The 57,671-nt window shown below is 43.9% G+C and carries 60 protein-coding genes; 4 read left to right on the top strand and 56 right to left on the bottom strand.

Annotation, left to right across the window (positions count from 1 at the left end; genetic code table 11):
* Window positions 1-77: 77 nt before the first annotated feature.
* The gene (locus ACTNC6_RS11590) at window positions 78-452 is read left to right on the top strand and encodes a NusG domain II-containing protein (RefSeq protein WP_441036037.1); all 375 of its coding nucleotides are present in this window, start codon (window positions 78-80) and stop codon (window positions 450-452) included.
* A gap of 13 nt (window positions 453-465) precedes the next feature.
* Here the strand turns inward: ACTNC6_RS11590 and spoIVA are convergent, their stop codons facing one another.
* The 4 genes from spoIVA to ACTNC6_RS11570 form a co-directional block, all read right to left on the bottom strand.
* The gene (spoIVA, locus tag ACTNC6_RS11585) at window positions 466-1,935 is read right to left on the bottom strand and encodes a stage IV sporulation protein A (protein ID WP_441044161.1); all 1,470 of its coding nucleotides are present in this window, start codon (window positions 1,933-1,935) and stop codon (window positions 466-468) included.
* A 99-nt stretch (window positions 1,936-2,034) separates the two neighbouring features.
* Complete coding sequence (locus ACTNC6_RS11580) at window positions 2,035-3,723, bottom strand: [FeFe] hydrogenase, group A (RefSeq protein ID WP_441036041.1); 1,689 nt, start codon at window positions 3,721-3,723, stop codon at window positions 2,035-2,037.
* Between the two features lie 15 nt (window positions 3,724-3,738).
* Complete coding sequence (locus tag ACTNC6_RS11575) at window positions 3,739-5,610, bottom strand: NADH-ubiquinone oxidoreductase-F iron-sulfur binding region domain-containing protein (protein ID WP_441044160.1); 1,872 nt, start codon at window positions 5,608-5,610, stop codon at window positions 3,739-3,741.
* A complete protein-coding gene (locus tag ACTNC6_RS11570; RefSeq protein ID WP_118511367.1) occupies window positions 5,607-6,086 on the bottom strand; it encodes a complex I 24 kDa subunit family protein in 480 nt (159 codons plus the stop codon). Before ACTNC6_RS11570 ends, ACTNC6_RS11575 begins: the two co-directional genes overlap by 4 nt.
* A gap of 302 nt (window positions 6,087-6,388) precedes the next feature.
* Between ACTNC6_RS11570 and ACTNC6_RS11565 the strand changes: the two genes are divergently transcribed.
* Complete coding sequence (locus ACTNC6_RS11565) at window positions 6,389-7,894, top strand: 4Fe-4S dicluster domain-containing protein (RefSeq protein WP_441036045.1); 1,506 nt, start codon at window positions 6,389-6,391, stop codon at window positions 7,892-7,894.
* A gap of 84 nt (window positions 7,895-7,978) precedes the next feature.
* Here the strand turns inward: ACTNC6_RS11565 and ACTNC6_RS11560 are convergent, their stop codons facing one another.
* The 21 genes from ACTNC6_RS11560 to ACTNC6_RS11460 all read right to left on the bottom strand — a co-directional run bounded on the left by ACTNC6_RS11560 (window position 7,979) and on the right by ACTNC6_RS11460 (window position 29,248).
* Window positions 7,979-8,665 carry a YoaK family protein gene (locus ACTNC6_RS11560; RefSeq protein ID WP_291817915.1) on the bottom strand — a complete coding sequence of 229 codons (687 nt, stop codon included), beginning with the start codon at window positions 8,663-8,665 and terminating at the stop codon, window positions 7,979-7,981.
* A 321-nt stretch (window positions 8,666-8,986) separates the two neighbouring features.
* A complete protein-coding gene (locus ACTNC6_RS11555) occupies window positions 8,987-9,553 on the bottom strand; it encodes a Fe-S-containing hydro-lyase (protein ID WP_441044159.1) in 567 nt (188 codons plus the stop codon).
* A gap of 1 nt (window position 9,554) precedes the next feature.
* Complete coding sequence (locus ACTNC6_RS11550; RefSeq protein WP_144137122.1) at window positions 9,555-10,397, bottom strand: fumarate hydratase; 843 nt, start codon at window positions 10,395-10,397, stop codon at window positions 9,555-9,557.
* Window positions 10,398-10,567: 170 nt separating this feature from the next.
* On the bottom strand, window positions 10,568-12,181 hold the full coding sequence (locus tag ACTNC6_RS11545) for an FAD-dependent oxidoreductase (RefSeq protein WP_441044158.1): 1,614 nt from the start codon (window positions 12,179-12,181) through the stop codon (window positions 10,568-10,570).
* Window positions 12,182-12,196: 15 nt separating this feature from the next.
* Window positions 12,197-12,871 carry a 2Fe-2S iron-sulfur cluster-binding protein gene (locus ACTNC6_RS11540; RefSeq protein WP_441044157.1) on the bottom strand — a complete coding sequence of 225 codons (675 nt, stop codon included), beginning with the start codon at window positions 12,869-12,871 and terminating at the stop codon, window positions 12,197-12,199.
* Between the two features lie 406 nt (window positions 12,872-13,277).
* Window positions 13,278-14,132: an FAD/NAD(P)-binding protein gene (locus tag ACTNC6_RS11535; RefSeq protein ID WP_019161511.1), complete on the bottom strand. Its 855-nt coding sequence runs from the start codon at window positions 14,130-14,132 to the stop codon at window positions 13,278-13,280.
* A complete protein-coding gene (locus ACTNC6_RS11530; protein WP_441036050.1) occupies window positions 14,132-15,163 on the bottom strand; it encodes a 4Fe-4S dicluster domain-containing protein in 1,032 nt (343 codons plus the stop codon). Before ACTNC6_RS11530 ends, ACTNC6_RS11535 begins: the two co-directional genes overlap by 1 nt.
* A gap of 3 nt (window positions 15,164-15,166) precedes the next feature.
* Window positions 15,167-16,141 carry a 4Fe-4S dicluster domain-containing protein gene (locus ACTNC6_RS11525; protein ID WP_441044156.1) on the bottom strand — a complete coding sequence of 325 codons (975 nt, stop codon included), beginning with the start codon at window positions 16,139-16,141 and terminating at the stop codon, window positions 15,167-15,169.
* Window positions 16,129-16,572 carry a hydrogenase iron-sulfur subunit gene (locus ACTNC6_RS11520; protein WP_008703025.1) on the bottom strand — a complete coding sequence of 148 codons (444 nt, stop codon included), beginning with the start codon at window positions 16,570-16,572 and terminating at the stop codon, window positions 16,129-16,131. The genes ACTNC6_RS11525 and ACTNC6_RS11520 overlap by 13 nt, the downstream gene beginning before the upstream one ends.
* Window positions 16,563-18,551, bottom strand: coding sequence for a CoB--CoM heterodisulfide reductase iron-sulfur subunit A family protein (locus ACTNC6_RS11515; protein ID WP_291808611.1), 1,989 nt, complete (start codon window positions 18,549-18,551; stop codon window positions 16,563-16,565). The genes ACTNC6_RS11520 and ACTNC6_RS11515 overlap by 10 nt, the downstream gene beginning before the upstream one ends.
* A gap of 5 nt (window positions 18,552-18,556) precedes the next feature.
* Entirely contained in the window at window positions 18,557-18,946 is a 390-nt protein-coding gene (locus ACTNC6_RS11510) for a 4Fe-4S dicluster domain-containing protein (RefSeq protein WP_441044155.1), read from the bottom strand.
* Complete coding sequence (locus ACTNC6_RS11505; protein ID WP_291808617.1) at window positions 18,943-19,737, bottom strand: CoB--CoM heterodisulfide reductase iron-sulfur subunit B family protein; 795 nt, start codon at window positions 19,735-19,737, stop codon at window positions 18,943-18,945. The genes ACTNC6_RS11510 and ACTNC6_RS11505 overlap by 4 nt, the downstream gene beginning before the upstream one ends.
* Window positions 19,738-20,087: 350 nt before the next feature.
* On the bottom strand, window positions 20,088-21,035 hold the full coding sequence (locus ACTNC6_RS11500) for an L-lactate dehydrogenase (RefSeq protein WP_441044154.1): 948 nt from the start codon (window positions 21,033-21,035) through the stop codon (window positions 20,088-20,090).
* Window positions 21,036-21,317: 282 nt separating this feature from the next.
* Complete coding sequence (locus ACTNC6_RS11495; RefSeq protein ID WP_441044196.1) at window positions 21,318-23,027, bottom strand: two-component system response regulator; 1,710 nt, start codon at window positions 23,025-23,027, stop codon at window positions 21,318-21,320.
* A gap of 5 nt (window positions 23,028-23,032) precedes the next feature.
* Window positions 23,033-23,572, bottom strand: a complete 540-nt coding sequence (locus ACTNC6_RS11490) for a EutP/PduV family microcompartment system protein (protein WP_441036056.1) — start codon at window positions 23,570-23,572, stop codon at window positions 23,033-23,035.
* Window positions 23,573-23,597: 25 nt separating this feature from the next.
* Window positions 23,598-24,026, bottom strand: a complete 429-nt coding sequence (locus ACTNC6_RS11485) for a BMC domain-containing protein (protein ID WP_173742535.1) — start codon at window positions 24,024-24,026, stop codon at window positions 23,598-23,600.
* 11 nt (window positions 24,027-24,037) lie between these two features.
* Window positions 24,038-24,403, bottom strand: a complete 366-nt coding sequence (locus ACTNC6_RS11480; protein WP_019161501.1) for a BMC domain-containing protein — start codon at window positions 24,401-24,403, stop codon at window positions 24,038-24,040.
* 229 nt (window positions 24,404-24,632) lie between these two features.
* Window positions 24,633-25,031, bottom strand: a complete 399-nt coding sequence (locus tag ACTNC6_RS11475) for a DUF6465 family protein (protein WP_441044153.1) — start codon at window positions 25,029-25,031, stop codon at window positions 24,633-24,635.
* A 108-nt stretch (window positions 25,032-25,139) separates the two neighbouring features.
* A complete protein-coding gene (gene recG, locus ACTNC6_RS11470) occupies window positions 25,140-27,191 on the bottom strand; it encodes an ATP-dependent DNA helicase RecG (protein WP_441044152.1) in 2,052 nt (683 codons plus the stop codon).
* A 4-nt stretch (window positions 27,192-27,195) separates the two neighbouring features.
* Window positions 27,196-28,869 (bottom strand): DAK2 domain-containing protein, encoded by a 1,674-nt coding sequence (locus ACTNC6_RS11465; protein ID WP_441044195.1) that lies wholly within the window; start codon window positions 28,867-28,869, stop codon window positions 27,196-27,198.
* A gap of 19 nt (window positions 28,870-28,888) precedes the next feature.
* A complete protein-coding gene (locus ACTNC6_RS11460) occupies window positions 28,889-29,248 on the bottom strand; it encodes an Asp23/Gls24 family envelope stress response protein (protein ID WP_019161497.1) in 360 nt (119 codons plus the stop codon).
* Window positions 29,249-29,442: 194 nt separating this feature from the next.
* Between ACTNC6_RS11460 and rpmB the strand changes: the two genes are divergently transcribed.
* Window positions 29,443-29,631, top strand: a complete 189-nt coding sequence (gene rpmB, locus ACTNC6_RS11455) for a 50S ribosomal protein L28 (RefSeq protein ID WP_019161496.1) — start codon at window positions 29,443-29,445, stop codon at window positions 29,629-29,631.
* A gap of 305 nt (window positions 29,632-29,936) precedes the next feature.
* Here the strand turns inward: rpmB and ACTNC6_RS11450 are convergent, their stop codons facing one another.
* From ACTNC6_RS11450 to ACTNC6_RS11360, 19 genes are all read right to left on the bottom strand, one after another.
* A complete protein-coding gene (locus tag ACTNC6_RS11450; RefSeq protein WP_441044151.1) occupies window positions 29,937-30,074 on the bottom strand; it encodes a hypothetical protein in 138 nt (45 codons plus the stop codon).
* Window positions 30,075-30,107: 33 nt separating this feature from the next.
* Window positions 30,108-30,458 (bottom strand): GerW family sporulation protein, encoded by a 351-nt coding sequence (locus ACTNC6_RS11445; protein ID WP_019161494.1) that lies wholly within the window; start codon window positions 30,456-30,458, stop codon window positions 30,108-30,110.
* 2 nt (window positions 30,459-30,460) lie between these two features.
* Entirely contained in the window at window positions 30,461-31,363 is a 903-nt protein-coding gene (locus tag ACTNC6_RS11440) for a DUF2953 domain-containing protein (RefSeq protein ID WP_441044150.1), read from the bottom strand.
* 4 nt (window positions 31,364-31,367) lie between these two features.
* The gene (locus tag ACTNC6_RS11435) at window positions 31,368-31,643 is read right to left on the bottom strand and encodes a hypothetical protein (RefSeq protein WP_441036065.1); all 276 of its coding nucleotides are present in this window, start codon (window positions 31,641-31,643) and stop codon (window positions 31,368-31,370) included.
* A gap of 84 nt (window positions 31,644-31,727) precedes the next feature.
* Complete coding sequence (locus ACTNC6_RS11430; RefSeq protein WP_019161492.1) at window positions 31,728-32,183, bottom strand: NUDIX hydrolase; 456 nt, start codon at window positions 32,181-32,183, stop codon at window positions 31,728-31,730.
* Between the two features lie 139 nt (window positions 32,184-32,322).
* On the bottom strand, window positions 32,323-33,804 hold the full coding sequence (locus ACTNC6_RS11425; protein ID WP_173742540.1) for a peptidoglycan D,D-transpeptidase FtsI family protein: 1,482 nt from the start codon (window positions 33,802-33,804) through the stop codon (window positions 32,323-32,325).
* Complete coding sequence (locus ACTNC6_RS11420; protein ID WP_441044149.1) at window positions 33,728-35,101, bottom strand: FtsW/RodA/SpoVE family cell cycle protein; 1,374 nt, start codon at window positions 35,099-35,101, stop codon at window positions 33,728-33,730. The genes ACTNC6_RS11425 and ACTNC6_RS11420 overlap by 77 nt, the downstream gene beginning before the upstream one ends.
* A 3-nt stretch (window positions 35,102-35,104) precedes the next feature.
* Complete coding sequence (locus ACTNC6_RS11415; protein WP_441044148.1) at window positions 35,105-37,285, bottom strand: peptidase U32 family protein; 2,181 nt, start codon at window positions 37,283-37,285, stop codon at window positions 35,105-35,107.
* 99 nt (window positions 37,286-37,384) lie between these two features.
* Window positions 37,385-37,792: a cell division protein ZapA gene (locus ACTNC6_RS11410; RefSeq protein ID WP_019161489.1), complete on the bottom strand. Its 408-nt coding sequence runs from the start codon at window positions 37,790-37,792 to the stop codon at window positions 37,385-37,387.
* A 200-nt stretch (window positions 37,793-37,992) separates the two neighbouring features.
* Window positions 37,993-38,997: a Holliday junction branch migration DNA helicase RuvB gene (ruvB, locus tag ACTNC6_RS11405; protein ID WP_019161488.1), complete on the bottom strand. Its 1,005-nt coding sequence runs from the start codon at window positions 38,995-38,997 to the stop codon at window positions 37,993-37,995.
* A gap of 22 nt (window positions 38,998-39,019) precedes the next feature.
* Window positions 39,020-39,628 (bottom strand): Holliday junction branch migration protein RuvA, encoded by a 609-nt coding sequence (gene ruvA / locus ACTNC6_RS11400; RefSeq protein ID WP_173742544.1) that lies wholly within the window; start codon window positions 39,626-39,628, stop codon window positions 39,020-39,022.
* On the bottom strand, window positions 39,625-40,257 hold the full coding sequence (gene udk, locus ACTNC6_RS11395) for a uridine kinase (protein ID WP_441036074.1): 633 nt from the start codon (window positions 40,255-40,257) through the stop codon (window positions 39,625-39,627). Before udk ends, ruvA begins: the two co-directional genes overlap by 4 nt.
* Before the next feature lie 118 nt (window positions 40,258-40,375).
* Window positions 40,376-41,167 (bottom strand): RnfABCDGE type electron transport complex subunit B, encoded by a 792-nt coding sequence (locus ACTNC6_RS11390; RefSeq protein WP_173742546.1) that lies wholly within the window; start codon window positions 41,165-41,167, stop codon window positions 40,376-40,378.
* Between the two features lie 13 nt (window positions 41,168-41,180).
* Window positions 41,181-41,756 carry an electron transport complex subunit RsxA gene (gene rsxA / locus ACTNC6_RS11385; protein WP_008704334.1) on the bottom strand — a complete coding sequence of 192 codons (576 nt, stop codon included), beginning with the start codon at window positions 41,754-41,756 and terminating at the stop codon, window positions 41,181-41,183.
* Window positions 41,757-41,762: 6 nt separating this feature from the next.
* Window positions 41,763-42,473, bottom strand: coding sequence for an electron transport complex subunit RsxE (gene rsxE / locus ACTNC6_RS11380; RefSeq protein WP_019161483.1), 711 nt, complete (start codon window positions 42,471-42,473; stop codon window positions 41,763-41,765).
* Complete coding sequence (locus ACTNC6_RS11375) at window positions 42,473-43,081, bottom strand: RnfABCDGE type electron transport complex subunit G (protein WP_441044147.1); 609 nt, start codon at window positions 43,079-43,081, stop codon at window positions 42,473-42,475. Before ACTNC6_RS11375 ends, rsxE begins: the two co-directional genes overlap by 1 nt.
* Window positions 43,078-44,055, bottom strand: coding sequence for an RnfABCDGE type electron transport complex subunit D (locus ACTNC6_RS11370; RefSeq protein WP_441044146.1), 978 nt, complete (start codon window positions 44,053-44,055; stop codon window positions 43,078-43,080). The genes ACTNC6_RS11375 and ACTNC6_RS11370 overlap by 4 nt, the downstream gene beginning before the upstream one ends.
* 15 nt (window positions 44,056-44,070) lie before the next feature.
* Window positions 44,071-45,387: an electron transport complex subunit RsxC gene (gene rsxC, locus ACTNC6_RS11365; RefSeq protein ID WP_441044145.1), complete on the bottom strand. Its 1,317-nt coding sequence runs from the start codon at window positions 45,385-45,387 to the stop codon at window positions 44,071-44,073.
* A 39-nt stretch (window positions 45,388-45,426) separates the two neighbouring features.
* Window positions 45,427-46,290, bottom strand: a complete 864-nt coding sequence (locus ACTNC6_RS11360; protein ID WP_441036082.1) for a putative ABC transporter permease — start codon at window positions 46,288-46,290, stop codon at window positions 45,427-45,429.
* A gap of 126 nt (window positions 46,291-46,416) precedes the next feature.
* On the opposite strand from ACTNC6_RS11360, the gene ACTNC6_RS11355 reads away from it, so the two are divergent.
* Complete coding sequence (locus ACTNC6_RS11355; RefSeq protein WP_441036083.1) at window positions 46,417-47,436, top strand: ribonuclease H-like domain-containing protein; 1,020 nt, start codon at window positions 46,417-46,419, stop codon at window positions 47,434-47,436.
* 125 nt (window positions 47,437-47,561) lie between these two features.
* Here ACTNC6_RS11355 and ACTNC6_RS11350 read toward each other — a convergent pair whose 3' ends face one another.
* The 12 genes from ACTNC6_RS11350 to ACTNC6_RS11295 all read right to left on the bottom strand — a co-directional run bounded on the left by ACTNC6_RS11350 (window position 47,562) and on the right by ACTNC6_RS11295 (window position 57,539).
* On the bottom strand, window positions 47,562-48,899 hold the full coding sequence (locus ACTNC6_RS11350; RefSeq protein WP_441044144.1) for a citrate/2-methylcitrate synthase: 1,338 nt from the start codon (window positions 48,897-48,899) through the stop codon (window positions 47,562-47,564).
* Window positions 48,877-49,383, bottom strand: a complete 507-nt coding sequence (locus tag ACTNC6_RS11345) for a MarR family winged helix-turn-helix transcriptional regulator (protein WP_075681754.1) — start codon at window positions 49,381-49,383, stop codon at window positions 48,877-48,879. The genes ACTNC6_RS11350 and ACTNC6_RS11345 overlap by 23 nt, the downstream gene beginning before the upstream one ends.
* A gap of 73 nt (window positions 49,384-49,456) precedes the next feature.
* Window positions 49,457-51,070, bottom strand: coding sequence for a chaperonin GroEL (groL, locus tag ACTNC6_RS11340; protein WP_441044143.1), 1,614 nt, complete (start codon window positions 51,068-51,070; stop codon window positions 49,457-49,459).
* Between the two features lie 46 nt (window positions 51,071-51,116).
* A complete protein-coding gene (groES, locus tag ACTNC6_RS11335) occupies window positions 51,117-51,401 on the bottom strand; it encodes a co-chaperone GroES (protein ID WP_075681758.1) in 285 nt (94 codons plus the stop codon).
* A 211-nt stretch (window positions 51,402-51,612) separates the two neighbouring features.
* Window positions 51,613-52,047 carry a MarR family winged helix-turn-helix transcriptional regulator gene (locus ACTNC6_RS11330; protein WP_154431024.1) on the bottom strand — a complete coding sequence of 145 codons (435 nt, stop codon included), beginning with the start codon at window positions 52,045-52,047 and terminating at the stop codon, window positions 51,613-51,615.
* 366 nt (window positions 52,048-52,413) lie between these two features.
* A complete protein-coding gene (locus ACTNC6_RS11325; protein WP_441044142.1) occupies window positions 52,414-52,773 on the bottom strand; it encodes a hypothetical protein in 360 nt (119 codons plus the stop codon).
* An 8-nt stretch (window positions 52,774-52,781) separates the two neighbouring features.
* On the bottom strand, window positions 52,782-53,405 hold the full coding sequence (locus ACTNC6_RS11320) for an RloB family protein (RefSeq protein WP_441044141.1): 624 nt from the start codon (window positions 53,403-53,405) through the stop codon (window positions 52,782-52,784).
* Between the two features lies 1 nt (window position 53,406).
* The gene (locus ACTNC6_RS11315; protein WP_441044140.1) at window positions 53,407-54,579 is read right to left on the bottom strand and encodes an AAA family ATPase; all 1,173 of its coding nucleotides are present in this window, start codon (window positions 54,577-54,579) and stop codon (window positions 53,407-53,409) included.
* Window positions 54,580-54,800: 221 nt separating this feature from the next.
* Window positions 54,801-55,118: a molecular chaperone gene (locus tag ACTNC6_RS11310; RefSeq protein WP_441044139.1), complete on the bottom strand. Its 318-nt coding sequence runs from the start codon at window positions 55,116-55,118 to the stop codon at window positions 54,801-54,803.
* Entirely contained in the window at window positions 55,115-55,336 is a 222-nt protein-coding gene (locus ACTNC6_RS11305; RefSeq protein ID WP_441044138.1) for a transposon-transfer assisting family protein, read from the bottom strand. The genes ACTNC6_RS11310 and ACTNC6_RS11305 overlap by 4 nt, the downstream gene beginning before the upstream one ends.
* Before the next feature lie 179 nt (window positions 55,337-55,515).
* Complete coding sequence (locus ACTNC6_RS11300; protein ID WP_441044137.1) at window positions 55,516-56,889, bottom strand: AfsR/SARP family transcriptional regulator; 1,374 nt, start codon at window positions 56,887-56,889, stop codon at window positions 55,516-55,518.
* 104 nt (window positions 56,890-56,993) lie between these two features.
* Window positions 56,994-57,539, bottom strand: coding sequence for a group II intron maturase-specific domain-containing protein (locus tag ACTNC6_RS11295; protein WP_441044136.1), 546 nt, complete (start codon window positions 57,537-57,539; stop codon window positions 56,994-56,996).
* Between the last annotated feature and the right edge of the window lie 132 nt (window positions 57,540-57,671).

Here is a 57,671-nt window from a genome sequence, read left to right as displayed (position 1 = left end):
TATAATTTTTTACAAGATATCATAGGTAAAAAGCATTTGACCTCTGGCTTGAAATTTATGAAATGTGAGGTATTTTCTTGAAAAAAAAGGAAGCTTTATTTATCGGCGGAATTCTGGTTCTGGCCCTGATCCTCTGGCTGGGCATTAACCATTTTCAGAAAGGGCACTACGGCTATATCACCATCACTGTAGATGGCAATAAACTGGGCACCTATTCTCTTGGAAAGGATCAGACCATATCCATAGGCAATACAAATATCTGCAAAATAAAAAACGGGCAGGCCCGTATGACGGAAGCCACCTGCCCGGATCATTTGTGTATGAAACAGCATGCCATTGATTCCAAAGGCGGCACCATCGTCTGCCTTCCCAATAAGGTTGTGATAGAGGGTACCAAAGCCTCTGCAGGTGCTCAGTCAGATGACGGTCTCTCTATTGACGCTGTAACCTGATCTGCCCTGTTTCTCAGATAATAATACATACCAGACCACCTTTACTGTCATTTACGATTTTCTGCATGGTATCCTGAAGCTTTATCTGGCTTTCTTCACTGATAGCCGCAATTTTGCTTCGGATGCCATCCTGCACCAGCTGTTCTATGGATTTCCCGAAAATATTTGTCTCCCAGATACTTTCCCCTCTCTGGCTGCTCTCTTCAATATACTGGATCAGATCTTTTGCCTGCTGTTCTGTACCCACAATAGGCGCAATTTCCGTCTCAATGTTGGCTTTGATCATATGGATGGACGGGCTTTTGGACTTTATCTTTACACCGAACTTGTTGCCCTGGCGTATAACCTGAGGTTCCTGGATTTCGATCTCATCCAGCCTGGGCACTACCACCCCATATCCGGAGCCTCTTACCTCTTCCAGTGCATTCCGGACCTTTACATATTCCTCCTTCATATGTACCAGTTCCCTTATGGTATGGATCAGTTCATATTCACTTTCCATCTGAGTCCCACTCATCTGACTGAGCATCTGGTAATAATATTTATCCTGTATCCTTACCCTTACCTTTACAGTACCATCAGACAGGCCTGTATCCTCCAGCAGAGAATCCTTTACATAAGGTCCGGATAACTGTATGGCTTCTTTTGTAATGTCCCGGATCTGAAACAGATGCTTTGTTTTTTCCCTGATCTGTTCCAGAAGCTGTTTTTTCAGTTCATGGTCAGCAGGCAGCATCTCCACCCATTTGGGTATAAAAAACTGAATCTGGCTTACCGGAAATTCATAAAGTATTTTTTCCAGGATCTGGGCAATATCCTCTTTGTGAAGCTGATCACAGTTTACACTCAGGGCAGTTACCTGATATTTCTCCTGGATTTCAGATACTGCTTTCTGGGCAGCTTCTTTGTATGGCATCTGGGAATTGACCAGCACCAGAAAGGGTTTATGCTGTTTTTTTAACTCCTGAATGGTTTTCTCCTCTGCCTCTGTAAAATTTTCTCTGGGCAGTTCGCCAAAAGAACCATCAGAAGTGATCACCAGTCCGATGGTGGAATGCTCCTCTATTACCTTCTGGGTACCGATCCTGGCTGCTTCATGGAAAGGAATGGCTTTTTCCGACCAGGGTGTTCTTACCATTCTTTCCTTTCCATCCTCCATATTTCCCCCTGCATCCTTCACCAGAAATCCCACACAGTCGATCAGCCGTACTCTCACCTTCTGTTCTGTGCCCAGAGAAACGCTGACCGCTTCTTTGGGGATGAATTTAGGTTCTACAGTTGTAATGATTTTTCCGGAACCGCTCAGCGGCAGCTGATCCCGGATCTCTGCCTGCTTTCTCTCCGACATCTGCGGCAGAGCGGCTATCTCCATAAAACGCCGGATAAAAGTGGATTTACCTGTTCGTACCGGTCCCACCACACCTATGTATATATCCCCCCCGGTACGGGCCTGAATATCCCGGTATATCTGAAAATTTTCCATATAAAAGCAGCCCCCTTGCATATTTACAAACAATCACATGTATTGTTATAAGATATGCCCGGAGGCTGCTGATTATTCACCTGTTTTTATACAAAACCCTTAATAGGATTCGTTGTGAAGAAGATGATGTTCTTTTCCCTTGAGCAGTCCATTGTAAAGCTCTACAACTAATGGATTCTCATCGGATTTCTTGATGATCGTAGTATTATCTGCATTGTACAGACCTTTTGCCCTCAGGGATTTGGTTCTGTCACCTGCTCTGGTAGGCTGTCCGCCACCCATGATGCAGCCCCTGCGGCAGGCCATTACTTCGATGAGATGATATTCTTTCTCACCGTTCTTTACCTGCTCCATAACCTTTCTGGCATTTGCCAGGCCACTGGTAACACAGATCTTAAGATCCATACCCTCATAAGGTACAGTAAATTCCTTGATACCTTCCTCTCCTCGTACACCGCATTCTGCGATCTCACGCATGGTTTCCTTGCTGTGGTCCGGGGTAAGACGGCGAAGCACTGCCTCTGTCACACCTCCGGTCACACCAAAAATTACACCGCCGCCTGAGCCAAAGCCAAATGGCATATCGCAGGCTTCCGGTTCCAGAGATGCAAAATCAATGCCAAAGTTATCGATCATACGGAGAAGCTCTGTGGTAGTGATCACAATATCTGTATCCTTCTCTCCGTCTGTATAACTATTGGGACGTTCTGCCTCTGCCTTCTTTGCTGTACAAGGCATAACGGAGATCATAACTGTTTTCCTGCCGGCTGCATGCTCCGGATCACGGAAATATTCCTTGATCACTGCTGAAAGCATTCCCTGAGGGGAACGGCAGGTTGAAATATTTGGAATATATTCTTTGTACTGATCTGTAATAAATTTCACCCATGCAGGACAACAGGAAGTAAGAAGCGGAAGCTTCTCGCCCTTTTTGATCCTGTCAAGGAATTCTGCGCTCTCCTCCATAATCGTAAGGTCAGCACTGAAGGAAGTATCATATACCTCATCAAAGCCCATTCTGTGAAGAGCATTTACGATCTTGCCCATTACGCTCTTACCCTTGGTAAGACCATAATGATCTCCCACTGCCACACGGACTGCCGGAGCGACCTGGGCAACTACGCGTACCTCCGGATCTGCCAAAGCTTCCCAAGCTTCATCCATATGAGTTTTAATGGAAATAGCACCTGTAGGACAGAATACACGGCATTGTCCGCAGTTTACACACTCTGTTTCTGAAATCTTTTTATTAAATGCAGGCATTACCATGGCCTCAGTTCCTCTGAATGCAAATCCAAGGGCACCAATACCCTGGATTTCCTCACAGGCACGGACACAGTTGCCACAGAGAATACATTTATTAGGATCTCTCACCAGGGATGGCGAGCTGGTATCCAGTTCCCTGATCTCTCTGGTATTCTCAAATCTGATTTCCCGGACACCCAGACGGTGTGCCAGTTCCTGGAGAATACATTCCCCACTCTTTACGCAGGTTGTACAGTCACGGCAATGTGCTGCCAGAAGAAGCTCAACGATCAGTTTTCTGTATTTCTTGATCTTACCGGAATTGGTATAGATCACCATTCCGTCTCTTGGTTCCTCAGAACAGGAGGCAAAGGTTCTGCCCCTGTCATCCTCTACCGTACACAGACGACAGGCTCCAAAGGTGGATAGCTCTGAGTGGTAGCACAGTGTCGGAATATTGATTCCTGCCTTGCGGATGACAGACAGGACATTTTTTTCATCGGTAAATTCTACCTTTCTACCGTCAATTATCATATGGCCCATAGTATATCCTCCCTTCTATGCTTCCACGTATACCGCATCAAAATTACAGTTGTCTTTACATGCACCGCACTTGATACAGACATCGTTATTGATGTGGTATGGATGTTTGATCTTACCTGAAATAGCACCTGCCGGACAGTTTTTCGCGCATTTGCCGCAGCCGATACAGAATTCAGGGTTAATATGGAACTGACGAAGTGCTGTACATACTTTTGCGCGGCATTTCTTGTCGCGGATATGTTCCTCATATTCATCACGGAAGCGTTTGAGAGTACTGATTACAGGAAGAGGCGCACTCTTGCCAAGTCCGCACAGAGCCATGTTCTGAACCATGTTTGCAAGTTCTTCCAGTTCATCCAGATCGGACATTTCGCCCTTTCCGGCTACAATTCTCTCCAGGATCTCCAGCATACGCTTGGTACCCTCACGACACGGAACACATTTACCACAGCTCTCACGCTGAGTAAAGTTCATGAAGAATCTGGCAACTTCTACCATACAGGTATTCTCGTCCATAACTACCAGACCGCCGGATCCCATGATCGCGTCTAATTTCTTAACAGAATCAAAGTCAAGAGGTGCATCTAACTGGTCAAGGATCAGACATCCGCCGGACGGACCACCGATCTGAACACCCTTAAATGCTGCACCACTCTTTAAGCCGCCGCCAATATCATAGATAATGTGGCGGAGTGTGGTTCCCATAGGAACTTCGATCAGACCTGTATTCTCGATAGAACCGGTCAGTGAGAAGGTCTTTGTTCCCGGGCTTCCCTCTGTACCGATGGTGCGGAACCAGTCAGCTCCTTCAAGAATGATTTTCGGTACATTGGCATAAGTTTCTACGTTATTAAGAACTGTAGGTTTACCCCATAGACCTTTCTCTACAGTACGAGGTGGTTTTACACGAGGCATACCTCTGTTTCCTTCAATAGATGCGGTAAGAGCAGAACCTTCACCACATACGAAAGCACCGGCACCTCTGTTGATATGTAAATGGAAGTTTACGCCGGAATTTAAAATATTATCACCTAACAGGCCGTATTTTTCCGCCTGTTCAATCGCCATTTTCAGTCTCTTTACAGAAAGAGGATATTCAGCACGAACATAAATATAACCGTCTTCTGCGCCTACTGCGTAAGCTGCGATGGTCATACCTTCAATCATCTTATATGGATCGCCTTCCATTACGGAGCCATCCATAAATGCACCAGGATCACCTTCATCACCGTTACATACTACATAACGGGTTTTTTCAGCCTGACGTGCAACCTGTGACCATTTCTTACCTGCCGGGAAGCCTGCACCGCCACGGCCACGAAGACCGGATTTCGTCACTTCGTCAATGACTTCCTGAGAAGTCATTCCTCCCAGTACTTTTGCAAGGGCCTGATAGCCGCCCACTGCGATATATTCATCAATGGATTCTGCATCGATCTTACCACAGTTTTCCAGAACGATACGTGTCTGCTGATTCAGGAACGGAATGTCATCCGGATGTGGACAGACAGTGTCATGATCCTTGTAAAACAGTCTCTCTACCGGTTTACCTTCCAGAATAGTTTTCTCTACGATTTCTTTGCAGTCTTCCGGCTGTACATGTACATACTGATAATCGTACGGTTCGATTCTCATCAGAGGTCCAAGTTCGCATAAGCCCTGGCATCCTGTTTTGACTACGCCTACATGAGGCACGTCTTTCTGCATCTCAACGGTTACACCGTCAATTCTCTCACAGAGTGTTGCCATCTCATCATAAATCTTCTGGGCACCGGATGCGATACATCCTGTCCCTGAACAGACAAGAACGCGACAGGTGTAGGATTTGATCTGTTCATTTACCTCTGCCTGTTTGTTTAACAGGTCGTCCCTGCTCTTAATACTCATACGCACTCACCTCTCAATTCGTTCAAAAGTTCAACTGCTTTCTCAGGTGTCATTTTAGGATGTACTTCATCATTTACAGTCAGTGTCGGTGCAAGTCCGCATGCACCAAGACAAGATACGGTCTCTACTGTAAAAAGCATATCATCTGTGGTATGTTTCTTATGACTTAATCCCAGTTCTTTCATTAACGCCTCTTTTACAGGCATGGATTTTCTTACATGGCAGGCTGTACCATCACAGACTTTAATGACATATTTTCCTTTCGGCTCAAAGGAAAAGTTCTCATAGAATGTGGCTACGCTGTAGGCTTTCGCCTCTTTTACTCCGATTTCTTTTGCCACATAAGTGAGCAGTTCACCCGGCAGATAGCGGTATTCAGCCTGAATATCCTGCATGATCGGGATCAGTGATGCCGCTTTTCGTCCGTAGTGTTCGATAATCTCATCCGTTTTTTTGTAATAAGACTGGTCTAACATTCGATTCCCTCCTTAAAATTAGTTTTTTACCTCTCCGCATTTTTGCTTTAGTCACTTTTTACATATGTGCTGTCTGTATTATACATTATACATGCATTTTTCACAACACCATATTTGCATTTTTCTGAATTTATTTGATGTTTTTCACATATAATTCATTTTTGCATTGAATTACATGTAAAAAATGCGCAATTCCTTTAACAAGTGTGTTAAATAAAAAACATGACATTTTCTTCCTTTTTTGATATATTTTTATCGTTAAAAGAGCGCGGAAATAAATTTATAGGAGATAACAAAAGAATATGAGAACTCTTGATACCCCAGTAAAACAGATTCGCCGAAAGATCTTCACCGAAGTGGCAAAACTTGGTTTTGAATCTACTGATGATACTCTGATCCATGATATTGAATCTATCCCGTATAATATCGTACAGGAACGGGCCCAGTACCGTGAGAGTATCTACCGTGAACGTGCAGTTGCCAGTGAGCGTGTAAGACTGGCCATGGGTCTTTCTCTTCGTCCAGAGAATAAAGCAGTTCATCTGACTGATGGAGTGGAAGCTTCCAATATTGATGAGAAATATTATGAACCGCCGCTTATGCAGGTTATCCCATCTGCCTGTTCTGCCTGTCCTCCTAATATGTATGAGGTAAGCAATATGTGCAGAGGATGTGTGGCTCATCCATGTATGCAGGCTTGTCCAAAGGGTGCAATCTCTATGGTAAACGGCAAATCTCATATTGATCAGACAAAATGCGTGAAATGCGGAAAATGCAAATCTGTCTGTCCATATGATGCTATTTCTCATAAAGAACGTCCGTGTGAACGAGCTTGTGGTGTAAAGGCAATTGGAAGTGATGAACTTGGCCGTGCACAGATTGATAATAAGAAATGTGTTTCCTGCGGTATGTGCATGGTAAGCTGTCCGTTTGGAGCTATTTCTGACAAGTCCCAGATTTTCCAGCTGGCTCATGCACTTCGTGAAGGAACTGAGATCATTGCAGAGATCGCACCTGCCTATATCAGCCAGTTTGGAGATGCGGTAACTCCGGGCAAATTCCATGCAGCACTGTCAGCACTTGGATTTACCAAAGTATATGAGGTTGCACTTGGTGCTGATATCGGTGCCATCAGCGAAGCTCATCATTATGCAAAGGAGGTTGCTACAGGTAATCTTCCATTTCTTCTCACTTCCTGCTGTCCTTCCTGGTCCATGCTTGCAAAGAAGCAGTTCCCGACCATGATCGATAATATCTCCCAGGAGCTGACTCCTATGGTCGCTACTGCAAGAAGTATTAAGAAAGAACATCCGAATGCACATGTTGTATTTATCGGACCATGTGCAGCCAAGAAACTGGAAGCTATGCGTAATTCTGTACGAAGTGATGTTGATTTTGTCATCACTTTTGAGGAATTATGGGGACTGTTTGATGCGAAAGGAATTGATCCGGCTGCTATGGAACCGTCATCCAGTCTGCATGATGCTACTGCTGCAGGCCGTGGATATGCAGTTGCAGGCGGTGTTGCTGGTGCAATCGAAGCATGCTTAAAGGAATATTATCCGGATATACCGGTACATATCGAACATGCGGAGAGTCTGGCAGAATGTAAGAAGATGCTGACTCTGGCAAAGGTTGGTAAGTTAAACGGATGTATGATAGAAGGTATGGCATGTCCTGGTGGATGTATGGGAGGTGCCGGAACCAATGCACCGTATGCAAAAGCTGCCAAAGCATTGAAAGGTTATCTGGCTTCTTCTACAGAGAAACTTCCGTCCAAAGAACTGGAAGAGATTGAATTAAACTAATATGAAACATAAGAAAGCTGTCCGTAAACTGATATTTTTTACGGGCAGCTTTCTTATTTATCATTTTATTTTTTGTAATATTAATCAGGAATGATGTGGCTCTTTATGTCCATGTTCCTCATGAAAATGTTTATACTTTTCTACGAACATCAACAGAAAACTGATTGTAAGGAATCCACAGGAAACCCAGATCATCCGGATTCCGAAGTGAATGGATAAGTTTCCGCCAATACCTGCACCTACTGCAAACATGAAGATGATTCCAAAGTAGTACATTGCCTGTTCCAGTTGTTTTGGCTTTTTCTCACGGAAATATCCGGATAAAGCTGCAGTACCGCTGCGCAGGTTTCCGATACACATGGTGCTTGCATAGGAATAGCCGTTTACCTTGCGGAAAGACTGTACCTGCATTGCACAGGCAAAGGATGCCATGGCATTTGCCAGCATATTGTATTCTGTTGGTATAAATCCTACTGAAAACAGGATCAGGATCTCTGCCAGCAGGATGCTCTGCCTCCAGTGCAGTTTTCTTGCATATTTGAAATTCGCCTGAACTTTTTCTGCTACCCATACACCAAATGCAAAAAAGACGATTGGAAAGAAATAACTCAGTCCTGCCATCAGCTCTCCTGCCATGAAATGCTGGCTCATAAGAACGACGTTTCCTGTCTGTGCATTACAGAATACTTCGTTTCTTGCATTATAGGTGTAGGCATCCTGAAACCCTCCCGACAGTGCCAGGAATGCACTGTTTAAAAAGGCTTCTGACATTTGTATCTCGTGTTGATTATGATCTTTCATGATTTTCCCCGTTTAAGTTTATTTGCTGTTATCATCTGTATAGATAGCTGCATTTATTCTTTTACCGTTTATTTATGTTATACGTTTATAGGTCAAATGTAAAAGATATAATTCATATTATCGCTTATATGATTTTTATATATTGGATACAATATATATAATCCAATATTCACCGGAACAGATAAAACACAGATGCTCTCTGATCCGGTTTATTTTCGTTATATAAAGGAACTTCCATACACTGTATATCGCTACAGCATATGGAAGTTATTTTTTTATGTATCTGCAGAATTATTTATCTCCGTGTTCTTTGAGATATTCTGCTTTTCCTTCTTCATAAAGGTTGTTGCCTTCACAGTCGATGATGACTACAAGCGGCATATCCTCTACATATAATTTACGAAGTGCTTCTGCTCCCAGATCTTCGTATGCGATGAGTTCAGCTTTCTTGATACATTTTGCAAGAAGTGCGCCTGCACCGCCGATTGCTCCGAAGTATACACCGTCATATTTCTTCATGGCTTCTACTACTTCCGGAAGACGGGCACCTTTACCGATCATTCCTCTTGCTCCAACTGACATCATCGTCGGTGCATAAGCATCCATACGTCCGCTGGTTGTAGGGCCTGCGGAACCGATAACTTTGCCTGGTTTTGCAGGAGTAGGTCCTACATAGTAAATGGTTGCATCTGTTGGATCAAACGGAATTTTCTCACCTTTTGCAAGGGCTTCGCACATTCTCTTATGTCCTGCATCACGGGATGTATAGATTGTACCTGTTAATAATACCTGATCACCTGCATGGAGAGTTCTTGCCAGCTCTCTGGTAAGTGGAAGGGTAATTTTCTTTCTTTCCATCTTAGATCACCTCCGATTTATGACGGGTTACATGACAGTTGATATTGACTGCACATGGCATACCTGCAATATGAGTCGGCATTGTTTCGATATTCAGGCCGATGGCTGTTGTCTTTCCGCCAAATCCCTGAGGTCCGATTCCAAGTTTGTTTACTTTCTCAAGCATTTCTTTCTCAAGGTCTGCATAAAATGGATCCGGATTCTGGGAATCCAGTGGTCTCATCAATGCTTTCTTTGCAAGAAGCGCACATTTATCAAATGTACCGCCGATACCAACACCAACTACCATTGGAGGGCATGGGTTAGGACCTGCTGTCTCTACTACTTCAAGGATAAAGTCCTTGATTCCCTGCAATCCTGCGGATGGTTTGAACATACGGATCTGACTCATGTTCTCACTTCCGAAACCTTTCGGTCCTACTGTGATCTTAACTTTATCGCCAGGAACGATTTCTGTGTAAATCATAGCCGGTGTATTGTCCCCTGTATTTCCACGGCGTACCGGGTCTTTTACTACAGATTTTCTTAAATATCCTTTGTCGTATCCGCGGCGTACACCTTCATTGATCGCATCGGTGAGATCTCCGCCAACAAAATGTACATCCTGTCCTATTTCAAGGAATACACATGCCATTCCTGTATCCTGGCAGATCGGCACGTTCTCGTTATCTGCAATATCAAAATTCTCAATAATATTGTCAAGGATACCCTTGGCAATCTCTCCGTCTTCGCATGCGCGGCATGTTTTGATGGCGCATTTTACATCTTCCGGAAGATGTTCATTTGCTTCGATACAGAGTTTTTCGATGACATCTGTAAGTCTGCTTACTTCTACTTCACGCATTCTGGTAAGCTCCCTTCTCTATTTCCGGATATGTCATTAAGCAATGACACATCCTCTTTTTCATTATATCAAAGGTTTCCGGTAACGGCAATTCCCCGGCACCGATACCGGAACATTTTTATCGTATATTGGTTACAGTAACTTTTATATTCTGATTGTCTGACCTTTTATCAGCGCTGCTCGTGACGGGCATACTTCGGAAGCAGTAACGGAGATACTTTATCAGTATGTAAACCTGCTTTCTCCAGTTCGTCTGCATACTTGTAGATATGATCGAGGTTCATTTCGCCAAGTTCTACATTTTTGCATTTTGCAGCGGCTTTTTTACCGGCATTTCTTCCGAATACGATAACGTCCAGAAGAGAGTTACCCATCAGTCGGTTTCTTCCGTGGATTCCGCCTGCTGCTTCTCCTGCAACTAAGAGGTTCGGGATTTCTTTTGTGAATCCGTCTCCGTCAATCTCAAGACCACCGTTCTGGTAGTGAAGTGTCGGATAAATAACGATCGGAACTTTTCTCATGTCAATGCCGTAGTTCATGTACATACGGAACATAGCCGGGATTCTCTTTTCGATGGTTCCTTCGCCGCCGAGGATCTCGATCATCGGAGTATCAAGCCATACACCTTTGAGTCCGCCAGGAACTTCTACACCGCGGCCTTCTTCGCATTCACGGATAACACCGGAAGCATTTACGTCACGGGTTTCAAGCGGGTGGATGTAAGCTTCACCGTTTGCATTGACAAGCTGTGCGCCAACGGAACGAACTTTCTCTGTTACCAGAGCGCCCATGATCTGAGACGGATAGATTGCTCCTGTTGGATGATACTGGATAGAATCCTGATAAAGAAGGGAAGCACCGGCTCTGTATCCAAGTACAAGTCCGTCTGCAGTTGCGCCGTAATGGTTGGATGTCGGGAATCCCTGATAATGCATTCTTCCTGCACCGCCTGTTGCAATTACAACAGTTTTTGCTCTTGCAACGGAATAGTCTCCTGTTTCCATGTTGAGAAGAACTGCACCTGCAACCTGTCCTTTTTCATCTTTGAGAAGTTCAACGGCTGAAGTAAATTCAACGACCGGAATACCAAGATTCAGAACTTCGTCTCTGATGGTACGCATGATCTCTGATCCGGAATAGTCTTTTGCAGCATGCATTCTTTTTCTGGAAGTACCGCCGCCGTGTGTTGTGACCATGGTTCCGTCTTCTGCTTTATCAAATTCAACGCCAAGGTCGTTGAGCCATTTGATCGCATCCGGAGCTTCCATTACCAGTCTCTTTACCAGTTCCGGTTTTGCTGCGAAGTGTCCGCCGCCGAAACAGTCCAGATAGTGCTGTACAGGAGAATCGTTCTCTTTGTCTGCTGCCTGGATACCGCCCTCTGCCATCATGGTGTTGGCATCACCGATACGAAGCTTTGTAACGATCATAACATCTGCACCTGCGTTGTGGGCTTCAATGGCACAGGAAGAACCTGCACCGCCACCGCCGATTACAAGTACGTCTACGTCATAATCAATTTTTGTAAGGTCAATCTTTTCGTTGATCAGACGGCTGGTTGAATGCAACATTTCTGCCAGTTCCAGAGGAGCTTTCTGTCCTTTGTTTGGTCCGACTTTGATCTCTGCAAATGCGTCTGGATTATAATCCGGATGGAATTTCTGAAGAAGAGCGTCTTTTTCATCTGCTGTCAGACGTCTTGGCTCTGTTGCCATACGCTCTGCTCTTGTAGCCTCTACCTTTTTGATGGATTCCATCATATTTTCTGGATATGGTGCATACATATTCTTACGCCCTCCTTATTTCTCAATTTCTCTGTTGTTATAAAGTTCCTGCATCTCTGTAATAGGTTTCTGCATGATCTGCTCGATCAGGTCATCAAATTTACCTTCATGGATTTCTTCTACACGTTTCTCAAGGTGTTCGCTCTTAGGTGCGATATATTTACCTGTGAGACGTCTTGCCAGAAGACCTACCATTGGATGAGAAATGCCGGCCGGGCATCTTACGGAACAGCATCCGCAGCTTACGCAGTCAAAGGATTCTTCTGCACATTTCTCCAGTTCGCCTCTCTGTGCATATGCAATGTACTGCATTACATTTAAGTCCTGAGTACATGCTTTTGTACAGGCATTACATCCGATACAGCTGTAGATTTCCGGATAAAGTTCCATCATTACCTGCTGGTTTGGCTGAAGTTCTTCTATATTATAGGTTCTCTTGTCTGTAGGGAAGAATGGGATGCTTGCTACATACATTCCTTCTTCTACCTTTGTCTGACAGGCAAGACAGGTTTTCAGTTCGTTCTGACCTTTGATTCTGTAGATGGTTGCACAGGCTCCGCAGAATCCGTGTCTGCATCCGCAGCCTCTCTTCAATGTATAACCGGCATATTCCATGGCAGTCATAATTGTAAGTTCTGCAGGTACACTGTATTTCTTACCGAAAAAATATACGTTTACCTTATTTTCCATGTTGAAGGTCCTTTCTTTATTGTTCATTGTCTGTATGCTTTTTTTATATGAGATTGGAAGGGGACGCCAGGGGAATTGGGTCTCGCCCACGGCCCCGTCGTAACGCGCTGCCGAACTAATCGCCAACTACGACTAAGCCGCTCGGGAGAGCCCTCGCGCCTAAGTCTGCGTAGGCGCTGGATTTCGTCATCGCTAAAACCACTCCTTAAAAGGGCACTTAGGTCGAGACCCAATTCCCCTGGCTGTGCGCTGGCCAAATGATGCCGTATACAGTCAAGCTCTCCTGCCATTAACGATAATGCCCACTCCATATATAGAGTGGAAAATCAGGAGGGCCTCACCGAACCGTTGCTCCTTTGCCTGCGTGGAATATAAATTTCCGGAATGCGTCCCCTTCACCAACCAATCAGTATTCTGCCGGCAGTTCGTCGATTTCGTCGCAGCGGAATACCGGGCCGTCTTTGCAGACGTATTTGGATCCGATATTGCAGCGGCCGCATTTACCTACGCCACATTTCATACGAAGCTCCAGAGTTGTATAAACCTGTTCTCTGGAGAAGCCCAGTTCTTCCAGTCCTGCAAGAACGAACTTGATCATGATGGGCGGTCCGCATACAAGCGCTGTTTTGTTTGTATCGAATCCGATCTCTTTTAAATAGGAAGGAACGAATCCAACATGTCCGTCCCAGCCTTCCTGTTCGCGGTCAATTGTCAGATAAACATTAACTCCCTCTGCTTTCATCCAGACTTCCTGGATTTCCTTTAGCTGTACCAGGTCATCTGCAGAACGGGAACCATAGAGGATATCTACTGTTCCATAGTCAGCACGATTGTCCAGTACATAGTTGATAACAGAACGAAGTGGTGCAAGTCCGATACCACCTGCGATAAACAGAAGGTTTTTGCCCTTTAATTTATCTTCTACAGGAAAATGGTTTCCGTACGGTCCGCGGACTGTAATCTCATCTCCAACCTGAAGGCTGTGAAGATAATCAGTCAGGGAACCACACTTTTTGATACTGAATTCCTGATATTCTTTATTTGTAGGTGAAGAAGTAATGGAAAACATACCTTCACTGACGCCTGGTGCGCAGACCATTGCACACTGACCAGGCATATGTTCAAAAAGCTTTCCTCCTTCAGGAGCATTTACACGGAAGGTCTTAACGTCCGGTGTCTCCTGGCGGATATCTGTGATCACACCAACCTTTGGGATCAGTGTGTCTAATGTATAGTTTTTATGGCAGGTACATTCGCTCATTATTTTTCACCTCCCTGATTTTCAAAAGCTTTAATGACTTTTACGATATTTAAGGATGACGGGCATTTCTCAACGCAACGGCCACATCCTACACAGGAGAACATTCCGTTATTGTTTACCGGATAGTAAACAAGCTTATGCATAAATCTCTGACGGAAACGCTGCATCTGGCTGTTACGGTTATTTCCGTGTGCCATCATGGTAAAGTCAGAGTACATACAGGAATCCCAGCAGCGGTAACGCTGTACCCCATGTCCTGTATCATAGTCTTTGATATCATAGCACTGGCAGGTAGGACACACGAATGTACAGGTACCACATGCCAGACATGGTTTGTAAAGTTCTTCCCATACAGGAGAGTTAAAACGGTCCATGTAATCTTCCTGTCCCCATCCTTCCAGAGAAAGATTGGAATAAGGAAGTTTTTCTACGATGGCGCGGATCGCAGTTTTCTCTTCTTCTACCTTTGCTTCATCCGCATCGTTAAGAAGTTCTGCAACTGCCTTTGTAAGAGCTTCGCCCTTCTCTGTAAGAGGTTTCCAGTAAAGCTCGCCTTCGATCATCCATGCTGCAACATCTGCAACAGGATCTGCACAGTCAATGCCAAATACTTTACAGAAACAGCTCTCTTCCGGTTCATGACATGCAAGTGCAACGATGGTTCCATGCTCTCTTCTTGCTGCATAGAAGGTATCTACCGGATCACTTAAAAATACGTTATCCAGAACTTTTACACCCTGTACATCGCAGGCTTTCATACCGAATACAACAAAGTTTTTCTCCTGTAATGCCTGTGGTTCGATGGTAATGTTCTTTCCTTCTTTTTCGCAGGTATAAAGGTTTTCACTCTGTGGAAAGAAAGCATCTTTTGGTGACTTTACGGTTTTTAAAGTGTCAAGACAGACTTCTGCGTCCTGGCTCCATGCTCTGAAGTTTACCTGATCACTGACTTTGACAGGTAAATATAAATCCTGATCTGCGGCAATTTTCCGGAATAATGCCTGCAGATTTTCTGCTGCTATCTTATACATACATTATCCCCTTTCTGCCACGATACTCGGCTCAACATCTTCAAATGTAAAGTTTGTAAGAGGTCCCTTGGAGGTTGAATCCTCTCCTGCCTGATATTCACCATAGAATGTATCAATATCTTTGATAAATTTACGGTTAAACAGGTGAAGCGGAATTCCCTGAGGACATACTCTGCTGCATTCACCGCAGTCTGTACATCTTCCTGCCACATGGAATGCACGGATGATGTGGAACATCTTTTCTTCAAAGGAATCCACATTTGCTTTCTGTGCACTGTCAAACTTGTTGCTGTCAAATACACATTTACGGCAGCTGCATGCAGGACAGACATTACGGCAGGCATTACAGCGGATACATTTGCTTAATTCATTCTGGAAGAAAGCAAACTTCTCTTCAGGGCTCATTGCCTCAATCTTCTCTACTTCTGCAAAGCGGTCTGCATCTTTTGTCTCTTTGGACTCTCCGATCAGTTCATCATAGATCTTATGTTCTTTCCCTTTACATACATGACATCTTTCAAGCATTGCATCCTTATATGCACAGGTTTTCTCACCATAAATTGTCTGAATGGTCAGTGTTTCTGCTTCATCTGTGATCTCTGCACCGGAAATGCTCTCAATACCTTTGATCCCCTGTTTGCGGATCTTTTCGATATCCAGTTTTCCTTTACATCCAACACCAATGATATAAGCTTTTTCGCGGTCTACACGATGCTCTTTGATCAGCTGGTTAAAGCTGTAGGTATCGCATGGTTTTAAACAAACCAGTGTCTTGCCTTCCAGTTTGGAAGCTTCGATCATATATTTGCTAAGGTTTGCACCACAAAATCCATTATATACAAAATCTTTCAGAGATTCTTCTGTTTCAAAGTAAGCCGGTTCCGGATTATAAGGCAGATCTCCGGCTTTCCATCCCAGAACTCTTGCAACTGTGCCGTCAGCAAGAAGTTCTTTTGCACGATTTATCAGCTCCTGCATCTTAAATCCTCCAATCTTACGTTCTTACCAAGTGAATGGATCTTCTCTACAAACTCATTCATAGTCTGGGAGAATTTCACACCTTCAGCAGCGGAAACCCATTCTACTCGTGTTCTTCCGTTTTCCACACCGATGTAGTCCAGCATGGAGAAAAGAAGTGTCATACGTCTTCTTGCATAGTAGTTACCTGTGCTGTAATGACAGTCTCCAGGATGACATCCACACATGATCACACCGTCAGCACCTTTCTCAAAAGCGCGGAGGATGAACATTGGATTGACACGGCAGGAACATGGAACACGGATGATCTTTACATCAGCCGGATAGGAAAGACGGCTGCTTCCTGCAAGGTCTGCACCTGCATAACTGCACCAGTTACAGCAGAATGCCACAATCTTAGGTCTGAATTCTTCGTTTGTTTCTATCGACATATTGCATCTACCTCCGCGATAATCTGTCTGTTGGAAAAGCCCTGCAGATCCATAGCACCGGACGGGCAGGCTACTGTACATGCACCACAGCCCTGGCAAAGTGCTGTATTTACAACGGCTACTCTTCTTGTTTCACGGATACCGTGGTCATTTACTTCTTTATCCTCATAGGAAATTGCTCCATACGGGCAGACATTTGCACATGTAGAACATCCGTTACATAACAGTTCATCGGATTTTGCTGTACATGGGTTAGTTGTCAGTTTATCTTTTGCAAGAAGACCAATTGCCTTAACTGCTGCAGCACCGGCCTGTGCAACTGTCTCCGGAATATCCTTCGGTCCCTGGCATACACCGGAAAGGAAGATACCTGCTGTAGGAGATTCTACAGGACGAAGCTTTGCATGGGCTTCTGTGAGGAAGTTATTTGTGTCAATACTTGCTGTAAGCATGGTAGCGATCTTACGCACATCCGGATTTGGTTCAATGGCTGTTGCAAGAACGACCATATCTGCTTTCTTAAGGATCTGTTTATTATCAATCAGGTCAGATCCCTGTACAAGAAGGCTTCCGTCCGGCTGAGGAATAACTTTTCCTACCTGTCCTTTGATGTAGTTTACACCGTACTGCTCTACAGCTCTTCTGTAAAACTCATCAAAGTTCTTACCCGGTGTACGCACATCAATATAGAAGACTGTTACATTTGTATCCGGATATTTATCACGGATCAGCATTGCATGTTTTGCTGTGTACATACAGCAGATCTTGGAGCAGTATGGCTTTCCTCTGTCATCGGAACATCTGCTTCCCACACACTGGATAAATACCAGCTCTTTCGGAGCCTTTCCGTCGGAAAGACGCTCTAAGTGTCCCTTTGTAGGACCTGCTGCATTCATAATACGTTCCAGTTCCAGAGATGTGATCACATCTTTGCTCTGGCTGTATGCATATTCATCGTATTTGTCAAGCTTGATGGTATCGAAACCTGTAGCAACTACGATGGCACCATATTTCTGTGTTACGATCTCATCCTGCTGATCGTATTCAATGGCTCCTGCCTGACACACTTTAGAGCAGACACCACATTTTCCGGTTTTAAATTTGATACAGTTCTCACGGTCAATAACCGGAACATTTGGGATGGCCTGTGCAAACGGAGTGTAAATAGCAGTTCTGTTGTTTAATCCTCTGTTAAATTCATTAGGGATCTTCTTTGACGGACATTTTTCCTGACAGACACCGCAGCCTGTACATTTGTCCATATTTACACTTCTTGCTTTCTTTCTGATATCAACGGTAAAATCACCTACGAAACCGCTGACATGTTCTACTTCACTGTATGTATAGATATTGATCTTCTCATGAGCTGCTGCCTCAACCATCTTAGGAGTGAGGATACATGCAGAACAGTCAAGTGTAGGAAATGTTTTATCAAGCTGTGACATTCTTCCGCCGATACTTGGAGTTTTCTCTACAATATCTACTTCATATCCTGCATCTGCGATATCCAGGGCTGTCTGGATTCCGGCAATACCGCCGCCGATGATCAGGGCTCTCTTTGTAACACGGCTCTCTCCCGGCTGAAGAGGAGCATTTAAATTCACTTTTGCGATTGCTGCTCTGGCAAGGATTACGGCTTTCTTTGTAGCCTCTTCCATATCCTTGTGGATCCAGGAGCAGTGCTCACGGATATTTGCGATCTCCACCATGTATGGGTTCAGTCCGGCTCTTTCGGCTGCTTTTCTGAATGTTGCCTCATGCATACGGGGAGAACAGGAACAGACAACAACGCCTGTCAGTTTTTTCTCTCTGATGGCTTCCTGAATCTTGGCCTGACCTGCTTCTGAACACATATACTGGTAGTCTTCTGCATGAACCACCCCCGGCTCTTTGGCAGCTAATTCAACAACTTTTTTTACATCTACCGTAGCGGCGATATTACTTCCGCAATGACAGACAAATACACCAATTCTCTGCACGTTTCCTACCTCCTGTATCTTCTGAATGCACTTACCAGAAGCTGCTGTGGCAGTTCCGGATCAAGAAGTTCCGGGATCTCATCTGCTTTCAGATAATCGCCGCCTTTTTCGCGGACAACTAACTGTCTTGCTGCATCGATGAGCTTTCCAGGTTTTACATCCCTCGGACAACGCTCTACGCAGGCAAAGCAGGAAAGACATTTCCAGAGAGATTTTGAATTGGCAAGTGCTTCAATATCTTCATTTACAACATAGGATACAAACTGATGTGGTTTGATATCCATTTCATTGAAGGATGGACAGGTAGCAGAACATTTTCCACATTTCATACATTTCAGCGGATTTGTTCCTGAGATTTCTTTGATCTTCTCTGCTGCTGAATGTTCGTTTCTCATTTTGCTACCTCCTCTTTTACTCCGAGGGCTTCTGCAAGGAGCTCTGTGAAATAATATACAGGCAGTTCGCTGGAAGCGTTTTTATTTAAATTATATTTACACAATGGACAGGCTGTGATCAGCATATCTGCGCCAAAGCCTTTGGCACTGTCTTCGATTTTCTGACACATGTTCTGGGACATTTCTTTTTCTTTGAGAGAAATGTAACCGCCGCAGCATTCATTTCTGTATGGATAGATCACCGGTTCTGCACCAAGTGCACGAATAAAATCTTCCATAATGGTTGGATTCTCCGGATCATCGAAAGCCATAATCTTGCCCGGACGTAATAAGAGGCATCCGTAATAGGCTCCGATTTTCTTTCCTGTAAGCGGGTTTACCACTTTCTCTTTCAGCTTGTCGAAACCGACTTTGTCGCGAAGTACTTCCAGATAATGGAGCACTGTTGTCTCGCCTGCATAAGGCTCATCAAGCTGCATGTAATTATTTGCTCTGGTGCGGATATCTTCCACATTTTTCATATCATCATTGACACGTTTGATCACGTGATGACAGGCAGAGCAGATTGTTACCAGATCCTGGCCCTTTTCTTTGGCCTGATTAAGAGCACGTACGGAAGAAAGCTTCGTAGCGATTTCGTCAGTTCCCAGAGGATAAACACCTCCACAGCACTGCCAGTCTTCGATTTCTTCCAGTTCAAACCCAAGTGCTCTGGCGCTGGCTCTGGCATATTCGTCCAGATCTTTCGCCTTGTTTCTCAGGGTACAACCCGGATAATAACTGTACTTCATACTTAACATTATCCTTTCTTAGTTGTTTAGGTAAATAGTGATAATCATATGATCCTTTGTCTTTTTTTTAACGATATATAGACAAAAATATAAATCAAGTCTAATACAATTACTTTTTATATCTTTGTTGAGACATAGAAAATAAAAGAGTTTGCACACCCTTCCTCCGCATTAAAGGAGTGTATCAGCTCGATTTCCGAAAATATCATATCATATTGATAACAATTTAACAAGTATTTTTTTCTGATTTTTCTCTTTTTTGTTATTTTACAAACAATCTTTTAATTGGTTCTGACGAAATATAAATCCAAAGGAAGCAGGATTTCCCACTTCCTTTTGGGATTTTATTTTTAAAGGTCAAGCTGAGCAATAATCTCTTTCAGTGCGTCTGCACTCTTCTGCAGCTGTTCAATCTCTGCTTTGTTCATTCTCATAGGAATTTTACCCTGCACGCCATTTGGTCCTACCAAAGTCAGGGTACTGAGGCAGACATCTTCGATTCCATATTCTCCATGCATCATAGTGGATACTGTGGAGATAGATTCTGAGGAAGATACAAGAAGGCTGCAGAGCTTACATACAGAAGAAGATACCGCATAGAAGGTTGCACCTTTCTTGGAAATAATCTGTCCGCCGGATTTCTGTACATATTGAAGCATAGCCTCTTTGTCCACAGGTTCAATGTCTTTGCCCAGTTTTTTCTCAATTTCATAGTATTCATCTACACTTACGCCTGAAATATAGGCACCGGACCATGGGATAAAGGAAGTATCTCCATGTTCCCCGAATACATAGGCATGAATGTTACTCTGCGCAATCTGGAAATGCTCGGAAAGTCCGCAGCGCAGACGTGCTGAGTCGAGAATGGTACCGGAACCAAGGATCTGGTTTTCCGGAAGTCCTGAAATCTTTGTAAACACATAAGTCATAATATCAACAGGATTACTTACAATAAGATAAAGAGCATCCGGTGCTGCCTTTACAATCTCCGGTGTGATGGATTTAAGGATGTTTACATTTGTCTGTGTAAGCTCAAGCCTTGTCTGTCCAGGCTTACGCGCAATACCGGAGGTGATGATCACAATATCGGAATCCTTTGCATCTTCATAATCACCGGCAATAATGGAGATTGGATCTCTGAAGCAGGTTCCCTGAATGATATCAAGAACTTCGCCCTCTGCCTTCTGTTTGTTGATATCGATCAGAACAATCTCAGACGCGATATCCTGGCTTGATAAAGTGTACGCAATTGTAGACCCGACGCTGCCGGCACCAATGATAGTAATTTTACTGCCCATAACCTTAATACTCCTTTTTTCCTGATAAATTTTCAGCCATATCTTGATGATATTGTATCTAGATATGTACAATAGTGGTCTTGAAAATCATATCATATCGTCAATCATTTAACAAGTTATTTTTATTAAATAAAGTGTTAAGTTTTATTTTTATAGCTTTTTGATGACTTTTTTTCATTTTTTTCTTTTGTTTTGTTATGTTTTTCACAATTATTCGCAAATACTGGGGCAAAAAAAACAGGGTTTGACTTTATTCTATCATCTATAAAGTCAAACCCTATTTCATATCTCCTGGTCTGCCATTGCAGCAAATTGCTCTTCCGGACGAGGACGTGAATAATAAAAGCCCTGGATCACATCACATGTCATCTCTTTCAGCAATTGAGCCTGTTCGGAGTTTTCAACACCTTCTGCAACTACCTTCATATCCAGTCCATGAGCAAGGGAAATTACCTGCTGCACCACCTTTTTTCCCTTTGGCTGTTCAATATAATCTATCAGCTTTTTATCAATCTTCAAAGTAGAAAAGGGCAGCTCATTCAAACTGGTGAGAGAAGAATATCCGGAGCCAAAATCATCCATATGTAAAAGGAATCCGGTTCTGACAAGTGCCTCTGTAATCCTCCTGATCCGGTCGCTATACAGGGCAGCAGTCTCCGTAAGCTCTATGGGTACACAAGAAAAAGGGATTTCTGCACCCTTCACAATCTCCACATAGCGCAGCACCGTACCGCTGCGATGCAGACTTGCCCTGGACAGATTGACTGAGATCGGAATCAGCTCCTTTCCCTGCAGCATCCGTCTTCTCTGATAACAGCAGACTTGTCTGAATACATATTCATCCAGTTTTACGATCTGACCATTCCTTTCATACACAGGGATAAACTCTCCGGGAGATATGATTTCTCCATCCGGCTTCTGCCAGCGCACCAGTGCCTCCGCACCTACGATTTTTTCTGTTCCCACGCTGTACTTAGGCTGATAATACACCACAAATTCCCTGTTTGCCACAGCACTCTCAAAATCACTTTCCAGCTGTCGGCTGCGTATCTGCTTTTCCCTCATCTCCGCAGTATAATAAGAGACATTACTTTCATAATTACCACGGATGTTTTTGATTGCCATAAAGCCACGACCGCAGATTGCAGATACAGGAAGTGTTTTATCAATGTGCATATAAACTCCATAATTAATGGTCACATTAGGAATGGGTGCATGATCTGCGATCTCTCTGATATACGTTTCTATTTTGTCCTTATCAATCTCCGGCTGCCCATAAACAAGACAGGCAAACTGATCACTTCCATATCTGGAAACCAGCCCATGCCGGATAAGCCCCTGATATGCCTTTGCCATATAGCACAGCAGTTTGTCCCCTGCAGTCGCTCCATAACTGCCGTTGATCAGCTTAAAATCCTTTACATCCGCAACCACAACATGAAAATCTTCCTCTTTTTTTAATTTGAACAGAGTTTTGGCATGATGAAAAAAGGCCTGTCTGGTATACAGACCAGTCAGCTCATCGTGTTCCACGGCAGCCAGAATCTGGGCAGATTCTCTCAGCTTGATCACACTGTTAATCCTTCCAAGTACAATCTGTGGATTATAGGGCTTAATCACAAAATCTACGGCTCCCAGCTCCAGGCATTTTAATTCTGTCTCCTGTCTGCTGCTGGCAGTCATGACGATCACCGGAATAGACGAAAGCAGTGAATCTCCCTGAATCCTTTCCAGGAATTCATATCCATCACATACGGGCATACATACATCCAGAAGGACTACTGACAGCTCCTGGTAATGCTCTGCCAGGCATCGCAAACCTTCTTCCCCGTCACAGGCTGTCAATACCTGATATCTGTCAGACAAAATTTCTGCAAGCATTTCTCTGTTTAACTGGTTATCCTCTACCACTAATACCTTACGCTTTGCATCATTGCTGACTTTTTTCAAGGTATCTTCTTTCATCTCTTTTCTCTGCCTGTGGTTATTCATTTTTTTCACATTTTCCCTTCTGTATGGTTTGGATAACTTACTCCCTCCGGAAGCGGATCCCATTCATTCAGGCCCAGGCTCTGCCGATATCTGGCCTGTTCCATGGTTAACTTTGGAAGATCATCTTTCAGATATTCCATCAGTTCATCAATTCCCTCTCTGGTCACATTGTTTACCAGAAAAATCCTCTCACAGCCTGAATTGATCAGCCACTGCTTCACCATAGGGATATTAGCATACGGAGAATCTATCTTGGTTATGATCCCGATCAGCGGTCTCTGGATAAAGGAATGGCTGCCGGAAGCAAAAAGATTAAAAGGCTCATCTGCTGCCTGCACAATTCCCACCACATCTGCTTCAAAGGAGAAACATGCCAGTCCCACGCTGAAGCGCTTGGACTCTGCATATTCTCCCGGTGAATCAATGGTATCATCATTGGTATTGGTATATTGCGTTTTTACATAGTGAAGCTCTTCCCCCTTCAGTGCCTGGGTAAGGGAAGTCTTCCCTGCCTCACTTCTTCCCATAAGAAAAATTTTCTTCATATATTATCTGTCACCTTATCCTGTATCAGCTTTTGTAAACCGGGCAGGTTTTAAAGCCCAGCACCTGGTCAAAAAATTTCACTACCTCTTCCACTGCTGTCTGTACTTCTGTCAGTCCGCCTGTCAATATCAGGGAACCGCAGAAACGATCCATAAAGCCGATCTGTACATCTGCACTTTTCATAGCCACATCAGCAGCTACCACAACAGCCTCCCAGGGTGTAAAGCGAATGATGCCTACTGCCTCGCCTGTGTGATCCTCTCCCTCATGGGTACCGATATGTAATCCCAGATTCTGATAAATACAGGAAGAAGAAGGACTGATCACATGAGCCATGCACACTTCCTTACCCGGAACCCGGACTCTGACCATGCGGAGTTTCTTCCCCTTAAGCTTTTCAAAATCCTCATGATAGATCTTTTCCAAAAGCTCCTTCGTTGTTATTCCAGCCATTCCAACACTTCCTATCTCTTGGTGATGTCACATACTACATAGCCCAGAGTATCCCGGAAATAATCCACGATCTCCGTCAGTGCAGACATTACGTCAGAAATCTCTCCTGTAATGATCAGTGTTCCGGTAAAACGGTCTGCAAAGCCAAGATATACATTTCCGCTCTTTACTGCAATATCAGATGCGATCACTGCTGATTCCGGAGGTGTCATATTCATAATTCCAATTGCAGAGGAACGATAGTCCAGCTGAGGGTTCAGACCCAATTTCTGATAGATGACAGGAGCCGGACCTCCCATTACATGTGCAAAAGTAATCTCCTTACCTGCTACTGTTTCCTGTACAATTCTTATCTGTTCGCCATGGTCATTTGCCATTTTAAATCTTCCTCACTTTCAAAGCATACTTTCACTTAGTACTCTAATCGTACTATTTTCCCCATTTTATGTCAAGTTAAAATCTACCAGTTTTGTGGTATTTTGTTACTTTTGGTTACCATTTATTGATGTTTGTTACTGTTTGCATGCTTCTATCCTGTGAGGTGTTTTGGAAAAAAATTTCCGGAGGCTCTTTCTCTGAGTCCTCCGGTTTTTCTTTGCTTATGTATTACAGCCCAACAGCTCCTGTCACATCACCATTGATCACATAATATGCTGCATTTTCTTCTGGTTTGATGTATATTTTAACATCCCTCAGATCTTTTTCTTTCTTGCCCATTTCTTCTGTCCAGATCTTCTTCACATTTTCCAGAACATCCTTTGCATAAACCTCTTTGCCAAGGAACTGTACATAAACTTCTGCGTTTACCTCTTTCTTTACAGTTCTTCTTGCTGCCGTTTTTTTCTCTGTTGCCGGCTTCTTTTCTGCTGCTGGTTTCTCAGTAGTTTTCTTTGCAGTTGTTCTGGTTTTTCTGACTGTAGTTTTTGCAGGAGCCTCTTTTACTTCGGTTGTCTGTACTGTAGATGTATCAGGTTCTGCTTTTTTTGCAGTTGTTTTTGGTGTCATATATATAGCCTCCTTACAAGGTAATCCAGCTGTGGACTCTGGAAATCCACAGCTTTCGATATCCTGTTACCGGAATAGAATACTACGTTTTCTGTTTTTTTGCAATAACTATATTCCCAGATTTTCCAAATCCTCCTGCATATATGCTTTTAACCGCTGTTTCAGAATTTCATTTTGTTCCAGACTCAGATTCTCATCCAGCTCCAGGATCTGCGCTGCCGTTTCACTGGCAGCCTTCAGAATATCCCCGTCCTGATAAATATCACCCAGTTTGAACTCCAGCAGACCACTCTGTCGGATCCCAAAGAAATCTCCCGGTCCCCTTAGCTTCAAATCTTCCTCTGCAATATAGAAACCATCATTGGATTTATTCAAAATTTCCAACCGTTTTGATGTTTCCTTTTCTTTATTTCCCTGCATAAAAATACAATAAGACTGATGTTCTCCTCTTCCCACACGGCCCCGAAGCTGATGAAGCTGTGCCAGACCAAAACGCTCCGCATTCTCCACCATCATTACGGTTGCATTAGGGACATTCACTCCTACCTCAATAACTGTGGTGGATACTAAAATCTGGATTTCTCCTGCAGCAAAGGACTCCATAATCTTATTCTTTTCCCTGGAATGCATTTTCCCATGAAGAAAAGCAATTTTAATATCAGAAGAGAAAATCTGCTGAAGCTTTGCTGTATAGTCCAGAACATTTTCCCCGTCCATTCCCTCACTTTCCTCCACCATTGGACAGATTACATATACCTGTCGTCCCTGGCGGATCTGCTGTTCCATAAAAGCATAGGCTTTGGGCCGGTAAGAAGTATCTACCACACAGTTTTTTACAGGCAGTCTCTGGGCAGGAAGCTCATCGATCACAGAAATATCCAGATCTCCGTAAATAATAATTGCCAGAGTTCTGGGAATGGGTGTCGCACTCATAACCAGTACATTGGGAGGATTTCCCATGGTTGTCAGAGCCTCTCTCTGTTTCACCCCGAATCTGTGCTGTTCATCTGTGATCACCAGTGCCAGCTGGTTATATTGGACCTTTTCCTGGATCAGAGCATGGGTTCCAATTACAATATTTGCCTCTTTGGATGCAATCTGTGCATATTTTTCCCTTTTCTCCCTGGCTGTGTCCGATCCGGTAAGAAGCAAAGGATGGCAGAAATCAATTCCCTGTTCCTTCAGAAGCTTTTCCATAGCCTGAAAATGCTGTCTGGCAAGTACCTCTGTCGGTGCCATCAGCACCGCCTGGTAGCCATTTTCCGCAGTCATGATCATAGCCAGAAAAGCCAGGATTGTTTTGCCACTTCCCACATCTCCCTGCACCAGCCTGGACATCAGCCCATGACCGCTCAGGTCTCTTTCAATCTCATGCCATACATTTTGCTGGGCTTTTGTCAAAGCATAAGGCAGATTTTCAATGATCTCCTCTGTAGTCCATACAGTATGCATGGGAAAAGTATTGACTGTACTCTCTGTTTTTTCTTTCAAAAGGCGCACTGCAAGAATAAACAGCAGAAACTCATCAAATACCAGCCTTCTCCTGGCCGCGATCAGCTCCTGCATATTTTTGGGGAAATGAATGGCAGACAATGCAAAATTGCAGTCTGCCAGATGATACCGTTCCCTGTACTCCTGGGAAAGATATTCCTGATGGAGATATCCGTCCTCCAAAGCCTGATGGAGCAGCTTCACAATGGTTTTATTGGACAGCCCTGATGTGAGGGCATAGATTGGCTGGAGACTGTGCAGAATCTCTTCGTAAGCTGCAGGGGTAAATATTTCCGGATGTTCCATCTGAAGCTTTCCCTGCTTGCGGGTAATCCTGCCCCTGAGAACAAATACACTTCCCTTTTTCAGAGTGGAACGTAAATAAGGCATATTAAACCAGGTAACAGGAAGCCTCCCTGTTTGATCTGCCACTGTGGTTGTTACCACCTGGAGATTACGTACCTTGTTAATATAGACACCCGTTGTAACGGTAGCTGTTATGGCAGCTACCGTAGATTCCTCCAGAGAACGAATCTCTGCCGGTGCTTCATAAATATCATAGGTACGGGGATAATAATGGATCAGGGAATCTGTGTCAATAATGCCCAGTCTGGCAAACAGGGCTTCCGTTTTCGGGCCTACACCTTTTAGTGTATGAAGTGGGGGCATCTGTTTATTCTACCGAAATCACGTAGTAATAAATAGGCTGGCCCCCTGCATTTACTTCTACGTCACAGTCAGGATAAAGCTCTTCCACTGCAGATGCAAGTTCTTCTGCCTCAGCCTGGTCAGTGTCCGCACCGTAGTAGATGCTGACTACTTCTGAGTCATCGTCCATCATAGCTGCAATGGTTTCCTTAGTTACCTCCAGTCTGTCCTTTCCAACTGCAAGGATTCCGGAATCGCCGATTCCCATAATGTCGCCTTCATGGATTTCCTTGTCATCAATACGTGTATCCCTGACAGCATAGGTGATCTGTCCGGTTTTTACCTGTGAAATCGCCTGGAGCATATTTTCAGTATTTTCAACGCTGTTTTTCTCCGGCACATAGCTGATCATTGCCGTGATTCCCTGAGGAATGGTTTTGGTAGGTACTACCACGATTTCCTTGTCTTCTGTCAGGTCACGGGCCTGGTTGGCTGCAAGAATAATATTTTTATTGTTTGGGAAGATGTAGATGGTCTTTGCATTTACTTTTGCAATGGCATTTAACATATCCTCTGTACTTGGGTTCATGGTCTGTCCACCCTCAATCAGGTAATCCACTCCCAGTTCCTTGAAGATTTCAGTCATTCCCTTTCCTACAGATACAGAGATAAAGCCTACCTCCTTAGGCGGCTGAGCTGCAATTGCTGCCTCCTCCTGCTTCTCCTGTTCTCTGGCCAGCTTCTGTGCATCTTTGATCAGCTTCTCCTGATGCTCCTCGCGCATATTATCAATCTTCATACGGGACAGTGCTCCAAAAGTAAGAGCCTTCTCAAAGGCAAGTCCCGGATGATTGGTGTGTACATGTACCTTTACAATCTCATCATCTGCCACCAGAACAATAGAGTCACCGATAGACATGAGGAATTTCTTGAATTCATGCTCTGTCTCCTCAGGCATTGGCTTATCCAGAAGAATAATGAACTCTGTACAGTAACCGAATTTAATATCCTTCTCTGTCTGTGCATCGATTTTGGTCACTGCAGGACCCTTGGAACCACTGAACTGTGTATAATCCACTTCTTTGCCCAGATAACCGTCATAAGCTCCGTGGAAAACTTCTACCAGTCCCTGTCCGCCCGAGTCAACAACTCCTGCTTCTTTGAGAACCGGAAGCATCTCCGGTGTTCTGGCAAGAGTCTCCTCTGCATGAGCGATCACTGCCTGGAAAAAAGTATCCAGATCCTCTGCAGTCTCAGCAAGCTCCACAGCCTTGGCTGCAGCTTCCTTTGCCACTGTAAGGATAGTTCCCTCTTTCGGCTTCATTACTGCTTTGTAGGCAGTTTCCACGCCTTTCTCCATAGCTGCTGCAATGGCTGCCGCATCCAGATTTTCACTTTTCCGTACACTTTTGGTGAAGCCACGGAGAAGCTGTGAAAGAATTACACCGGAATTTCCGCGCGCTCCTCTAAGGGAACCGGAAGAAATGGCTTTTGCAAGAGTTTCCATATCTATCTCACCCAGGGAGCCTACCTCTGCTGCAGCTGCCATAATTGTCATCGTCATATTTGTTCCTGTATCTCCGTCCGGTACCGGAAACACATTCAGTTCATTAATCCATTCTTTCTTCGCTTCCAGATTCTTGGCTCCTGCAAGAAACATTCTGGAAAGTACTCTGGCATCTATGGTTTTGTTATTCACCACAAGTTCCTCCTCTATCCTAATCAATTGCCCGTACACCTTCTACAAAAATGTCGATTTTTTCGATCTCCATTCCTGTAAAGGCCTCGACTTTATATTTTACATTGCTGACAAGATTGTCTGCAATTGTACTTATATTTACTCCATATGCTACAATTACATGGAAATTCAGGCGGATTTTATTGTCCTCTGTAATCTTAACACTAATACCATGTTTCAGGCTTTTTCTGCCTAAGAGCTTTACCAGTCCGTCCTTTACGCTGACTGCTGCCATACCCACGATACCAAAACACTCTACTGCCACACTTCCAGCATAGGTTGCAATTACATCTGTGTCAATTATGATCTGACCCAATCCGGAATCTATACGTCCATTCATATGGTTACCTCCAATGCTCTATATTGTTAGATAAAGGTATTATAACCTTTTTTTAGTGATTGCACAATGTTAAATTTCGTCTTCTCCCCTTTCATATAAAAGAATTTTTAGAATTTTCTTTTTTTTGCTTGCAAAAGAGTCATTCATCTGTTACAATGTAGACTGTTGAAAAAAAGCGTCAAGGAGGTGCTATCATGGCTAAATGTGCAATCTGTGAGAAAGCTGCTCATTTCGGAAACAATGTAAGTCATTCACATAGAAGATCCAATAAAATGTGGAAATCTAACGTCAAATCCGTTAAAATCAAAACTGCTGAAGGCGGAGCTAGAAAGACATATGTATGTACTTCTTGCTTAAGATCCGGTAAAGTAGAAAGAGCATAAATAACACCTGTACCCCTGTTCTGACAGGGGTATTTTTTTGTCTTTTTATGTGTTTGATTTAAGTCAAGCGGATATTCGCAATCCGCTTCGCTACTTGCTCATAACCGAATAACTGCTCCGCAGTTTATCAGAAGGAGCTTGCACTCCTCCTGATACAAGCAAGTCCCCACCCACTGCTTATTGCTTTTCGCAACCTCTGTAGGGGACTTACTTGATTCGGTTAAAAAGAAGGCTGCAGATTCCGCAGCCTTCTATAGTCTCTATAGTCCTTTGATTCTTCTGCAGTTTCCTGCATTTTTACTGACTCAGTGGCAGAACAGATGATATCCCAGGAGCAGAAAAGCTCCGGCTGTAACTACCAGAATCACATTCTCAGCAATAAGAAATCCTATCACCATCCCCAACCCAATAAAAAAAAACATAAAGCCAATCAGCTTTTCCACTTTTTCTCTGCCTTTTCATTGGTTTGGTATAGTTTATGCTTCTTCCCCTTTTCCTGATGCAAAACGATCTACAAAATCAGGAACCATATCCAGAATCTTGGTAAGTCCATCCTGATTTTTTACATTTACCAGCTTGGTAGTACCATTCTGAATGACCAGAACTGCACAGGGAGTCATCTTACCGGTCATTCCGCCGCCGCCATTGTCCTTCTTGTCACCGGAAAAAGCACCGGCACCTACGCCAAAAGCCACATCAACCAACGGAAGAATAATGGTATCACCAATATGAATCGGTTCCCCTACCACAGTTTTTGCAGCAATAAAGCTGTCCATACCTTTGAACAATGAGTTTACAGTTTCTTTGAAATTATTCTCGTTTGCCATTCTTATGCCCTCCTGGTTTTCCATCGTCTTATGACATATTTTATATTTTTATTAAAATAAATACTAACCGCTGCCCGTACAAACACAATTCCGTATATCCTGCCTTTTATTCTCACATTTCCCTGACAGTAATTTTCTCCGCTAAACAGGGGTCTGACCCTGACACAGTTTTTATGGAAAGGAATGGTCATTCCAAGCACTGCAAGGATGGCTCCTGTTATAGAGGGATCCTCTGTAGAAAAAGTAATCTCTCCATCCATCCCAGTTGGCAGCACATGGCGGATCAGAAATTTTGCATGTGTCCATACAAGAGAAATCCCCGCCTGCACCCTTGGGTGTTCCAGAAAATCTCTCCACCAGGTTACCTGCGCTCCCACTCTGCACAGCGCAGCCCGGATATGATGTATTCTGTCCCATATTCTCTTTCTCTTGCTCTGTATTCCTGACAGCAGTTTCCTGACAGGGCTTATCTTCTTTTCTTTTTTATCTGAGTCTGTCTTTTGTTGAGATTTTTCCGGTGCATCCTGTGGCTGACTATCCACCGGACTGCTGATCATTTTCTCAGATTTTGCATTCACCGGCTTTTCCGGAATTTCCTCTGATCCGGCATAATCTTTTACTTTTTTTCGCCTGTTCAAAATTTTGTCCACAGGAATTCCAAACAACCGGAATGAGGTCTGCAGATTTCCCTCTGCCCAGACAACCCTCAGCACAACTCCATGAAACAGCCAGCTGATCTGTCCCTCTCCTCTTATCTTTTTCCAGTCATCCTGTTCCTTGGTCCCGGATGCCCTGTACCTGACCGGACAAAAAAGAATCAGCAGAATTGCCAGCAGAAGCAGTCCCAACACAATTCCCAGCAGAATCAGTATAAACTTTAATATAAGCCATAAAATATGTAACATCTACTCACCTCTGCACATAGGTCTCCTGTACCAGACTGCGAACCATTTCCAAAGCCTCGTCCTTCCCCTTTGCCATGCCAATGATCTCCGGACAGATTCTGTAATAACTTTTCTGGAGAAGCATAGCTGCCGGAATGATCTCAAACAGATTGGATGGATTGTCAGACAGAGTAAGAAGATAAATTCCATGTACATACTTCCCGGCATCCAGTTTATTTTTTATTTTCTCAGGATCCTCAACACCCTCTCCTGTAAGATAGTCCTTCTTCCATTTCAGCATTCCATACCTGCCTCTCTCTTTTTCAGCATTCCCCTTTTTCATAATTTTAAACAGGGCTGTGTAAAAAACGCAGCCCGGTTTCCGTTAATAATACTTATGCTGTTTCCCCCAGAGTCCATTGCTCCTCATGTCCAGATATTCCTGATAGGCCTTCTCCACAATCTGCTTTTCATTGGAAAAGCGCAGCAGATGATAGATCTCATGGTACTTATAATATCCGGAATCCACAAAAAATTCCTCTCTCTGGGGCTTACTATGATAATTATCCGCAGTCATCAGGTACCAGTGTACCTCCTTTGTAACTACGTCCTCCGGAACGGTAAAGTTATATTGGCTCTTTCCGATATATTTTACAATAGACGCCCGCACTCCGGCTTCCTCCAGCACTTCCCTCAGCGCTGTCTGCTCATGTGTCTCCCCTGCTTCTACTGTTCCTTTCGGCAATACCCAGCCCTCATAACGGTTCCTGTAAGATTTATACAATGTAAGAATCTTACCCCGATGAATTACCACACCGCCACAGCTCGTTGCTTCTATCATAATGCAATCCCTCCTGTTTTGCGTGGTATTAAAAACTGGTTATAGTATACCCCTTTTTTGAGAATGCCGCAACTGTTAAAAACAGTGCAGAATAAATTTATTTCTGTCCCTTATGGTTCACTCACTGCTATCCATTATTCTAATCATAGTAATATGCATCAAAAAGCTGACCTGCAATAGGCACTGCTGACTCACTGCCGGTTCCTCCGTTTTCAACAATAATGGCAACTACCAGATCCGGATCATCTACATTGGAATAACCCACAAACCAGGAATGACTGGATCCGTTCTCATCAAATTCCGCTGAGCCAGTCTTGCCTGCTGCTGTATAACCCCTTCCATTCAGGGCAGAGGCAGTTCCTTCCTCTACTACCTTCTTCATCAGTTTTCCCATAAGATTGGCTTCATTTACGCTCATAAGTCTTTTATATTTTTCCGGTTCTGTGGTCTTTATTGTTTCACCGTCACTGTTTTTCACAGAATCAATGAGATATGGCTTCATCAGTTCCCCTCCATTGGCAATGGCACTTGTAAGCAATGCCATATGCATAGGTGAAACCAGAGTATTTCCCTGTCCGATGGCTGTCTGCATCACCTCAGCAACAGAGGATTTCCCATTCAGGCTAAAGGTGCTCTTTCTGTAGGAAGTAAGAGGAAGGTCTTTGTTAAACAAAAGATCCTCAGCAGTTGACCGCAGAGAACTGCCTCCCAGCATAGTTCCTATTTCTGCAAAAGCACTGTTGCAGGAATGGGCAAAGGCACTGTAAAAATCTTCCTGGCCATGTACTTCCCCGCCATAACACCTGATCGTATGTCCTTCCTTGGTAATACCGCCCTCACAGAGATAGGAAAAATCCTCCAGTGTACCCCTGGTGCGGAAATAATCCAGGGCAGTGACAATCTTAAAGACAGAACCCGGAGGATAAGCTCCGTTTGTGGCACGATTCAAAAGGCTGCTGTCATTCTGATCATTCACAAGAGCTTCCCAGTTCTGGGCGATAGTGCTGGGATCAAAATCCGGTTTGCTCACCTCTACCAGTATCTTACCTGTGGAAGGCTCTATGGCCACCACTGCTCCTCTTCTGTCCCCCAGCGCCTGATATGCTGTTGTCTGCAGATCTGCATTCAAAGTAGAGACTACCGTATCTCCCATATTTTTCTGACTTTTAAACTCATTTTTCATCTGATTCAGGAAAAACTCATGGGAAGTCAGAAGCAGAAAATTCGCCTCGGATTCCAGTCCGCTTTTTCCATTGGAATCATAACCTACCACATGAGAAAAAATATTTGCATAGGGATAAGTACGCTCCTCTGTGCCATCCTCATATACATTGGTCTGAGCCAGCACCTCTCCGTCTGATGATTCAATCTTGCCTCTGACAACACGGTCTGAAAAAGTATCCTGTCTGGTGTTATAGGGGCTATTGATAAAATCCTCGCTTTTTACCTTGTCAAAATAAACCAGATAACCGATCAGACTGACAAAAATCAGCACAAAAAAGCAGGATACAAAAGTATATTCCCTGTTGCGGGATCTTCTTTTTTTAGAAATTTCCTGAGCCTTGCGCTTCTGCTGTTTTTCCAGCTCTCTGCGCCGCTTCCTTTCTTCGTTGTCTCTCAATCTCTTCGTCCTCGTCTTCTCTCAAAATATAAAGTCCCTGAATAATTGCCAGCATTAATACTGTACTTGCCACAGAGCTTCCTCCATAGCTTACCAGCGGAAGGGTCACACCTGTCATAGGAATAAACTTGGTGGCACCGCCAATGGTCAAAAACACCTGAAATGCATACTCAGTGCCAAGTCCCAGGGCGATCAGCTTATAAAAAGGCTTCTTGATCTTCAATGCAATATTTACGATCATCAGGAAGAAACTCATACACACCAGAATCAGACAGATTCCAAAAATTCCTCCCAGTTCCTCGCAGATTGCACTGAAAATAAAGTCATTCTTAACTACAGGGATCTTCTCCGGGGATCCCTGGCACAGTCCCATTCCGAACCAGCCTCCTGTACCAATAGCAAACAAGGACTGCACGATCTGGTATCCCTCATTCTGATAAACTGCCATGGGATCCTTCCATGCACTCACTCTCTGGCGTACATGACCAAACAGATGATAGGCAATTACAGACCCTGCCGCACCTCCGCCAAGCCCCAGGGCCAGATAACCCACATTTTTGGCAGCCACATAAACCATTACCAGATATGCTGCAAAAAAGATCACTGCACTTCCCAGGTCACGGGAAAGGACCAGAATTCCTACATGAAGTCCTGCCACGATCGTAGCCTGGACTACCGTTCTGAAATCTGCCCCTCTGCGAAGCAAAGCAGCCATAAAAAATACAAATGTGATCTTGATGGCCTCTGAAGGCTGGATTCCCATCAGAGACAGCTTGGCTCCATAGCTGGTACGGGCAAGGACCAGAACTGCCCCCAGCAGAAGGATTCCCACACCTGCATACAGCCAGGTAAGATCTTTCAGAAATTTCATTTTGCGGATCAGCACAGGAACCGCAAGGGCAACTAAATTCACTGCCGCAACGATAATCAGCTGCCGGGTGGCCGTAGCCACATCCAGTCTGCACAATATGATAAATCCCACACTCAGCAGCATACACATATTATTCAGCAGCAAAATGGATGCCTTTTTGTACAGCAGTCTGTACAGGATCTGGATTCCGGCAAAAAATGCCATCATCTCTGCATAAAAGGTTACAACCTGAAATTTCCCGGTTTTCAGATAAATAACCAGAAATGCCGTAAAGTCCATAAAGAAGATGAGCATCAGCTGCTGACGCAATGACTCATTTCTCTCTTCCTCACTTTGCTGCTTCACCATATAGAAACAGTGAAAGGTATAGACCACCATCAAAGTGAGGATCACATATTTGGATAATTCCACAATCACATTAACCATGCATTACTCGGCTCCTCTTTTAAAATGTCCCTTTGTATACTCTCTCTGAGGGGGATCTGCCTCATTCTGATATACATTCACAAATTCATCCAGAATCCGTACTGCCTCATTCTGATCTTCAATGGTAAAAGAAAGGCGCAGTGCTGCAGGTCCAAGCTTTCTTACCTGCTCTCTTTCTCTCAGAAGTCCATAGGGAATACTATTGTAAATGATATTATAGCAAGGTGTCTTATCCCCTGTATTTTCCATTTTCCATGGATCACAGAAACAGGCTGCAGTGAATTTCTTATCATATCTGTCCTTTAATTCTGCCTTTCCCTCACTATGATCACATCTGTAAACATTTTTGCGGACACACTGTGCAGACATCATCAAAGGCAGATATCCATATACCAGCATCTCACTGTGGCTGTTATTTCTGTGCCGAATTTCCCCTTCATTTAGCTCCAGGGGAATGGTATCCTTAAGAACCTTCTGTTCTTCCCAGAAGGCAACTGCCTCATTGTTCCAGGTATACATGCTGTGATCCAGAACACATTTTTCAGCCAGCCCTGCCTTCTGCAATATGGCAAAGGCCTCCAGATTCCGCACCAGAAATCCTGTCATTCCCTGACCCAGCCATTCTCTGGCCTGCTGCAGATATCCCTCCGGAAGTTCTCCCCGTATAATATGGGGCAAAGCCAGATACATTTCCAATCCTCTGTCCGTGCCAGCCTTCAGACACTGCTTCATAGCAGAGAACGGAAGATACATTCCTCTGATCCCCTCTCTTTTATATAACGCAAGAGCTGTCTCAATGTCTTCACAGGAAACATAAATTGGAAGCTTTTTCCGTACAGATTTCTTTGCTGACGAAGGGGCAAGGGAAGCAGAAACCGGTTCCTGTCTTCTGTATTTCTGCAGAATTTCCTCCTCCATTGCAGCCAGGGCCTGTCTGCGCAGCTGGTTCAAAAGCTTCATTGGCACGAAAACACTGTCATCCATCTGGATTTCCAGGCTTTCCCACTCATAGGGAGTATTTCCCAGTTTCTCCATCTGTATCCCCACACGTTCTCTGGTAAGAGGCTGATTCTGTGCATACTGTACCTCTCCCAGGGCAGCTGTCCCATGGACATCCCCACAGGATACATCCAGAATGGCAGCGCTTCCGGGATAAAGGATCAGACTGCCCCTGATTTTCTCTTTTTTCTGCACAGGAGAGCAGGTTACATTTCCGGTTTTCTTCTCATTGGTAAAAGCCATCATATCAGGGCCATTCTGCATCTGATAATATCCTGTACAGGAACCTCCGCGGTTAAACAGGTCCAGAAGATACTGCCTGTCCCTCTCTTCCACCTTATAACTGTCCGGTCCCTTTTCAAAAAGCAGATCCAGGTATTTCCGGTATACCTTTGTCACTCCGGCCGTATATCCGGGCTGCTTCATCCTTCCCTCGATCTTCAGAGAACTTACTCCTGCCTCCAGGATCTCCGGCAGAATCTCAATAGTGGAAATATCTTTAAGACTGAGAGGGCAAAGGTCCCCTTTGTTTTTCGTTTTCCTGGGGACATCCTTCTTATCCGGCAATAACACCTCATAAGGCAGTCTGCATGGCTGGGCACATTTACCCCTGTTTCCGCTTCTGCCGCCAAGCACACTGCTCATAAGGCACTGTCCGGAATAGCTGTAACACAATGCCCCGTGAATAAAAGCTTCTATTTCAATAGGGCTTGTCCTGTGCATCCTGCGGATTTCCTCCAAAGATAACTCCCTGGCAGTTACTACTCTGGATGCGCCCTGTTCTTCCAGAAATTTCATTCCTTCCGGACCGGTTACTGTCATCTGGGTACTGGCATGAAGAGGAAGCCCCGGAAACATTTTGCGGACAGCTGCAAAAACTCCCATATCCTGTACGATCACTGCGTCCAGTCCCTCCCTGTAATAGGGCAGAAGATAGTCATACAGCTGATCTGTAAGCTCTCTGTTTTTTAACAGCGTATTCACTGTCAGATATAATTTTTTGCCATGGATATGTGCTGTATCAATAGCTCTGAGCAGTTCTTCCTCACTAAAATTCTTCGCATAGGCTCTGGCTCCAAAGGCTGCGCCGCCTACATATACCGCATCTGCCCCTGCCCCCAGTGCTGCTTCAAAGCCTTCGTAGGAGCCGGCAGGTGCCAGAAGTTCTATCTCTTCTCTTTTCAAATTAATTCCTCTCTTTATTTATAAGCTGTCAGAATCCACAGATTTTTATACATAAAGGGGAAATCACCGAAGCAATCCCCCCTTATTATTTCCGGTCTGCTATTTCAGCAGCTCATCGATCTGTTTTTCCAGTTCTTTATTCTTGCCTTCCAGAAGACTTTTCTGTTCCAGTGCTTCCTTCTCTGCCTTCTGCGCCTCTTCGATCTGCATACGCAGAGCAATGAGCTCATGCTTCAGATCATACATCTCCTGGTCCTTCTGCTGAAGATCCTGTTCAAAAATCTCTGCCTGCTTTTTTGCCTTAAAATAATCATCTGTAATATTCAGGCTGATCAGAGTATGCTTTGTCTCCATGGGCTGTCTGCCGTAGCCCGGAAGAGCACTTAATTCATCGATTTTTTTATTAATATAGGATGCTACCTTCTGGAAATATTCTTCCGATTCGTAACCTCCCAGCGTAATAATCTTACCCCCTATGATTACCTTTGCTGTATTTTTGACTGCCATCCTATAGCCTCCTGTATCTTAATCACTGCCGTTTCACTGACGCAGCAGCACTATCTTTCGTCATGTCAAGCGGATATTCGCAATCCGCTTCGCTACTTGCTCATAACCGACATACAAGCCGATATCAAATTTATTATACTCGAAAGCAGCTCAAATGTATAGAAATTTTTAAAAAAGTTTTAAGAAGCCCCAGGAATTCCTTATTCCTTATCCGGAACAGCATATCCCAGGTGCTCATAAGCCAGCCCGGAGGCCATTCTTCCCCTGGGAGTACGATTGAGGAATCCGTTCTGCAGCAGATAGGGTTCATACACATCCTCCAGAGTTCCGGAATCCTCCCCAATGGCTGCTGCCAGTGTTTCCAGGCCCACCGGTCCTCCCTGAAAATTTACGATAAGAGTCTGCAGGATCCTGCGGTCTATCTTGTCCAGCCCATACTGATCCACTTCCAGCAGATCCAGGGCAAAGCAGGCCACATCATAAGTAATCCTGCCATCGTATTTCACCTGCGCAAAATCCCTGACCCTTTTTAACAGACGATTGGCAAGTCTGGGAGTTCCCCTGGAGCGCTTGGCGATCTCCGCCGCTCCCCTGGCATCAATCTCTACTCCCAGCACCTGGGCAGAACGGATAATGATCGTCTGCAGTTCCTTCTGATTATAGAATTCCAGATGATGCATCACTCCAAAACGATCTCTGAGAGGAGCTGACAAAAGTCCGGCCCTGGTAGTTGCTCCTACAAGGGTAAACTTTGGCAGATCCAGGCGGATAGACCTGGCTGAGGCACCTTTTCCGATCATAATATCAATGGCAAAATCCTCCATAGCCGGGTACAGTACCTCCTCCACCTGACGGTTCAGGCGGTGGATCTCATCTACAAAGAGAATATCTCCCTCCTGCAGATTATTCAGAATCGCAGCCATCTCTCCCGGCTTCTCAATAGCCGGACCGGAGGTTACCTTCATATGGACGCCCATTTCATTGGCAATAATTCCGGATAATGTAGTCTTTCCAAGTCCCGGAGGGCCATAAAAAAGCACATGATCCAGTGCATCATGCCTCTGTTTTGCTGCTTCAATATAAATTTTCAATGTATTTTTGGTCTTCTCCTGACCAATATATTCATCCAGCGTCTGAGGTCTCAGATTTCCCTCAAGGGCAAAATCCTCCTCTATAACGTCTGTTGTAATTACTCGCTTCTCCATTCACGAAACCTCTGTTTTATTTTTAAAGCATATTTTTCAAAGCGGCCTTCAGCAATCCCTCCACATCATCCGGAGACACCTCTGTCACCTTACGCACTGCCCGGAGCGCATCTGTACTGCTATATCCCAGGGCAACCAGAGCCGCTACAGCCTCCTGTCTTCCATCTGAAGCATCACCGGAAGCTGCTGCTTTCTCCTGCTCATGGGCAAGCTTTAACTCAAACGCATCTTCAAGCTTTAATTTATCCTTTAATTCAAGAATCAACTTCTGGGCCGTTTTCTTACCGATCCCCGGAGCCTTTGACAGGGTTTTCACATCATCTGAAAGAACTGCAAAGCGAAGTTCATCTGCAGTAATCCCGGATAAAACTCCCATAGCAGCCTTTGGGCCAACCCCATTTACTCCCAGCAGGAGCTTAAACATCTGCAGGTCATCCTTTTTGAGGAATCCATACAGCTGCATGGCATCCTCTCTTACCTGAAAATAGGTATGGATCTTTACTTCCTCTCCCATGTGAAGCTGGGAAAGGCCTTCGCCAGTCATATAGATTTCGTATCCAATGCCGCCGGTCTCAACGATCACTGAATTTTCCGTCATATCTGTAGCAATTCCACGGACAAATGCAATCATGATAGCCCCTCCTGTTTCATTTCCCTGAGAATCTGGCTGATCTTGGATACAAACAGATCAAAGGCAATATCATTCTTGCCACTGTTGATCACCACATCCGCTTTTGCACGGGTAGGCTCCACATAAAGATAATGCATTGGCTTCACGGTGGTAAGATACTGATTAATAATTCCCTTCATATCTCTTCCCCGCTCTTCCACATCTCTAGAAATCCTCCTGAGAATACGCTCATCTGCATCAGCCTCCACATAGACCTTAATGTCCAGAAGCTCTCTCACTCTTGGATCTGCCAGCAGAAGGATTCCCTCTACCAGGATCACAGGTTTGGGATCGATCCTTAATACCTGGGAAGAACGAGTGTGCTTTGTAAAATCATACACCGGGCATTCAATAGATTCTCCTGCCTTCAGCTTTTTCAGATGCTCTACCATCAGATCTGTTTCCAGGGCATCCGGATGGTCATAATTCACTGTCACCCTCTGTTCAAAAGGAATCCCATCCTGACTGCGGTAATAATTGTCATGATAAAGCACCACCACATCGTCCCCAAAATATTTCTTGATCCTGTTAGTAAAGGTAGATTTTCCTGAACCGGATCCTCCGGCAACTCCGATTACAATACTTTTCATTATGTATCACGCCCTTCCTTTTTCTGTGCTTTATCATAGCATAAAACCTCATTCCCGTAAAGTCAGGATTCCGCAAAAAAAGGAGCCTTGCCCCTTTTGGACAATGGCTCCTTTAAATTTACTGAATAATGTGTCTTGGACAGGCTTCTTTACATGCCCCGCAATTTGTGCACTTGCTGTAGTCAATATGTGCGCAGAAATTATCCACTGTAATTGCCCCATTAGGACAGGTCTTCTCGCATTTCTTACATCCAATACATCCAACCTCACAGGCTGATGTAACTGCCTTGCCTTTTGCATGAGAGCTGCACTGTACGAATGTAGTCTGGTCATAGGGCACAAGCTCGATCAGATGCTTCGGACACTTGGCAACACATTTGCCACAGGCCTTACATGCCTCTTTATCCACCACAGCCACACCATTCACTACCTCAATGGCACCGAAGGGACAGGCTTTTACGCAGCTTCCAAAACCAAGGCATCCATAAGTACAGGACTTGGCACCGCCACCGGGAATGAAAGCCATCATTTCGCAGTCTTCCACACCTGTGTATTCATAGTTGTCTTTTGTCTTCTCACAGGTACCCGCACACTTCACATAGGCCACCTGACGGGCAGTCTCCACGATTTCCTGTCCCATGATCCCTGCGATCACCTTTCCCACAGGCTCCCCGCCTACAGGACATCCGTTTACAGGTGCCTCACCTTTGGCGATTGCTGCTGCCAGACCATCACAGCCAGGATAACCACAGCCACCGCAGTTATTACCGGGAAGTGCTTCGCGGACTGCAACTTCCTTCTCATCTACTTCTACTGCAAATTTGTTACCAGCCACCCCGAGGAAAATACCAATAAAAAGACCTACTGCAGCAACCAGTACAGTTGCCGCCATAATTGCTCCTATATTCATAACATTTCCCTCCTTAAATCAGTCCTGAAAATCCGAAGAAGGCAATTGCCATCAGTCCGGCTGTCAGCAAAACTGTAGGGAACCCCTGGAAGGATTTTGGAATGTCATTGTATGCGATTTTCTCACGGATACCAGCCATCAGCACGATGGAAATAGTAAAGCCCACTGCTGTTGCAAATCCGTTCACTGTTCCCTGAAGAACATTATACTCCTTCTGCACGTTTGTAAGGGCAACACCGAGAACTGCACAGTTTGTTGTGATCAGCGGAAGATACACACCAAGTGCCTGATACAGGGAAGGCATTGTCTTCTTAAGGAACATCTCTACAAACTGTACCAGTGCCGCGATCAGCAGGATGAATACGATAGTCTGCAGATAAGTCAGGTTCGTAGGAACCAGGATAGCATTGTAAATAATACCTGTCACAAAAGATGACAGTGTAATAACGAAGATGATCGCACCGCCCATACCGGCTGCTGTCTCCACACTCTTGGAAACACCAAGGAAAGGACAGAGGCCAAGGAACTGGCTGAGGACTACGTTATTTACAATTGCTGAGCTTACAAGTATGATCAAAAGTTCTTTCATAATCCATTACCCCCTTTTTCCCTTACACATGGTATTACCGCAGGCTGCACAGCTTCCGCCGCAATCAGGATTGCTGGGGTCAATGCCACGTTTGGCTGCACCGATTTTGAATTTGTTCTGTAATGCAGAAAGCGCTGCCAGAACAAAGAATGCTCCGGGTGCCAGGATAAAGATTGTGATCGGTTCATAACCGGCCTTACCTGCTGCAGCATCTGCCAGAGGAAGGATCTGATGTCCGAACAGGGAACCTGCGCCGATCAGCTCACGTACTGCACCGATACAGGTGATACTTAAGGTAAACCCAAGGCCCATACCAATACCGTCAAACAGAGAGGCAATAGGTTTATTCTTGGATGCATATGCTTCTGCACGTCCAAGGATAATACAGTTAACTACGATCAGAGGAATATAGATTCCAAGGGAGTCATACAGGCTTGGGATAAATCCCTGTAAAAGGAGCTGTACAACTGTTACAAAGGAAGCAACAACTACGATAAATGCAGGCATACGCACTCTGTCCGGAATAAAGTTTCTCAGAAGAGAGATCATTAAGTTGGATGCCGCAAGGATCACTGTTGTAGTAAGTCCCATTCCGATACCATTGGTTGCAGATGTGGTGATAGCCAGTGTAGGACACATACCAAGCATCAGTACAAAGGTAGGATTTTCTTTGATGATTCCGTTATATAAACGTTCAGCAGGTGTGTTTGGTTTCATCACTGATTTCCCCCTTTCTCATACTGGAATGCACATAATCCGGCATTGACACCGTTTGTCATGGCATTCGTTGTAATAGTGGCACCACTTAACGCATCGATCTGATTGTCTGCTGTGGCACCGGTCTTTGTATATTCAAATTTGTCTACTTTCTTATCTTTGAACTGATCCTTAAATGCATCTGTGTTTGCTCTCATACCAAGACCTGCGGTCTCACCGATGGAAAGAATGGAAATTCCATTTAAGGTACCGTCATCCTGGATACCCATTGCAAACTGGATATCTCCGCCGTAACCCTCGGAAGTGGTTACTGTAAATGCATATCCCAGTTCATTGCCTGAAGCATCTTTGGCAAGCATAGTTTCATCTATGGACTGTGCCGCATATCCGTTCTCATCCAGATAAGACTGCAGGGCATCCGCATCCACATCCACTGTCTCAAAGCTGTCCGCATCTGCAAATACTGCCTTATACGCATCCTGTTTCGCCTGTGCTTCCTGCTTTGCAATAGGATCTGCTGTAATATCCTGGACTACACCAAGGGCAAGTCCTGCCACAAGTGTGATCACTGTAATGGCTATGGTGTCTTTGATAATTCTGTTACTCATGCCTTTTTGCCCCCTTTCCCAAATGCCGGGTGACCAGTCACACGTTCAATCATCGGAACTAACAGGTTGCAGAAAATAATCGCATAGGATACGCCCTCTGCAGAACCGCCAAAGAGACGGAAAATCGCAGTCAGTACACCAAGACAGACACCGTATACGTACTGTCCTCTTGGTGTGATCGGTGTTGTGACATAATCTGTAGCCATAAACCATGCACCAAGCATAAGACCACCGCCGAAGATGTGGCTGAACAGATAGTTCACGTCAAATCCCTTGCCTGTTCCAAGCATGTAAAGGATTACAAATACTGCGAAACTTCCAATATAGGTAAGCGGGATCTTCAGATCAATCACCTTGAAAACCAGAAGGATTGCAGCTCCGATGAGGATCGCAAGGGCAGAAGTTTCACCGATAGTACCCTGGATATCACCGATAAACATATGTAATACAGATACAGAACTGTCTGTAAATCCATTCTGTTTCAGAGCTGCCAGAGGAGTTGCACCGGATACAGTATCTACCACACCTCTGAAGCTGTCGCTTACTGCGAAATCTGTCATCTTTCCTGCGAAAGAGATCATCAGGAAACATCTTCCTGCAAGTGCCGGGTTCATGAAGTTCTGTCCCAAACCACCGAAAAGCTGTTTTACAACGATAATCGCAAATGCACTGCCAAGTACAGGCATCCAGAGCGGAATTGATGCAGGCATATTTAATGCAAGCAGCAAACCTGTAACAACTGCACTGAAGTCTGTAATTGTGTTCTTCTTATGCATCAGCTTGTCATAGATCCACTCAAAGAATACACTGGAAGCAACGGTGATCACTACTACCAGTAAGGCACGAAGGCCAAAATTATAAATTCCAAACAGTGTGGTCGGCAGAAGTGCCAGTGCCACAAGCTGCATGATTTTGCTTGTTGTCATCTTATCCCGGACATGGGGATTGGATGATACATGTAACATCTGATCCATTATGATGTCCCCCTTTTACTTTTTCTTACGGCTTGCCAGAACCATCTTACGCATAGATTTGATCATCTGGGTCAGCGGACGCTTGGCTGGACAGATATAACTGCAGCAGCCACATTCGCAGCATTCCATACCGTCAAATTTCTGGAAGCTCTCCATGTCACCATGCTCTGCAAAGGTTGCAAGTCTTGCAGGAATGACATGGCCGGGACAGACTCCTACACATCTGCCGCAGTTAATACATGCAGTCTGTTGGGCATCTGCCACATCATCCTTCTCCAGACAGAGACATGAGGAACTGGTCTTGATACATGGTACATGAGTGTCATACATGGCAAATCCCATCATAGGACCACCTGAGATTACTTTGGATACATTATCTGTCAGTCCACCGGCAGCTTCAATCAGTTCTGCCATATTTGTTCCGGAAAGAACATCAAAGTTCTGCGGATTCTTAATCCCCTGTCCTGTTACTGTTACGATACGGTCCATAACAGGTTTTCCAAGGATAACGGCTTCATAAACAGCAATTACAGTATCTACGTTATCAACTACGCATCCTGCATCTGCCGGAAGCATGGCAGAGTTAATCTCTCTGTCTGTGACAGCCTTGATCAGGAAACGTTCACCACCCTGTGGGTACTTGGTCATCAGCTCTGCTACTTCAATACGTGGAATATCTTTCACCATTTCTTTCAGCTTGGCAATACAGTCAGGCTTGTTATCCTCAATACAGATATATCCCTTCGCATTGTCAAAAAGCTTCAGCATAACTCTTAAGCCTTCGATCAGCTTCTCAGAGTCATCCAGCATTCTTCTGTAGTCGCTGGTAAGATAAGGCTCACACTCGGCACCGTTTACAAGAATATGATCGATCTTCTCCGGTTCCTTTGGCGCAAGCTTAACCTGTGTGGGGAATCCGGCACCGCCCATTCCCACAACTCCGCCTTCTTTAATTCTCGCCAGAATTTCCTCTTTCGAAAGATCTTCCAGTCGTGCAGGAATAAATTCCACACTTTCATACTGCTGGTCATTTTCAATGATAATGGAATTGACCATGGAACCCGTTGCTGTCAGTCTGGGTTCAATTCCCTTAACTGTACCGGAAACAGATGCATGGATCGGTGATGACACAAAGCCTGCAGCGTCCGCAATCTTCTGGCCTGCGAGCACATGGTCTCCTTTCTGAACTACAGGCGCGGCCGGCGCACCGATATGCTGTGAAAGAGGATATACCATATCTCCCTTAGGCAGATATTTCACTACCGGACTGTTCTTGGATAATTCTTTTCCGTCATAAGGATGAACACCACCCTTAAAGGTTAAAATTCCCATTTTATTCCCTCCTTTTTATATTAAGCATCCGAAAACGCTTTATTTTTCTTTTTTGTTTCTCAGGTTCTTCAGATTACGTAATTTGTATCCTCGGTTCAGATTTGGATATGCTTTTACGAAACGCTGCATATTGTGACCGACCTTTGCTGCCATAGCTTCTTTTCTCTTCTGAAGCTCTGCACTGATCTCTGCTGTAATTGCAGCACGTTTCTGTTCCATTTCTTTAAGGACTTCCACATCTCCCAGGCGTTCTTTTACACTCTCAAGCGTAGCTTCTTTGGCAAAACCAACACTGGCAATCTTCTCATGCATTTTCACAAGCATTTCGCCCTTTGCCTGCTCCATAGCCGCCTCAATAACAGGCAGTTTCTCGTGAATACGGAAAGCCGCAGCTGCTGAGAAAGCAAAATCCACAACATATCCCACTCCTATCACGCATATGCCGATCTCGCCTACGTAAACCGGATACAAAATCACAATAGATTCCACAAAAGGATGTAACACTTTAAACAGAATCACTGTAAAAGCCCCCCAGCCAAGGGATGCTCCCAGGCAGATACGTCCCTGGAAATTAAATTTATTATCACTGTAATCCCACCAGGACGTATGAAAAATAGACTCCATCAATACGGCTGTCACATACTCCAGCGCAGTTGCCACAACAACTCCTCCCAGATACAGATACAGAAGATTGTCGCTAAAGGGTCTCAGGATCATATAAACAGATACCGCCCCAAATCCATATATGGTACATAAGGGTCCATTAATGAAGCCACGGTTTACAAATTTGCCGCTTTTAACAGATACATAACAGGTTTCCCATACCCAGCCAAAAAAACTGTAAATAATCAGCCAATTCATAAGATGATAAAAATCAATCCCGCAAACAGTTAAATTCCACATGCTTTTTCTTCCTTCTGATATGTATTTTTTAATTATACTATAAACCATTTTTTTCAAAAAATCACTACCCAATTTTCAATTTCTTGTGTATAATTAAATACAATTTAGGAAAGGAAAATTCTTAACATGATTGTTAAAAAAATGCCCATTTTACAAGGGTTTCCGGACTTTGAGACTGTTAAATTTTTCACCGGAAAATTCTTCCGAAAATACAATTTTTCACCTGTTTTTTATGACATAGAAACCACCGGATTATCCCGAAAATCCACGTTTTTGTACCTGATCGGAGCTGTTGGAATTGAAGATGAAACTTGGTATTTTCATCAATGGATGGCCGAAAGTGACAAAGAAGAAGAAACAATTCTGAGAATTTTTTCACAATTTCTTCAACAATGTGATTTGCTGATTTCTTACAACGGAGAGCGATTTGACCAACCCTATCTGGAAACAAGATACGAAAAATACGGACTGCCCTCTCCTTTTGAGCACAAAATGTCCCTGGATTTATATCTGACTCTGAAGCCTTTGAAAACACTTCTGAAGCTGCCTGCTCTGAAACAGCCATGTCTGGAAGAATTTCTCGGAATCAAAGACCGAATTTATAACAATGGGAAAGAATGCATTCAGCTTTATAAAGATTTTCTGAAAAAACGAGATGCCATTATGGCAGAAGAAATTCTCGGTCATAACCTGGAAGACGTGCTGGGGCTTGGAAGAATTTTTGAGATGCTAAGTTATCTGTGTATTTATGATTCCGAGTATGAGGTTACATATGCAGAGGCAGATGAAGAAGTTGTCATTTTCACATTAGAGCTTCCACACGCTCTTCCGGCTGAATTCTCCAATGGAAGCAATTCTTTCTATATCACAGGAAAAGCTACAGAAGTTAAACTTATTGTCCGAACCGAAAACGGACGACTGAAACAGCATTATCAAAATTATAAAGATTATTATTATCTGCCGGACGAAGATACGATTATTCCAAAATCACTTGGAAGCGGAATTGATAAAAAGCATCGAAAAGCAGCTACAAAAGATACCTGTTATACCTGGTTTAATTGCAGCGAACAATTTCTGCAGAATCCACAGATGCAGAAACAGTATCTGGAACATGCTTTGCCATATTTTCTCAAGGCATTGAAATAAAATGCATAGTAACAAAAAGGTGTTCAAATGAACACCCCTATGAAGTCTGCTGCTCTTTAATTTTATGTATATGCTGACGCATTATTTTATTATTACACCATCTGAAATCTTGGTTAGAAAGCTCTCTAACTGAGTCTTTTTTCTTCCATAACACTCATATATGCTGGTCTGATGATTTTATCCGTGCAAATCATCTCTTCTATTCTGTGTGCACTCCAACCTACGATTCTAGCTACTGCAAACATGGCTGTATAAAGTTCTACCGGTATACCCAGCATATCGTAGACAAATCCACTGTAAAAATCTACATTGGGACTGACACCTTTATAGATATGTCTTTTATCTGCTATGATCTTTGGAGCAAGCATCTCTATGTTTTCATACAATTCAAGATCTTTTTGCCTTTTCTTTTCCTCTGCCAGTTGTTTTACATAATCTTTAAATACTCTCTCCCTCGGATCAGAAATAGAATATACTGCATGTCCCATTCCATAGATTAAGCCCTTTTGGTCAAATGCATCTTTATCAACAATCCTTCTTAAGTATGCTTCTATCTCATCCTTATCTGAATAATCCTTTATATGCGCCCTAATATCATCCATCATTTCCATTACCTTAATGTTGGCACCTCCGTGTTTTGGTCCTTTTAGCGAACACATTGCTGCTGCCATCGTAGAATAAGTGTCAGACCCGGATGACGTAACGACTCTTGTGGTAAATGTAGAATTATTACCTCCTCCATGTTCCATATGCAAAATGAGTGCCGTATCTAAAACCTTTGCCTCTGTAAGGGTATATTTCCTGTCTGGTCGCAGAAGCATCAATAGATTTTCCGCGGTGGAAAGCTGTTTATCGGGATGATGAATATACATACTCTCATTTTTTTCATAATGATTGTAAGCATTATATCCATATACTGCCAACAATGGGAGCTCACTGATGAGCTGGATGCACTGACGCAGCGAATTGCTGACACTTGGTTCTTTTACCTTTTTATCATAAGATGCCAGGGTAAGAATACTTCGGGTCATGGAATTCATGACATCCTCCGAAGGTGCTTTCATAATGACATCCCTTGTAAAATTGGTTGGCAATGTCCTACACTCTCCAATAATTCTATCGAAGTCTTCCTTCTCTCTTTCATCAGGCAGTTTTCCCATCAAAAGAAGATATGCTATTTTTTCAAATCCAAACTCATTTTGTCCTAAACAATGAATCAAATCTTCCACTCGATAGCCCCGGTACCACAATTCCCCATCGCAGGGAATCTTCTGATTATCAACAATTTTTGAAGACACTATTTTTGATATGTTGGTAAGTCCTGTAAGGACACCTTTCCCATTTTCATCTCTAAGCCCTTTGTTTACGCCATATTCTTCAAATAACCGCGGAGCAATGTTATCATTTTTCAGACAAACTGCTTCCAATTCTTCAAAATAATCATTCATCTGCTCCGTTGTCATCTCTATTCACCTCCAGATTCTCCACCTCACTGCTCATAATAGTTTCCAACTGCTTCATAAGCTGTAGTAACTGAATCAAATTATCCTTTCCAAACTTTTCGAACACCTTCCCGTAATACTTCTTAAGTGTTTCTTCCTGCGCCCTTAACAGGCTTCGTCCGCTTTCAGTAATTGTAACATAGGTGCCCTCACTGCCGTTACCGTCATGAGACCATAATACATATCCTACGTCTCGTAGCTTTTCTACCATTTTAGAAATCTGTCGCATCGTCATCTGAAGCTTGTCCGCTAAATCCTTCAGATAGACTCGTCCTGAATAAATGTCGGATGTCTCCTCCATTGCAATATATTGTAATGCAATGTATTCCGGGATACTCATTTTCATAAAGACATCTTTTCTATGCTCCCGGTTAAACAAGTGCCTTTGGTATATCAATTCGTTGGACAGCTTTATAATATCTGTATTTCCTATAGTTTCTGCCATATTACTCCTCCTTTATTTAAAATAAGGGAAGCAACAGACTGTCACTTCCCTTCGTAAAAGAGAATGGATTATTTTAATAGCCCATTTCCGGTTGTGCCGGCATTGCAGGTGCTTTTTCCTTAATATTTGCCACAGCAGCCTCCGTTGTTAATAAGGTTGATGACACACTAATCGCATTGGAAAGTGCACTTCTTGTAACCTTGACAGGATCAATAATTCCTGCATCGACCATATTGACGTACTGTTCAGAAATTGCATCAAAGCCTATGCCCTCATCTGACTCCTTTACCTTATTGATGATGACAGCACCCTCTAGGCCTGCATTTTCAGCAATGGCACGAAGCGGAGCCTCCAATGCCTTGGCTACAATCTCTGCTCCTGTTCTCTCATCACCCTCCATGCTTGATATCATGTCATATACTGCCTTTTGTGCGTGAACATAAGCAGATCCGCCGCCACTGATGATGCCCTCTGACACAGCAGCCCTAGTGGCATTTAATGCATCCTCTATACGATACTTAGCTTCCTTCATCTCTGTTTCAGTTGCGGCTCCAATCTTAATAACTGCAACACCACCGCCGAGCTTAGCCACCCGGTCTACCAGCTTATCCCTGTCGTACTCAGAAGCATCTGCAGCCTGTCTCTTAATCATTGCGATTCTTTCTTCAATGTCCTGTTTCTTGCCCTCGCCATCCACGATGGTTGTATGTTCCTTTGTTACTTTAACTGATTTAGTCTGTCCAAGCATATCAACTGTGATATCCTTTAATTGCATGCCAAGGTCATCGAGTACTGCCTGTCCACCTGTCAGAATTGCAATATCCTTTAACATCTCCTTACGACCATCACCATACCCCGGTGCCTTTACAGCTACGACCTTGAGTGTGCCTCTCAACCTGTTTACGATTAGTGTTGTAAGTGCTTCACCCTCTACGTCATCTGCAATAATCAGCATTTCTCTTCCCTGCTGCATTACCTGCTCCAATATAGGAAGAATATCCTTTATATTAGATATCTTTTTGTCCGTAATCAAAATGTATGGATGATTCATATTAGCTATCATCTTTTCTTTATCATCACACATGTAAGCAGATAAATAACCGTTGTCAAACTGCATTCCCTCTACAACCTCTATCTCTGTCTGCATCGTCTTTGATTCTTCTATTGTGATGACGCCATTCTCTCCAACCTTTTCCATTGCATCGGCAATCATTGTTCCGACTTCATCATTACCTGCAGATATTGCAGCAACCTTTGCAATGTGATCTTTTCCGGTTACAGGCTTGCTCATTTTAACCAGTGCTTCAATAGTTGTATCTGCTGCTTTCTTCATTCCTTTTCGCAAAATAATTGGATTTGCACCTGCTGCTATATTTTTCATACCCTCGCCTACTAGAGCCTGTGCCAAAACAGTTGCCGTTGTCGTGCCGTCTCCTGCAATGTCATTCGTTTTGGTTGCGACCTCTTTCACAAGTTGTGCACCCATATTCTCATAAGGATCTTCCAGTTCAATCTCCTTTGCAATCGTAACACCATCGTTCGTAATCAAAGGAGTTCCGTAAGATTTATCCAATACAACGTTACGTCCCTTAGGTCCGATTGTCACCTTTACTGTATCTGCCAGCTTATCAACGCCTGCTTCCATCTTTTTTCTTGCATCGATATCAAACAAAATTTCCTTTGCCATGTTAATTCCTTCTTTCTACATATAAAATAACTGTATTTTTATTTTACTACTCCACAATTGCAATAATATCGGACTGATTTACGATGATATATTCCTCATCCTCCAACTTAACATCTGTACCGGAATACTGAGAATAAATCACACGGTCGCCTTCTTTTACCTGCATTTCTGTTTTCTTTCCATTCTTTTCACTTCCAGGTCCTACTGCAATGACAACAGCTGTCTGTGGCTTTTCTTTTGCACTATCCGGTAATATAATTCCGGACTGGGTTTTTTCTTCTGCTTCCTGCTGTTTTAAAACAACACGCTCTCCTAATGGTTTTAACTGCATAATCATTACCTCTTTTCTTTATTGTTAGCACTCTTTTGTATTGAGTGCTACTTATTTTGTAAAAAATATATGCTTCATATGAAGCATATATAAACAGTTTGTTTCCAAACTGTTTGTTTAAAAAGGATTATAGCACATAAAAAACCTATGTCAACCCATTTTTTCAAAAGAAATAAAAAAATTGCACACCGATTACTCGGTGTAACAATTCCTAGTCATTCTCCAACAATCTGTCTATATTATGACTAATCTGCTCAGACACCCGGTTAAATACCGCCAAAGAACTTTCATCAATTCCTTCCACCACCTTGGCGGTTAACTCTGCCCAGAGAATCTCCATTTCCTGACAAAGATGTTCCGACGCATCAGTCAGCTCATATTTCACATATCTACGATCTTTATCATCTCTTTTGCATACAATGTATCCTTGTTTAACAAGATTCTCTAAAGTAGTAGACATATGACCTTTATTCATCTGCGTGTACCGACATATATCCGTCAATGTTGTTATATCATCATAATGAGATAGCAAATAAACAACTTCCAGTTCCAATCTGTTTAGGTTTGTCTTATTTTTTACATCAACCATAGCTTTTTCAAGAAGACGATTAAACTTTCCACCTCTCAAATTTTTTTCAATATTCATCAAAATTTCACTCCTATTTTGTTTTTACTCTTTTTACAAAATATCAAATTAATCCATCAAAATTTTTTTCATGGGACATCTTATCGTTTATCATATCATATCGCCTACATTTTTTCCACATAAACCACCCCAGTATTTCACTGCCCGAGTGCCATCAAATCCTATTTCTATACTCTTACTTCAAATCCGTTCTTGAACATGAATCTTATATCGTCCTTGGATTTCACAATCACTTCCTGTACAAGACTGCTCCAAATCCCGGCATCGAACTCGCAGGTTATGACGTCCTGCTTTTCCAAAGTGCGAATGAATCCTTTAAACAATTCTCGCTTTGCCTTCTTGCTTTCAATCTGCTCTGCGATATCATCATACCCAGCCTGCTTTGCTTTTCGGTGCGGCTTTTTCAACAATGTACAAACCCTCTCGAAGCTTTTCCAACGTCGTCCTCTCGTCCGTATTCCAGCAAGCACGAAAAGCATACTCAAACGAAAATATCATATCACAGGCACGTTCCCAAACCTGCGTAAACAGTTTTTCATCCAGCGGGGTATTATCATCATTTTGATAGGAATTCACATATGATGTTCTGTTTAATGTTATTCCCCATTTGTTATCAAGCCCTTCCAATTCTTTTGCAAGAAAAGCCCGATCCTTTTCGCTTAATTCTGCTAATGTACCGTGTTCATCAGCCACCTGCGGTCCCCATATAATCAATTCTTCAAACATAACCCCTCCTATTGCTTGCTATTCAAATACTCCACCAATTCCGCAACCGTTGTGACCGGGTTACTTTCTCTGGACAGAATTTCTGTATGTTCGGCTTGCAGCACAGACACTCGTTTCTTTGCCCGGTCAATGGCTGCTTCCTGCAGCGGCTTCAACTGCTCATACACTTCTTTGTTTTTCTCATACTGCTCCAACCTGCCCTTTTTCTTCAGCAGCTTAATTGCAGCTTCGCAATTCTCAACGGGTGTGGTCTGGTTATTGAAATGCAGCAGAAACCATACCTCAAAGGACGGATTGGAGAAAGCAATCTGATACCCTTCCTTGATTGCCACCTGCTTTGCCTTTGAAAGCATGGCATTCGTATTATCATCACGATCAAATACGCACCAGATCATATCTCCCTCATCCGGATAGTATGGGCTGTACCCGATGGTTGCCCGTGCCTTCTGCACCAGCTTATCCGCTGATTTATACTGCGACGGGATAGGTACAATATCAATGTTGCATTCTCTGCTGCGGAACTTTTTGAAATACCGGATTTCCGTTTCTGAACCCTCGCAGATCAGATACACCACCGGATTCCTCTTTCTTCTGCCGGACGCTTTGCGCTCGATTTCTTTAATTCTTCCCATCTCAGATACCTCCTCCGATGAACGGAATTGCACCATATCTACCCTGCAGGTATCCTTTGGCGATGTTCTCCTCTTTTCTAGGAGAAAACTCGGTCAAAGCGTAAATGTCTGTCTGCATACTCTTTTCATCTTTCTCTGCAAACCATATCTGATCACGGCGAAGCAATTTCAAATCCAGCAGCCCCGTATCGTGGGTGGTAAAAACCAACTGTGCATGATTCTGGTTGATGGTCTGATCCTGAATCATTTCAATCAGATGCCGGGTAAGCAGGGGGTGCATACTTGCTTCAATTTCATCCACCACCAGCACCGCACCGGAATTCATCGCATCCATCCACAAGCCGATTCTTGAAAAGAAGCGCTGTGTTCCCACCGATTCCTGTCCGAGCTGCAAGGTATATTGCTTTTGATTGCCGTTATCATCAGTCAACTGATGCACCGTAGAAACAATCGGTTTCTCCTTTGTCCCGGACAGAATCACATTGCAGATGCCGAGATCTGCAAGCATCATTTCCTTCACAACATTCTTCTTGTCCTCGCCGCCTTTCCGGATTGCGTCAATGGTGGTTTCATTGGAAACCCCTGTTGTAATCAATCCACGGATTTTCTGCTGAAACCATAAATACGCCTTTTCCGTCTGGGCGCAGTTCCACTCGTTGGAGCTTGTGAGATACAATCTGTTTTCGGAGGTACGTCCGGCAAGTGTAAGCTGCTCCTGGACACTCTCCCGAAATTCATACCTGTCTTTCTCTCTGGAGAAAACCAACGCTTCTCTACCATTTGGCCAGTGATAAAGGTACTCACTTATAATCCTGTCTTTATTAAAGGAGAAGCCATAGGCATACTTGATGCCGTCATAATAGTAGATAATCTCAAACGAAGTCGGTTCCGTTTGCCCATTCACGAAAGCAAACGGCTCATAAGGAAGTTCAGTTCCTTTGAGCGGTTTGGCGTAACTGCCACAGATCATTTCTCTCATGAGCAGAAGCGCATGAATCACATTACTTTTGCCCGCCGCATTTGCGCCGTAAATTGCCATAACCGGCACAAGTTCTTTTTTCCCGTCTGGGGAAATCAGTATTTCTTTCATAGTTTTATCCGCTGCAGCTTTCATGCTTATGATAGCAGTATCTTTTATCGAACGATGATTTGTTACAGAAAACTGAAGTAACATGGCAAATCCTCCTCGCACAATCACTCTATGGTATCATTATACTCATAAAGCGCCGCTCAGTCAAGTTTACTTCTATTATTTGCAAAATATCCGCAAATAATTCAAATAAATTTCTATCAAGACGCTCCTTTTGTGTATTTCTCCTCCACAACAAAAAACAGGGACAGGACAATGCCCTTACAGCACCATCCTGTCCCCATCTCATTTACTGCATATCTCTCTCAGATTTCTTGTTTTGTGCCGGAGCATCTTTCTTCACCCCGGAGGATAACTGCTCCTGCTTTTCCTTCAAGCGTCCAAGCAGGGACGGCTTCTCTGCGCTCTTTGCTGTACGGCTCACGAATCAAAACACACTCTTTGGGAACGGTATAGGTATATACTCCGTCCCCGTGTTCTTTTTCCAGCCGTATTTCATCCGGATACTTACTCGCCAGCTTTTCCAGCTTACGAATCATCTTCGGATCAAAGGAATATACGCTTGCTTCTCCTTCCGACTGGTTATACAAAATGATAGTTTCCCGTTCCACGGCACTTCTCAAATCAGTCCCTCCCAATCCGGTTCATCTTCCTCCTCGGCAGGCACAAAGACAAGCTCGGAAAAATCCTCCTCGGACATTTCTTCCAACAGGAGAACCGTCTGCTTCATCAGCTCCGCCATATCCTGATCGTCAATGTAAGGAAGGGAAGCAGAAATATCCTCTGCCAGCACCTTCCTGTCCGAATGATTGAAAATACACCATTGTACATCATCCTCCATTTCTGTTTTTCTTCCGCAGAAAATAGAAAACCCCCGATAAGTATTTTTGTTCCTACGAAAGTAAGTCCAATTATACTTACCAGGGGTGTTATAAGGGGTGGTATGACCCGTAACATCCATATAAAAATGACATAACTTGTAATTTATATCATATTTTCGTTACACGCACATAATAAGAGTTACACAGCCATCAATCTGCCTTCCAGTTCCTGATATTCTTCTGCCAGCAGCCTGATCTTCGCAGACTCCAGATGTTCCTTTGCCATATCTGCGGCACCATATTTTCTCAGCGCAACGATCAGCCAGTAGATGATGGACGGATTATCCGGTTCTACCGAGATGGCCCTGGTTGCGTATTCGTGCATGACACCATAAGCCTGCTTTTCATACAGCAGCTCCATCAGCATTTCGATTGCCGCCAGATACATCAGGTGAAACTTGGAGATATACGCAATCTGCCAATGTTCTGCACTTCCCGTCAGAAACATCTTCCCACGGTACAATTTCACGATTTCTTTCAGCGTATCTATTTTCTCCTGCTTACCCTGCATCTTCTTCGCCATATGATAGCCTTGCTCAAACTTTTCAAAATCGGTTTCGATCTTCAGGTTGGTATTGATCCTGTACCCATTCGGCGTTGTAACAATCAGATCGGTATCGGAGATAAGCCGAAATGCAGACCGGAAGCGATACAGCAACGTGCGGATGTTCCCGGTAGGATTGTCATATTCCTTATCCGGCCAGAGCTGCTCGGAAAGCTCTCTGGCAGACACACCTCTGTTCCGGTTTATCATCAAAAGCAGAAGGACTTTGCAGCACAGCGGGGATTTAAACTCCGCTTCGGTCAGCTTACCTTTGGAAGTATATATCTCCAAACCGCCAAACAGGTTGATGATGACTTCGTTATCCGTCTGTATCATCTTCGGCGCAACGCTCATCTTCATCCGGTCTAACAGCTTCTGTTCATTGACCTCCGAAACCAACGCATACGAAAGTATCTGCAGCAGTTCCGGACGGTGGAGATACCGCTTTGGATTGCGTACCATCAGGAAGCCTTTCTCCTTTTTATTGTAAGGCACTGCCAGAAGGGTTTCCGTATTGTGCTGGGAGAAAAGATTATATTCGCCGGGGTTCTCATTCCTGATATTCTCAGCACAATCAACGATGATCGGATGGTTATTTTCCAGCGCATCCATCCATCTTTCATATATCCCTACAACTCCGATTTCGTCAATTTTGGTTGCGCTCATACCGCCGGTTTTCCTATCAAACCACCAGAACGGCATCCACAGCTTCAGCTTTACATCCACATCCAGCACTCCGCACCAGTCTGCGTCATAAAAATCACAGGCGGCAGCTAATGCACTCAGCCCGATCTCCTTCGGTTCTTTCATTCCATGCAATCTGTGTTCCAGATTTGTCAGGCATTCCAGAAATGCCCTTGCAAATATGCTTGTCTCGTCCTCTGTCGCAACCTCCGTATTCTGTTCTTCCTGTACCACGGGGTGGGTCAGTTTTTCAACGGTGTTCTTCCATCTGTTAAATAGCGCCATTTCCGCCAATCCTCCTCGTTTGCTAATCTATATCGAGTAGGAGGGAGTGATTAACTCCCGTCCTCTCACACCACCGTGCGTACCGTTCGGTACACGGCGGTTCTTTAGTTTTCCCAAACTACCAGATAATAGTCAAGCATGGATGTGTATCCTAGTTTGGCTATTATTTTATTTGTGATTACTGAATTTAGTACATGTGCCATCCTCCAGTAACCTTTTCTACTGCACGCAAGTTCTTTGGCTTTCCAATGTTCAAGGCCTAATGCTTTTAGCATTCGGTACTTTGTTTTGATTTTCTTCCATTGTTTCCAATAGACCGCTCTGATTCTTCGTCTTGCCCATTCATCCGTTTCTTTGAGAATCTTCTTCATGTCTGCAAGTTTGAAATAATTTACCCATCCTCGCACGAATTGTTGATATTTCTCTTCTCTTTTAGCATTACTCATGCCATTGTTTCTATCTGTCAGTTCTCTGATTTTATTCTTCATTTTGGCGACTGACTTTTGGTGAACTCTAAATCTGCATTTTCCCTTGAACCTGTAAAAGGTATACCCAAGATATTTCACTTTGCTGATAGGAGCCACCTCTGTTTTCTCTCGATTTACTTTGAGAAAAAGTTTTCCTTCGATAAACGGAATTATGTTGTTCAAGGTTCTTTCTGCACTTTTCCTGCTTTTACAGAAAATCATACAGTAGGTAGACCCAAGGAACCTCCCCTTGAGTCCCCATCAGAACCGTACGTGAGCCTCTCAACTCATACGGCTCCTTCTCCAACAGATGGT

It is taken from the genome of Blautia sp. HCP3S3_C4 (assembly GCF_052064095.1).
In the GTDB taxonomy this organism is placed as follows: domain Bacteria; phylum Bacillota; class Clostridia; order Lachnospirales; family Lachnospiraceae; genus Blautia_A.
Note: the sequence above shows the minus strand (reverse complement) of the source record. Positions and strands in the feature narration are given on the sequence as shown.

Excerpts from the sequence above, each read along its gene's own strand:
- spoIVA (WP_441044161.1), bottom strand. The coding sequence starts at position 1,935 with ATGGAAAATTTTCAGATATACCGGGATATTCAGGCCCGTACCGGGGGG.
- ACTNC6_RS11580 (WP_441036041.1), bottom strand. The coding sequence starts at position 3,723 with ATGGGCCATATGATAATTGACGGTAGAAAGGTAGAATTTACCGATGAA.
- ACTNC6_RS11575 (WP_441044160.1), bottom strand. The coding sequence starts at position 5,610 with ATGAGTATTAAGAGCAGGGACGACCTGTTAAACAAACAGGCAGAGGTA.
- ACTNC6_RS11570 (WP_118511367.1), bottom strand. The coding sequence starts at position 6,086 with ATGTTAGACCAGTCTTATTACAAAAAAACGGATGAGATTATCGAACAC.
- ACTNC6_RS11565 (WP_441036045.1), top strand. The coding sequence starts at position 6,389 with ATGAGAACTCTTGATACCCCAGTAAAACAGATTCGCCGAAAGATCTTC.
- ACTNC6_RS11560 (WP_291817915.1), bottom strand. The coding sequence starts at position 8,665 with ATGTCAGAAGCCTTTTTAAACAGTGCATTCCTGGCACTGTCGGGAGGG.
- ACTNC6_RS11555 (WP_441044159.1), bottom strand. The coding sequence starts at position 9,553 with ATGGAAAGAAAGAAAATTACCCTTCCACTTACCAGAGAGCTGGCAAGA.
- ACTNC6_RS11550 (WP_144137122.1), bottom strand. The coding sequence starts at position 10,397 with ATGCGTGAAGTAGAAGTAAGCAGACTTACAGATGTCATCGAAAAACTC.
- ACTNC6_RS11545 (WP_441044158.1), bottom strand. The coding sequence starts at position 12,181 with ATGTATGCACCATATCCAGAAAATATGATGGAATCCATCAAAAAGGTA.
- ACTNC6_RS11540 (WP_441044157.1), bottom strand. The coding sequence starts at position 12,871 with ATGGAAAATAAGGTAAACGTATATTTTTTCGGTAAGAAATACAGTGTA.
- ACTNC6_RS11535 (WP_019161511.1), bottom strand. The coding sequence starts at position 14,132 with ATGAGCGAATGTACCTGCCATAAAAACTATACATTAGACACACTGATC.
- ACTNC6_RS11530 (WP_441036050.1), bottom strand. The coding sequence starts at position 15,163 with ATGTATAAGATAGCAGCAGAAAATCTGCAGGCATTATTCCGGAAAATT.
- ACTNC6_RS11525 (WP_441044156.1), bottom strand. The coding sequence starts at position 16,141 with ATGCAGGAGCTGATAAATCGTGCAAAAGAACTTCTTGCTGACGGCACA.
- ACTNC6_RS11520 (WP_008703025.1), bottom strand. The coding sequence starts at position 16,572 with ATGTCGATAGAAACAAACGAAGAATTCAGACCTAAGATTGTGGCATTC.
- ACTNC6_RS11510 (WP_441044155.1), bottom strand. The coding sequence starts at position 18,946 with ATGAGAAACGAACATTCAGCAGCAGAGAAGATCAAAGAAATCTCAGGA.
- ACTNC6_RS11505 (WP_291808617.1), bottom strand. The coding sequence starts at position 19,737 with ATGAAGTACAGTTATTATCCGGGTTGTACCCTGAGAAACAAGGCGAAA.
- ACTNC6_RS11500 (WP_441044154.1), bottom strand. The coding sequence starts at position 21,035 with ATGGGCAGTAAAATTACTATCATTGGTGCCGGCAGCGTCGGGTCTACA.
- ACTNC6_RS11495 (WP_441044196.1), bottom strand. The coding sequence starts at position 23,027 with ATGAATAACCACAGGCAGAGAAAAGAGATGAAAGAAGATACCTTGAAA.
- ACTNC6_RS11490 (WP_441036056.1), bottom strand. The coding sequence starts at position 23,572 with ATGAAGAAAATTTTTCTTATGGGAAGAAGTGAGGCAGGGAAGACTTCC.
- ACTNC6_RS11485 (WP_173742535.1), bottom strand. The coding sequence starts at position 24,026 with ATGGCTGGAATAACAACGAAGGAGCTTTTGGAAAAGATCTATCATGAG.
- ACTNC6_RS11480 (WP_019161501.1), bottom strand. The coding sequence starts at position 24,403 with ATGGCAAATGACCATGGCGAACAGATAAGAATTGTACAGGAAACAGTA.
- ACTNC6_RS11475 (WP_441044153.1), bottom strand. The coding sequence starts at position 25,031 with ATGACACCAAAAACAACTGCAAAAAAAGCAGAACCTGATACATCTACA.
- recG (WP_441044152.1), bottom strand. The coding sequence starts at position 27,191 with ATGCCCCCACTTCATACACTAAAAGGTGTAGGCCCGAAAACGGAAGCC.
- ACTNC6_RS11460 (WP_019161497.1), bottom strand. The coding sequence starts at position 29,248 with ATGAATGGACGTATAGATTCCGGATTGGGTCAGATCATAATTGACACA.
- rpmB (WP_019161496.1), top strand. The coding sequence starts at position 29,443 with ATGGCTAAATGTGCAATCTGTGAGAAAGCTGCTCATTTCGGAAACAAT.
- ACTNC6_RS11445 (WP_019161494.1), bottom strand. The coding sequence starts at position 30,458 with ATGGCAAACGAGAATAATTTCAAAGAAACTGTAAACTCATTGTTCAAA.
- ACTNC6_RS11440 (WP_441044150.1), bottom strand. The coding sequence starts at position 31,363 with ATGTTACATATTTTATGGCTTATATTAAAGTTTATACTGATTCTGCTG.
- ACTNC6_RS11435 (WP_441036065.1), bottom strand. The coding sequence starts at position 31,643 with ATGCTGAAATGGAAGAAGGACTATCTTACAGGAGAGGGTGTTGAGGAT.
- ACTNC6_RS11430 (WP_019161492.1), bottom strand. The coding sequence starts at position 32,183 with ATGATAGAAGCAACGAGCTGTGGCGGTGTGGTAATTCATCGGGGTAAG.
- ACTNC6_RS11420 (WP_441044149.1), bottom strand. The coding sequence starts at position 35,101 with ATGGTTAATGTGATTGTGGAATTATCCAAATATGTGATCCTCACTTTG.
- ACTNC6_RS11410 (WP_019161489.1), bottom strand. The coding sequence starts at position 37,792 with ATGGCAGTCAAAAATACAGCAAAGGTAATCATAGGGGGTAAGATTATT.
- ruvB (WP_019161488.1), bottom strand. The coding sequence starts at position 38,997 with ATGGAGAAGCGAGTAATTACAACAGACGTTATAGAGGAGGATTTTGCC.
- ruvA (WP_173742544.1), bottom strand. The coding sequence starts at position 39,628 with ATGATTGCATTTGTCCGTGGAATTGCTACAGATATGACGGAAAATTCA.
- udk (WP_441036074.1), bottom strand. The coding sequence starts at position 40,257 with ATGAAAAGTATTGTAATCGGAGTTGCCGGAGGATCCGGTTCAGGAAAA.
- ACTNC6_RS11390 (WP_173742546.1), bottom strand. The coding sequence starts at position 41,167 with ATGAATATAGGAGCAATTATGGCGGCAACTGTACTGGTTGCTGCAGTA.
- rsxA (WP_008704334.1), bottom strand. The coding sequence starts at position 41,756 with ATGAAAGAACTTTTGATCATACTTGTAAGCTCAGCAATTGTAAATAAC.
- rsxE (WP_019161483.1), bottom strand. The coding sequence starts at position 42,473 with ATGAAACCAAACACACCTGCTGAACGTTTATATAACGGAATCATCAAA.
- ACTNC6_RS11375 (WP_441044147.1), bottom strand. The coding sequence starts at position 43,081 with ATGAGTAACAGAATTATCAAAGACACCATAGCCATTACAGTGATCACA.
- ACTNC6_RS11370 (WP_441044146.1), bottom strand. The coding sequence starts at position 44,055 with ATGGATCAGATGTTACATGTATCATCCAATCCCCATGTCCGGGATAAG.
- rsxC (WP_441044145.1), bottom strand. The coding sequence starts at position 45,387 with ATGGGAATTTTAACCTTTAAGGGTGGTGTTCATCCTTATGACGGAAAA.
- ACTNC6_RS11360 (WP_441036082.1), bottom strand. The coding sequence starts at position 46,290 with ATGTGGAATTTAACTGTTTGCGGGATTGATTTTTATCATCTTATGAAT.
- ACTNC6_RS11355 (WP_441036083.1), top strand. The coding sequence starts at position 46,417 with ATGATTGTTAAAAAAATGCCCATTTTACAAGGGTTTCCGGACTTTGAG.
- ACTNC6_RS11350 (WP_441044144.1), bottom strand. The coding sequence starts at position 48,899 with ATGACAACGGAGCAGATGAATGATTATTTTGAAGAATTGGAAGCAGTT.
- ACTNC6_RS11345 (WP_075681754.1), bottom strand. The coding sequence starts at position 49,383 with ATGGCAGAAACTATAGGAAATACAGATATTATAAAGCTGTCCAACGAA.
- groL (WP_441044143.1), bottom strand. The coding sequence starts at position 51,070 with ATGGCAAAGGAAATTTTGTTTGATATCGATGCAAGAAAAAAGATGGAA.
- groES (WP_075681758.1), bottom strand. The coding sequence starts at position 51,401 with ATGCAGTTAAAACCATTAGGAGAGCGTGTTGTTTTAAAACAGCAGGAA.
- ACTNC6_RS11330 (WP_154431024.1), bottom strand. The coding sequence starts at position 52,047 with ATGAATATTGAAAAAAATTTGAGAGGTGGAAAGTTTAATCGTCTTCTT.
- ACTNC6_RS11325 (WP_441044142.1), bottom strand. The coding sequence starts at position 52,773 with ATGTTTGAAGAATTGATTATATGGGGACCGCAGGTGGCTGATGAACAC.
- ACTNC6_RS11320 (WP_441044141.1), bottom strand. The coding sequence starts at position 53,405 with ATGGGAAGAATTAAAGAAATCGAGCGCAAAGCGTCCGGCAGAAGAAAG.
- ACTNC6_RS11315 (WP_441044140.1), bottom strand. The coding sequence starts at position 54,579 with ATGTTACTTCAGTTTTCTGTAACAAATCATCGTTCGATAAAAGATACT.
- ACTNC6_RS11305 (WP_441044138.1), bottom strand. The coding sequence starts at position 55,336 with ATGGAGGATGATGTACAATGGTGTATTTTCAATCATTCGGACAGGAAG.
- ACTNC6_RS11300 (WP_441044137.1), bottom strand. The coding sequence starts at position 56,889 with ATGGCGCTATTTAACAGATGGAAGAACACCGTTGAAAAACTGACCCAC.